General features: G+C 55.5%; 39 protein-coding genes and 1 tRNA gene. 18 read left to right on the top strand and 22 right to left on the bottom strand.

Annotated features, from left to right (window positions below):
* Nucleotides 1–9: 9 nt before the first annotated feature.
* The 4 genes from DWV16_RS14475 to DWV16_RS14465 all read right to left on the bottom strand — a co-directional run bounded on the left by DWV16_RS14475 (nucleotide 10) and on the right by DWV16_RS14465 (nucleotide 2,105).
* Nucleotides 10–978: a replication initiation factor domain-containing protein gene (locus DWV16_RS14475; RefSeq protein WP_118479922.1), complete on the bottom strand. Its 969-nt coding sequence runs from the start codon at nucleotides 976–978 to the stop codon at nucleotides 10–12.
* Between the two features lie 252 nt (nucleotides 979–1,230).
* Nucleotides 1,231–1,392, bottom strand: coding sequence for a hypothetical protein (locus DWV16_RS19115; protein WP_158572911.1), 162 nt, complete (start codon nucleotides 1,390–1,392; stop codon nucleotides 1,231–1,233).
* A 154-nt stretch (nucleotides 1,393–1,546) separates the two neighbouring features.
* Entirely contained in the window at nucleotides 1,547–1,915 is a 369-nt protein-coding gene (locus DWV16_RS18900) for a hypothetical protein (protein ID WP_147349474.1), read from the bottom strand.
* Complete coding sequence (locus DWV16_RS14465) at nucleotides 1,896–2,105, bottom strand: hypothetical protein (protein WP_118479918.1); 210 nt, start codon at nucleotides 2,103–2,105, stop codon at nucleotides 1,896–1,898. The genes DWV16_RS18900 and DWV16_RS14465 overlap by 20 nt, the downstream gene beginning before the upstream one ends.
* Nucleotides 2,106–2,283: 178 nt before the next feature.
* Between DWV16_RS14465 and DWV16_RS14460 the strand changes: the two genes are divergently transcribed.
* The gene (locus DWV16_RS14460; RefSeq protein WP_118479916.1) at nucleotides 2,284–2,829 is read left to right on the top strand and encodes a helix-turn-helix domain-containing protein; all 546 of its coding nucleotides are present in this window, start codon (nucleotides 2,284–2,286) and stop codon (nucleotides 2,827–2,829) included.
* A gap of 465 nt (nucleotides 2,830–3,294) precedes the next feature.
* Here DWV16_RS14460 and DWV16_RS14455 read toward each other — a convergent pair whose 3' ends face one another.
* The 4 genes from DWV16_RS14455 to DWV16_RS14440 are packed head-to-tail and all read right to left on the bottom strand — an operon-like array spanning nucleotide 3,295 to nucleotide 7,074.
* The gene (locus DWV16_RS14455; protein WP_066452465.1) at nucleotides 3,295–3,546 is read right to left on the bottom strand and encodes a hypothetical protein; all 252 of its coding nucleotides are present in this window, start codon (nucleotides 3,544–3,546) and stop codon (nucleotides 3,295–3,297) included.
* Nucleotides 3,546–5,834 carry a xanthine dehydrogenase family protein molybdopterin-binding subunit gene (locus DWV16_RS14450; RefSeq protein WP_118479914.1) on the bottom strand — a complete coding sequence of 763 codons (2,289 nt, stop codon included), beginning with the start codon at nucleotides 5,832–5,834 and terminating at the stop codon, nucleotides 3,546–3,548. Before DWV16_RS14450 ends, DWV16_RS14455 begins: the two co-directional genes overlap by 1 nt.
* Entirely contained in the window at nucleotides 5,831–6,286 is a 456-nt protein-coding gene (locus DWV16_RS14445; RefSeq protein WP_066452467.1) for a (2Fe-2S)-binding protein, read from the bottom strand. Before DWV16_RS14445 ends, DWV16_RS14450 begins: the two co-directional genes overlap by 4 nt.
* On the bottom strand, nucleotides 6,283–7,074 hold the full coding sequence (locus DWV16_RS14440; protein ID WP_118479912.1) for a xanthine dehydrogenase family protein subunit M: 792 nt from the start codon (nucleotides 7,072–7,074) through the stop codon (nucleotides 6,283–6,285). The genes DWV16_RS14445 and DWV16_RS14440 overlap by 4 nt, the downstream gene beginning before the upstream one ends.
* A gap of 204 nt (nucleotides 7,075–7,278) precedes the next feature.
* On the opposite strand from DWV16_RS14440, the gene DWV16_RS14435 reads away from it, so the two are divergent.
* Complete coding sequence (locus DWV16_RS14435; RefSeq protein ID WP_118479910.1) at nucleotides 7,279–8,874, top strand: MBL fold metallo-hydrolase RNA specificity domain-containing protein; 1,596 nt, start codon at nucleotides 7,279–7,281, stop codon at nucleotides 8,872–8,874.
* A gap of 269 nt (nucleotides 8,875–9,143) precedes the next feature.
* Here the strand turns inward: DWV16_RS14435 and DWV16_RS14430 are convergent, their stop codons facing one another.
* The 6 genes from DWV16_RS14430 to DWV16_RS14405 form a co-directional block, all read right to left on the bottom strand.
* Nucleotides 9,144–9,911, bottom strand: a complete 768-nt coding sequence (locus DWV16_RS14430; protein WP_118479928.1) for a helix-turn-helix domain-containing protein — start codon at nucleotides 9,909–9,911, stop codon at nucleotides 9,144–9,146.
* A gap of 144 nt (nucleotides 9,912–10,055) precedes the next feature.
* On the bottom strand, nucleotides 10,056–15,158 hold the full coding sequence (locus tag DWV16_RS14425) for an Ig-like domain-containing alpha-2-macroglobulin family protein (RefSeq protein ID WP_118479908.1): 5,103 nt from the start codon (nucleotides 15,156–15,158) through the stop codon (nucleotides 10,056–10,058).
* A 354-nt stretch (nucleotides 15,159–15,512) separates the two neighbouring features.
* Nucleotides 15,513–15,586: transfer RNA gene (locus tag DWV16_RS14420), tRNA-Gly, on the bottom strand.
* 124 nt (nucleotides 15,587–15,710) lie between these two features.
* Entirely contained in the window at nucleotides 15,711–16,949 is a 1,239-nt protein-coding gene (locus DWV16_RS14415) for a hypothetical protein (protein ID WP_118479906.1), read from the bottom strand.
* Nucleotides 16,950–17,249: 300 nt separating this feature from the next.
* Nucleotides 17,250–18,347, bottom strand: a complete 1,098-nt coding sequence (locus DWV16_RS14410) for a hypothetical protein (protein ID WP_118479904.1) — start codon at nucleotides 18,345–18,347, stop codon at nucleotides 17,250–17,252.
* A 203-nt stretch (nucleotides 18,348–18,550) separates the two neighbouring features.
* Entirely contained in the window at nucleotides 18,551–20,485 is a 1,935-nt protein-coding gene (locus tag DWV16_RS14405; RefSeq protein ID WP_118479902.1) for a DnaB-like helicase C-terminal domain-containing protein, read from the bottom strand.
* A 294-nt stretch (nucleotides 20,486–20,779) separates the two neighbouring features.
* Here DWV16_RS14405 and DWV16_RS14400 point away from each other — a divergent pair, with 294 nt between their 5' ends.
* The 5 genes from DWV16_RS14400 (at nucleotide 20,780) to DWV16_RS14380 (ending at nucleotide 27,612) form a co-directional block, all read left to right on the top strand.
* On the top strand, nucleotides 20,780–21,592 hold the full coding sequence (locus tag DWV16_RS14400; protein WP_066452441.1) for a ParA family protein: 813 nt from the start codon (nucleotides 20,780–20,782) through the stop codon (nucleotides 21,590–21,592).
* Nucleotides 21,593–21,676: 84 nt separating this feature from the next.
* On the top strand, nucleotides 21,677–22,093 hold the full coding sequence (locus DWV16_RS14395; RefSeq protein WP_118479900.1) for a hypothetical protein: 417 nt from the start codon (nucleotides 21,677–21,679) through the stop codon (nucleotides 22,091–22,093).
* A gap of 1,250 nt (nucleotides 22,094–23,343) precedes the next feature.
* Nucleotides 23,344–24,675, top strand: a complete 1,332-nt coding sequence (gene rmuC / locus DWV16_RS14390; protein ID WP_243007333.1) for a DNA recombination protein RmuC — start codon at nucleotides 23,344–23,346, stop codon at nucleotides 24,673–24,675.
* A gap of 24 nt (nucleotides 24,676–24,699) precedes the next feature.
* The gene (locus tag DWV16_RS14385) at nucleotides 24,700–26,640 is read left to right on the top strand and encodes an ABC-F family ATP-binding cassette domain-containing protein (RefSeq protein WP_118479898.1); all 1,941 of its coding nucleotides are present in this window, start codon (nucleotides 24,700–24,702) and stop codon (nucleotides 26,638–26,640) included.
* Nucleotides 26,641–26,670: 30 nt separating this feature from the next.
* On the top strand, nucleotides 26,671–27,612 hold the full coding sequence (locus tag DWV16_RS14380) for an AEC family transporter (protein ID WP_066452445.1): 942 nt from the start codon (nucleotides 26,671–26,673) through the stop codon (nucleotides 27,610–27,612).
* Between the two features lie 73 nt (nucleotides 27,613–27,685).
* Here the strand turns inward: DWV16_RS14380 and DWV16_RS14375 are convergent, their stop codons facing one another.
* Complete coding sequence (locus DWV16_RS14375) at nucleotides 27,686–28,321, bottom strand: GntR family transcriptional regulator (RefSeq protein WP_066452446.1); 636 nt, start codon at nucleotides 28,319–28,321, stop codon at nucleotides 27,686–27,688.
* Between the two features lie 181 nt (nucleotides 28,322–28,502).
* Between DWV16_RS14375 and DWV16_RS14370 the strand changes: the two genes are divergently transcribed.
* Genes DWV16_RS14370 through dctP form a run of 4 tightly spaced genes read left to right on the top strand, consistent with a single transcriptional unit; the run spans nucleotide 28,503 to nucleotide 32,572 of the window.
* Nucleotides 28,503–29,645, top strand: a complete 1,143-nt coding sequence (locus DWV16_RS14370; RefSeq protein ID WP_066452447.1) for a mandelate racemase/muconate lactonizing enzyme family protein — start codon at nucleotides 28,503–28,505, stop codon at nucleotides 29,643–29,645.
* A gap of 23 nt (nucleotides 29,646–29,668) precedes the next feature.
* Nucleotides 29,669–30,172 (top strand): TRAP transporter small permease, encoded by a 504-nt coding sequence (locus tag DWV16_RS14365; RefSeq protein ID WP_066452448.1) that lies wholly within the window; start codon nucleotides 29,669–29,671, stop codon nucleotides 30,170–30,172.
* Nucleotides 30,173–31,453, top strand: a complete 1,281-nt coding sequence (locus DWV16_RS14360) for a TRAP transporter large permease (RefSeq protein ID WP_066452449.1) — start codon at nucleotides 30,173–30,175, stop codon at nucleotides 31,451–31,453.
* A 39-nt stretch (nucleotides 31,454–31,492) separates the two neighbouring features.
* Complete coding sequence (dctP, locus tag DWV16_RS14355) at nucleotides 31,493–32,572, top strand: TRAP transporter substrate-binding protein DctP (protein ID WP_066452450.1); 1,080 nt, start codon at nucleotides 31,493–31,495, stop codon at nucleotides 32,570–32,572.
* Between the two features lie 58 nt (nucleotides 32,573–32,630).
* Here the strand turns inward: dctP and DWV16_RS14350 are convergent, their stop codons facing one another.
* Complete coding sequence (locus DWV16_RS14350) at nucleotides 32,631–33,968, bottom strand: patatin-like phospholipase family protein (protein WP_118479896.1); 1,338 nt, start codon at nucleotides 33,966–33,968, stop codon at nucleotides 32,631–32,633.
* A 265-nt stretch (nucleotides 33,969–34,233) separates the two neighbouring features.
* On the opposite strand from DWV16_RS14350, the gene DWV16_RS14345 reads away from it, so the two are divergent.
* Nucleotides 34,234–35,292 carry a hypothetical protein gene (locus tag DWV16_RS14345; protein WP_118479894.1) on the top strand — a complete coding sequence of 353 codons (1,059 nt, stop codon included), beginning with the start codon at nucleotides 34,234–34,236 and terminating at the stop codon, nucleotides 35,290–35,292.
* A 62-nt stretch (nucleotides 35,293–35,354) separates the two neighbouring features.
* Here the strand turns inward: DWV16_RS14345 and DWV16_RS14340 are convergent, their stop codons facing one another.
* On the bottom strand, nucleotides 35,355–36,713 hold the full coding sequence (locus DWV16_RS14340; protein WP_118479892.1) for a hypothetical protein: 1,359 nt from the start codon (nucleotides 36,711–36,713) through the stop codon (nucleotides 35,355–35,357).
* 285 nt (nucleotides 36,714–36,998) lie between these two features.
* Between DWV16_RS14340 and DWV16_RS14335 the strand changes: the two genes are divergently transcribed.
* Nucleotides 36,999–39,128 carry a hypothetical protein gene (locus tag DWV16_RS14335; protein WP_118479890.1) on the top strand — a complete coding sequence of 710 codons (2,130 nt, stop codon included), beginning with the start codon at nucleotides 36,999–37,001 and terminating at the stop codon, nucleotides 39,126–39,128.
* A 191-nt stretch (nucleotides 39,129–39,319) separates the two neighbouring features.
* Nucleotides 39,320–40,126, top strand: a complete 807-nt coding sequence (locus tag DWV16_RS14330; RefSeq protein WP_066452455.1) for a YdcF family protein — start codon at nucleotides 39,320–39,322, stop codon at nucleotides 40,124–40,126.
* Nucleotides 40,127–40,172: 46 nt separating this feature from the next.
* Here the strand turns inward: DWV16_RS14330 and DWV16_RS14325 are convergent, their stop codons facing one another.
* From DWV16_RS14325 to DWV16_RS14310, 4 genes are read right to left on the bottom strand one after another with little or no spacing between them, the layout of a single operon-like run.
* The gene (locus tag DWV16_RS14325; RefSeq protein ID WP_066452456.1) at nucleotides 40,173–41,108 is read right to left on the bottom strand and encodes a diacylglycerol kinase family protein; all 936 of its coding nucleotides are present in this window, start codon (nucleotides 41,106–41,108) and stop codon (nucleotides 40,173–40,175) included.
* 15 nt (nucleotides 41,109–41,123) lie between these two features.
* Nucleotides 41,124–41,783 (bottom strand): DUF6320 domain-containing protein, encoded by a 660-nt coding sequence (locus DWV16_RS14320; protein ID WP_066452457.1) that lies wholly within the window; start codon nucleotides 41,781–41,783, stop codon nucleotides 41,124–41,126.
* Between the two features lie 13 nt (nucleotides 41,784–41,796).
* Entirely contained in the window at nucleotides 41,797–43,065 is a 1,269-nt protein-coding gene (locus DWV16_RS14315) for a hypothetical protein (protein WP_118479888.1), read from the bottom strand.
* Nucleotides 43,062–43,991 carry an alpha/beta hydrolase gene (locus tag DWV16_RS14310; RefSeq protein WP_066452459.1) on the bottom strand — a complete coding sequence of 310 codons (930 nt, stop codon included), beginning with the start codon at nucleotides 43,989–43,991 and terminating at the stop codon, nucleotides 43,062–43,064. Before DWV16_RS14310 ends, DWV16_RS14315 begins: the two co-directional genes overlap by 4 nt.
* Nucleotides 43,992–44,684: 693 nt before the next feature.
* Here DWV16_RS14310 and DWV16_RS14305 point away from each other — a divergent pair.
* From DWV16_RS14305 to DWV16_RS14290, 4 genes are all read left to right on the top strand, one after another.
* A complete protein-coding gene (locus DWV16_RS14305; RefSeq protein WP_118479886.1) occupies nucleotides 44,685–45,236 on the top strand; it encodes a zinc ribbon domain-containing protein in 552 nt (183 codons plus the stop codon).
* A gap of 136 nt (nucleotides 45,237–45,372) precedes the next feature.
* Nucleotides 45,373–46,620, top strand: coding sequence for a DUF1015 domain-containing protein (locus DWV16_RS14300; protein ID WP_118479884.1), 1,248 nt, complete (start codon nucleotides 45,373–45,375; stop codon nucleotides 46,618–46,620).
* 28 nt (nucleotides 46,621–46,648) lie between these two features.
* Nucleotides 46,649–48,340 (top strand): adenine deaminase, encoded by a 1,692-nt coding sequence (gene ade / locus DWV16_RS14295; RefSeq protein WP_118479882.1) that lies wholly within the window; start codon nucleotides 46,649–46,651, stop codon nucleotides 48,338–48,340.
* 19 nt (nucleotides 48,341–48,359) lie between these two features.
* Nucleotides 48,360–49,322, top strand: a complete 963-nt coding sequence (locus tag DWV16_RS14290) for a TIGR01212 family radical SAM protein (RefSeq protein ID WP_066452463.1) — start codon at nucleotides 48,360–48,362, stop codon at nucleotides 49,320–49,322.
* Between the two features lie 64 nt (nucleotides 49,323–49,386).
* Here DWV16_RS14290 and DWV16_RS14285 read toward each other — a convergent pair whose 3' ends face one another.
* On the bottom strand, nucleotides 49,387–49,836 hold the full coding sequence (locus DWV16_RS14285; RefSeq protein ID WP_147539458.1) for a YhcH/YjgK/YiaL family protein: 450 nt from the start codon (nucleotides 49,834–49,836) through the stop codon (nucleotides 49,387–49,389).
* Nucleotides 49,837–50,032: the final 196 nt, after the last annotated feature.

Raw genomic sequence — 50,032 nt, 5'->3', positions numbered from 1 at the left:
CTTTATTAATTATATCACATCAACACCAATTTGAACAAGCAACGCACGCTGTCGAGCGTTAATTTGTCGGTGCTTCACCTGCTGAATTAATTGGTCAATATCCCAGTCAGTAGCCATCAAATAGGTATGTATACTACTTCCGGCTTGGCCCAATGTGTACCGCCGCAATGAATCAAAGTTATAATCAAGACCACCGGCATATGCCAGCGCCAGGGATTCATGGCCTTCTAAAAAGTGGCTCCACCATTGTACCGCCATAGACCGTTCAGAATGGCCCTGAAACCGCTCTTTGACAAAACGGAGCTGATTCCCAACGATACCAAAATAAACGCGCCCAAGATCGCCGCAGGCCATCCATTCGCGGTGGAACGATTCACACGCCTCATTGCGCATCTGCAATTCGACACGCACCCATTTTTCAGGGACTTTTATATCAGTGGCAACCCGGCATTGACGCTCCAAAGTCTTATTATAAATCCTCAGCATGGTACGACTTTGGGGGCTGCCAAAATCCACAGTTTCTTCCCTTCCCTGCACTATCCGCGGCGGTAACCGCCAGCGGGAAATATACCTGCCATCCAGAGAATACCGGATAATGGAACGCATGGACAACTCGCCGAATGTATCACAAGCTACATCAAGGCGGGAACAATGATAACCGGAATGCTGGGACGCGGCAGCAATAAACCCAAACCAATTAAAATCGGGGCTTAACGTTTCAATAAGGCGGCACCCTTCACCAGTGAAATCAAGAAACAAATCTCCCTCTTTGCGTTGCCACATTGCGGTGATTTGACGACTACATGAATATGCAACTTGATAGCCATTACGCGGAGCAACCGACTGCCAAGGCAAGGATGCCCCCAAAAAATCATTTAGGGATTGCAAAACATTCTCTGGGGATAAATCATCACTACAAACAAAACGTTCAAGATTACGAGTAGAAGAATACCAATCTATGAGGATTTTTTTATGCATACCTAAAAACCACCCAAAACCCGCATAAAAAGGCGCTTTAAAGCACTTTCTTATGGAGTGTAGTGCCCCCGTGATACTTTCCGGGGGCTTAGGCGGCCTTCGCCGCCTTTTTTGCTGGACAAAACGAGGTCTCAGCAGGGCCGAAAAAGCATCGGCCACCGTCCAAAATATAAAAACTGCAAGGCCCGATATGCAAGGGCAACAAGGTTTTTTTATGCGCCATTCGGCGCGCTGGACAACGCCCTGCGGGCGTTAAAAGGCTCCTACATCAAAGGAGATCGTACCATCTACAGAAACCGGATAAAGGCGGATATAAAGTGCTTCTATTTGCTCAGAAGTAAGATTTTCCTGCTCAATCCGTTCCAATACCATCCCGCAGAGAGCCACTAAAACATGAAAAGGATATTCGACCATATATAAATAATCTCCTGTTTGTTGTTATGGGATATGTAACCATATACAAATAATTACATATCCCACAAAACAACATTTCAGCGGTCAGAACTGATTCTAAAAAAGATCATTGCAAAATCAGTTGGATTCATATAAAATATAGAAAACAGAGGTTTTATTCACTCTGGAAAATATCCTCACAGTGCTGGGCCGTCAAATCCGCACTGTGGGGATTTTCTTTATTAGCCAGATAAAACTGCATCAGCCTAGAAATACGAAGTTGATCTAAGGTTTTAGGCTTATATTTTAAAAATTCACGAAGATCATTTAAAACCCTATACCAAATAAATACCTCTTCACAATAAAATAAAGCCCGACCTCGATGATAATATAAATCATCCGGAAAATTATGATCTATATCATACTGAACACGATCAATAAAATCAGCAGCCGAATGAAACCGAGTTCTTAAAAGAAATTCTACGGCTTTTAAGATATCACGCCAGCAGACAGGAACCGCCAGATCATACTTGCATTTTTTCATTCACATCACCTTTTCTGTCAATTACTATGCTGTCAAAATAATATAGCCAGTCCTGAACACTGATTTCCTCCAGTCCTAGATCGCCTTTATCCCGAATAGTCGATACAACAAAGGAATAATCCAGTTCTGGGATATTTACCAAAATGCGTTTTGCCATTTGCGGAATAGTCAATCTCTTGAAACAGCTCATATAGCTCTCCTCCTATAATTACTGATTTTTCAAGTAATATAAAGATAACAAATTTCGGAATTTTAGACAAAGACAATTTATCGAGATTACAAGTAAATAATCAAAATATAGCTTTCATATTCTCTTTTTTTCATTGAATTACTCAAAATCTCGATTATACTAAAAATGAGGTGATTTCATGCCGGGAACAATATTTGACGATAAAAACGGTATTTATAAAGAAATAGGAGCAAAGAATTGTATCAATAATATAACAAAAACTATCGAAAAAAGAAGTGAAGTTGTCGGAAAACTACTTACAAAATATAGACTAAAACGAGGATACACACAACAAGAAATTAGCGACGCAATAGGAATAGCGCAACAAACTTATGCCGGCTATGAATCAGGCAGACACGAACCAGGCATTGAAATTCTAGTCAGGTTAGCGGACATTTACGAGATATCGTTAGATCTGCTCACGGGTAGATATATTAGCACAGACATTGAATTTATAAAAAATCAAGTCCTTACAGAACAGGCAGAAGCAAATGATGATGACGATATAGACGAAAAAGTAGAACTACAGGAACAGCGGACACGCAAAAAATACAACCGGGTAAAAAAAGAGAACGTTTTGAAGAAAGCTTTTGATATAGGCCGGTCACACGGATACCAGGCCACAGACGAAATGCTCGATGCGCTGGAAAAAAGAAAAAAGGGTAAGCAAACCAAGGAAAACTAGATTCATTGCAAAAGAAAAAAGAGTAGTTCGTTCCGATCCAGAACGTGCTACTCTCTTTTTTATTGGCAAATTAAAAGAGCAGGGCCTATTCCCTGCTCTTTCCATGCCTATATTTTTAACTTTGATTTCATGAAATATTTCGCCAGGGATATTTCCCGCCCGGACTCGCAAAAAAGCCGAATCGGTGCATTGCGTCGCCCGATCCGGCCCTTCCGCCAAAGATATCGCTTACGAAATTGTATTTACAGCATCACATCGCCGGAATTGGGACCCAGCGTTTACTCGGTAAAAATGTTCCCATCCGGCTCGGCGGCCAGCAGCAAAGCAGATGGCGCCACTTCTTCGGCCAGTCCGAAACGATGACCTGCGCGACCATCTCCTGCACGGGTTTTGGTTCCGATTTTCGGGTCAATTCGGGAACAAAATCACTTTCCCAAAAGACGAATCGGGATTCTATTCACGATTCTATTCGTTAATCTGTTCGCTTTCCGTTTGGGACACATCGGTGCCGCGCCACATCACCAGCATCGAAAGCACCTTACGTTCCTCGTTGCTCATATGCCGGGTCTCGACCATCGGCGCGAGCAGCTGTACCGCCTCTTCGACGTTCTCCTGGGAGAGCGGCCGGGAAAGCCAGCTGTCGTCGCCGGTCAGGCGGCAAACCACCTTTTGCGCTGAGCGCCAGTTGCGGTTGATCAAAAACTGTGCGAACCCCATCAGCATCCACCAGCTTTCATTCCCAACAGGATCTTTTCCGGGGTGAGCGGCAATTCACGCACCCGCACGCCGGTGGCGTTGGCAACCGCATCTGCAATGGCGGGCGACGGCGTGTTGATGACCACCTCGCCGATCGATTTTGCGCCAAACGGTCCGGAAGGCTCGTAGCTCGGCGCAAATTCCACCCGGATCTCCGGCAGATCGAGCCGGGACGGGATCTTATACTGCATAAAGGAATTGTTCCTCATCCGGCCACGTGAGTCATACTGGACATCCTCATAAAGCGCCATGCCGATCCCCTGCGCGATACCACCCTGCGCTTGCACCGTGGCAAGATTCGGATTGATGACTGTGCCACAGTCGACCACGCCGACATAGTCGACCACTTTGGCCTGCCCGGTCTGCAGGTCGACTTCGACCTCGGCAAAACCCGCCATCAGCGGCGGCGGCGAAACCGGGCTTGCATGTGTCTCGGTGACCTGCAGCCAACGCCCCGCGCCTACACAAAGCGCCTGTGCAAGCGTGGAAAGTAAAATCGCCTTGCCCGGGTCCATGGTTGAAAGCACCCGATCTCCGTCAAAGTTCGCCTGCGTCACCGGGATACCGAGCCGCCGCGCCCCCTCCTGCCGGATAATATCGCAGAGTTTGGTTGCGGCCTTCACGACCGCCATGCCGGTCACGTAGGTGGTGCTGGAGGCGTAGGAACCCTTGTCGAACGGGCTGTGGTCGGTGTCCACGCCGTCCACCGTGATCCGTTCGATCGGACAGTGCAGCACCTCGGCGGCCATCTGCGCAAGGATGGTATCGCAACCGGTGCCCATATCGGTCGCGCCGATCATCAGGGTGTAGAAACCATCGTCATTGAGCCGCAGTGTCGCGGAACAGGTGTCGATCCCCGCGATACCGGAACCCTGCATGGTGATCGCCATGCCCACCGCGCGCACGGTATGGTCATCCAGCTGGCGGCAGGGGTATTTTTCATCCCAGCCGATCAGCTCGCGGCCGCGGCGAATACAGTCCTCCAGACGGCTCGAAGAGAGCGGCCCATCCTTGAAGGCGGGCATCGGATCACCGACGCTGGGAATGTTGCGCAGCCGCAGCTCGGTGGGATCGATGCCCAGATGCGCGGCCAGCTCGTTGGCGGCGGACTCAATGGCAAAGCAACCCTGCGTCGCGCCGTAGCCGCGAAACGCCCCGCCCGCCATCGTGTTGGTGTAAACGTTCTGGTGGGTGAAACGATAATGATCCTTTGCATGAGAATAAAGCGCAATCGTCTTGGTGCCGGAAAGACCGATTGTCGTGCAGGCGTGTTCCGCATAGGCGCCTGCGTTCGAAAGGGTGTGCAGGCTGATCGCCTTTACAACGCCGTCCCTGGTTGCGCCGAGCCGGACATGCAGGCGCATCTGGTGACGGCTGTTCGAAGCGGAGAAGGTCTCCTGACGGGTAAAAACGATCCGCGCGGGCTTCCCGGTCCGCAGCGTCACGATGGCCGGGAACAGCTCGCTCACCATCGCCTGTTTTGCGCCAAACCCCCCGCCGATTCGGGGTTTTACCACCCGCACAGCGGTTTTGGGCAGACCCAGCGCATGCGCGATGATCCGGCGGCAGTGAAATGGGATCTGGGTCGAGGAAACCACGTTCAGCCGGCCGTTGTGGTCAAGATAGGTATAAGTACGGAAGGTTTCCATCATCGCCTGCGCGTTCGCCTTGGTGTAGTAGGTGCGGTCGATAACGACATCACACCCCGCGAGCGCTGCCTCCACGTCGCCCGCACTGTCCTCCCCGCTCGCCACCAGGTTGCGGGCGGGATCTCCGCCGATGTCGAAATTGTAATGCAGATCGCTTTCCGGATGCACCACAACCGGGCTGTCGAGCGCCTGTTCGAAATCGAGGAGCGGCTCGCGCACCTCATATTTGACCCGAATCATCTTCATCGCCTTATCGACCGTGCGTTCGTCCCGCCCGGCCACGATCGCGACCGGGTCGCCGACATACCGCACGACCTCCTCCAAGATGTAGCGGTCGTAAGGGCTCGGCTCCGGATAGCTCTGGCCCGCGAAGGTGTAGCGGATCTTCGGAACATCTTTATAAGTCAGGATGCATTCGATGCCGTTTACCTTCAGCGCGGTGTCGCACTTGATCGATTTGATCCGCGCATGCGCGTGCGGGCTGCGCAGCACCTTGACCACCAGGCAGTTCTGTGGGGTCAGGTCTTCGGTGTAGACACCCTTGCCAGTGGTGAGGGCGGCCGCGTCGATCTTGGGGATGCGCTGTCCTACCGTGTTCATGGCCGCTCCCCCTTCAGGTATTTTTCGATCGCCGCCAGCTGGGAGGTATAGCCGGAGCATCGGCAGAGATTGCCTGCGAGATATTCCTGGATCTCCTCACGGGAGGGGCTTTGCAGTTCCCGCTTCATTGCAAGCACGCTCATGGTAAATCCCGGGCTGCAGAAGCCGCATTGTTCAGCCCCCTGCGCCGCCATGAACCGGCCGAATTCCGCGGCTTCCTCCGCCACGCCTTCAAGGGTCGTGACCTGTTTGCCGTCGGCGCGGGCTGTCGGATAGGAACAGGAAAGCACCGGTGCGCCATCCACCCAGACGGTGCACAGTCCGCAGTTCGCGGTGTCGCAGCCGCGCTTGACGCTCACAAAGCCGTATTTGCGCAGAAAATCGATCAGCATCATATCGTTCGGGATATGCTTGTCATAAAGCTTCCCGTTGACCGTTACCTTTACTTTCATCTGCCGCTCTCCCCCTCCATCAGCTTCTTCACCGCGCGCTGCACCAGCACCGGCGTGATCGCCCGGCGGTACTGCGCCGATCCGCGCAGATTCGTCTCAAACCGCAATTCGTGGGCGGCGGCCTCACCGGCCGCCGCCCACGCGCCCGCTGCGAGCTGCCGCTCCGCTTCGGGCGCGCGGCACGCTTTTCCCGGCCGCGCGCCAACCGAAACGCGCCAGTCATCCCCCAGACGGCTGACCGCGACCGCGAGCACCGGAAAATCGGTGGCGGAAAGGCGCAGAGACTCATAGGCGGCTTTACGGCCATCCTTTCGGATGGTCACATGGGTCAGGATATCGCGGGTATAGGGCATTTCGAGGAACTGCGCGAACGGGATTTCCCCGCCCGCGTGCAGCACGACCGACGCGTCGAGCGCGAGCAGCGCCGCGCACAGGTCGGAATAGCCCGCGCGCATGAATACGCTCGCGCCGACCGTGGCCATGTTGCGAAACTGCACGCCCACGATATGCCGGACGCTTTCCGGCAGGATACCGCCGAACGCCCCCCGCAGCGCCGGGCAGGTCTCCAACTGGCGCAGGGTCACCGATGCGCCCAGCCGGACGGCTTCCGGAGTTTCTTCGATCTGGTCAAGGCCAAGGCGGCCCAAATCGATGGCAGTCCAAATGCGTTTGTTGGTCATCCGCAGCCATCCGCAGCCGCCCAAAATGGTATTGGTCTTGTTCTTTTGCAGAAGCCCGAACGCATCGTCAAGGCTTTCGGCAAAGTGATATGTCTTTGCTGTAAACATCTTCTCTTCCTACTTTCCAACGGCAAGGCATAAAATTCTATAATAATTATACCTGTAAGAAACCGGAAGTAAAGGGGAGAGACCGACAAAATTTGCGGGAAAGTGCTACCAATGGACAGTTTACATAATATTCACTTGTAAATACTATGAAAAAGCATTAAAATGGACATAGGTTCTTTTTAAATTGCATCAGGAGGTAACTATATGAAACTCTCGTTTCTGGGTGCGACCCATGAAGTCACAGGCAGCTGCCATTATCTGCAGGCCTGCGGCAAAAAGATCCTGATCGACTGCGGCATGCAGCAGGGCCCCGATGAATATGAACATCAGGAACTGCCGGTCGCACCGGGGGAAATTGATTTTGTGCTGCTCACCCACGCGCATATCGACCATTCCGGCCGTCTGCCGCTGCTTGCGAAATACGGTTTCCGGGGGCCGGTGGTCACCACCTCCGCCACCGCCGACCTGTGCGGCATCATGCTGCGCGACTCCGCTCATATTCAGGAGTTTGAAGCCGAATGGAAAAACCGCAAAGGCAAACGCGCTGGCCGTGAACCGGTCGAACCGATGTACACCATGCAGGACGCGGAACAGATTATTTCCCAGCTTCAGGAGCATGAATACAACGAAATGGCCGAACTCTGCGAAGGCGTCCGGATACGCTTTATCGATGTGGGGCATCTGCTCGGCTCCGCTTCGATCGAAGTTTGGGTCACCGAAGACGGCATCACCAAAAAAATCGTCTTTTCGGGCGATATCGGCAACCTCAACCAGCCGTTGATCCGCGACCCGCAGTACATAGATGAAGCCGATTATGTCGTTATCGAATCGACCTACGGCACCCGCAACCACAATGTCCCTCCCGATTATACCGCGCTGCTTGCCAGTGTCATCCAGAAAACCCTCGACCGCAGCGGCAACGTCGTGATCCCCTCCTTCGCGGTCGGACGCACGCAGGAGCTGCTCTATTTCCTGCGGGAAATCCGCGCGCGCGACCTTGTGAAGGGCCACAAGAATTTCCCGGTTTACGTGGACAGTCCGCTCGCCATCGAGGCAACCAATATCTTTAACGAAAACCGTTACGGCTATTTCGATGAGGAAGCCATGGAGCTGGTTCAGCACGGGATCAATCCCATCACCTTCCATGGGCTCGAGCTCGCAGTCACCAGCGACGAATCCCGCGCCATCAACTTCGACAATCGCCCCAAGGTAATCATCTCCGCATCCGGCATGTGCGAGGCCGGACGCATCAAGCACCATCTGAAGCACAACCTCTGGCGGCCAGAATGCACCATTGTGTTCGTCGGTTACCAAGCGGTCGGCACCACCGGCCGCGCGCTGATTGAGGGCGCGAAATCGGTCAAGCTCTTCGGCGAAACGATCGATGTTGAAGCCGAAATCACCCAGCTCGAAGGCATCAGCGGCCACGCCGACCAAAACGGCCTGCTGCGCTGGCTCGACGCCTACCAGAAGAAACCCGAACACATCTTTGTCGTCCATGGCGAGGACGCCACCTGCACCGCGTTCGCAGAACTGGTCGCAGAGCGGTATGGCATCCCGGCAACCGCGCCCGACTATCAGGCGAGCTTCGACCTCGCCACCAACACGATGCTCGAACCCGGCATCAAGCGGGAACCGAAAAAGGTCACCGTCAAGCCGGTTTCTTCTGTCTTTACCCGCCTGGTCGCTGCCGGACAGCGCCTGATGCAGGTGATCGAACAGAACAAGGGCGGCGCGAACAAGGATCTTGCCAGATTTGCCGACCAGATCAACGCACTCTGCGAAAAATGGAAACGATGATACGCGAAAACTGCGGCTCCCGGCCGCAGCTTTCCTCATTCCTCACTGCCCGGCCCGCGGCCTGAGCGGCGCGCCGACGTTCGTCAGCGCATCTCACGGGCGGAAGACCGGCAGCCTATCTCGCGCTAAGAGCCGCCAAAGGCGGTTGCGCTCGAAACGCTCGCTACGGCTCGCAATCCCCTTGTGTGCCCCCATCCGGCAAGGTGAGAACCACTCCTCCGGAAAACGCACACCGCCCGGACGCAGTCGCGTCCGGGCGGTGTTTCGTTTCAGGGGTTTGCAAGGCTCATGGCCAGACGCACAAGCCATTTCCACAGGTGCGGACAATTCTGGAGCAGAAACAGGCGTACCTGCTCCTGCGTCGCGCCGTCAATCATAAGCACCTGTTCCCCGCGTGCGCTTACGCCAATCGCCGCGTTTCCCATCGCTGTCGCGCCGACCGCCAGCGTATGCGCAAACGCACTGCCTCCGATGGCGTAGATGCCGACTGCAAAGCCGCCGAAGGCAAGTGCTCCGATTGAAAAGCCACCGAAACTGATCCCACCGAGCGCGCACCCGCCAAAGGCAAAGAGCAGGCCCAAAGAGACGCCGCCGAAACTCAGAAGCCCCAGCGCCAGCCCGCCAAGGCTCAAAACGCCGACCGAGATGTTGCCGATCGCAATAATCCCTTTTGCAACAGCGTTTCCGTAACGGGAGATCTTGATATGCACAAGCGGCAGCCCAAACAGGGTTGTTTTGCTGCGGTATTCATAACCATCCCGCCGCTTGACGCACCTGCGCAGCTCGGCCAATTCTCTGGCAAGCGCCGCGTCGTCCGGCCGCGCGGCGGCGCGTTCAGTCTGTTCCGGCCGCGCGAGATAGTCAAGGCTCACGCCAAAAATATCCGCCAGCGCGATCAACTTTGCAAGTTCCGGCGTTGCGTTCCCAGCTTCCCATTTACTGACCGACTGACGGGTCACATGCAAAATCTCCGCCAGCTGTTCCTGTGAAAAGCCACGCTCCCGGCGCAGCTGAACCAGCTTGTCACAAAAATTCATCCCGTTCTCCCCCTTTTCCCTTGTTGTCAATATACCCGAAATGGCCAGGATAATCAAGAAAACAGCGGCTTGCAGTTTGTCAACCATAGGTTGCAAAAGGCCGTCCGGCAGGAATTTTTCCTTACCGGACGGCTTTCTATCTGCTTATTGGATGACGATCTTACCGCGCGGGGATTTCGCGGCGAGGCCGTCGCCGGGCGGTGTGACATAAGCGCTTTCTGTGACGAAATCGCCCGCCATCGCCGCGTTCACATAGTAGGTCAGCGTATAGCTGTCCAACGCACCCTCGGTGAATTCCATTTCCGAATCCGTGACGGGGACGGCCGCTTCTTCAGTTCCAGGATTGATCTTAATCCCTTCTTCCAGGAGCTCCTCTTCCTCAGCCTCGCTATCGTAGGGCACGGGCTGCGGCAGCTCGCCACGGTCAAGATAGATGTAGCCGCGCACCGTCTGGCCCTCATTTTCGACATTGCCCCAGCACCAGTCATACGCCGGATTCAGGCGGCTGTCGTAAAGCATCGGCAGAAAGCGCATGCCGGACGGGATATAATCCGAAATGATGTAGCAGCCGGAAGGCGCGTCTTCTGCAAATTCGACCCGGACCGAAACCCGGACCCGGCTTCCAATGCCGATCTCATCGCCGGAAACCGGCGTATAAGACTTGGTCACCTTCACCTTACTGTTGTCCGCCGCGCCGGACGCATCCGCGTAACCGGTATAGGCGGCGCTTACATAGACGTCCTTCCCGCCTTCAAATTGGGCGGCGGTCAGTGCTTCATAGCTCATCGAAATCGCTTCCCAGCCCTTCCCGGACAGGTCCACCGTCTGTTTTTCCCCGTCGCGCAGATAGCTGAACTTTGCGCCGGCCGATCCGGCCGGAATGGTAAAGTTCTCAATATAGGCAAGCTGCTCGAGGTTGTAGAGCACGGTGGTTGACGCCCGGCGGTTGGTATTTTGCAGATTGAGGTAACGCATCAGAGCATCCGCGTCCGGATTCGAGGTGATCGAAGTGAGCATCAGCGCGGCGGCGGTGTTCTGCACCCGCTCGTCGAAGGTGCCGCCCGTCTCGACATATTTGAGATCCCCTTCGGCAACGATCTGCCCGCCGAGCGAAGCATAGACCTTCTCCGCGCCTGTAAAATCACCGAGCTTTGCAAGCCCCACGCCGAGGTAAAGTTTCTGCGCCGCTGTGAGCGTCGGCTCCTCCAGCATGCGGGTGATATCGAGCAACACCGGTTCGCCCGCGGCCGCAAGCCCCATCTGGGCCATAACCCGGTCATCCGGCGTGGCGGCAGGGTCCTTGAGCACCTCCTGCAGGAAGGTCCTGGCCGAGCTGCGGTTGATCTGGTCGGGCGCCGCCGCCAGCATTTTTGCGGTCACAGCGGCATCCGGTTCAGAAACCGGCAGCAATTTCACCCCGCTCTCGCCCTGGATTTGCTCGAGACGTTCATCCTTGTACACACGCATCCGCTCGGATGGATCGAGCAGCTCGTTATATGCGACCTGCGCGCGGTAAGCGGCAACCAGGACTTCGGTCCGGCTGCCGGACTGCCCGGCGAGCTTCTGCACACCATCCATATAGGCTGTCATCCGATGGTCATAGACAAGCATCCGCACCGGATAGCGCACGCTGGAAAGCCCAGAAAGTTCTGAAAGCGGCATCGAACGGATCACCGGCACGGTAAGCCCTTGACGGATCACCGCAAACTCCTGTTTGACCGCGTCGGAAAGGCTGCCGCATTTGACTGCGGCCTGCAAATAATACTGGCCCGCGTCGTACTTGCCGAAATTGAACTGTACCCGCTCGCCCGGCTTGCCGGAAGCGGTTAGACGGTCGATCTCGGTGCCATCCATTTTATGAACGGTGATGGTATATTCCGCCTGCCCTGAAAGGAGAGTGACCTCGGTCCCAACGCTTTGCAGGGTCATTGAAACATCGTCCCCTTCGAGGTAGCTGTCCGAATGGAGCACCTGCAGATAGAAAGGCAGGGTCGCGACCGCGTTTGAAACACCGCTGCCCGCCTTCACAAGCGGGTCGGACGTCACCGCGCAGGCGGTAACCCTCCAGGAGGTGATGTTGTCCGGCAGTTTCACTTCAACGGCAGCTTTACCGGTCGCGTCAACCACGACCGTCTGGAAGGAAGCGGTATCCACAAATTCCTCGCGCACCTGCGTCACGCCATCTCCGCCGCCGCCCGTGCCAACGCCCCCGGCAGTGGCTGGATTCGCCTCATCAAGCGCGTATTCGCTGTAGGAGACGCCCTGCTCCACCGATGGATGATAGATGCTGCCGTAAATCTGCGCCGCCAGGTCGATCTCCTGCCCGGCAATCGCAAAGACAGCCTCATCCACCACGCCGATACAGACCGAAGCGGCGGCAGGGCTGCCCTGCGCGTCGGTAACGGTCAATTCGACCACGGCATTCTCACCGGGACGATAGCTTTCAGCGGTGGGCTTCACCTGCACAGTGAGTTCCTGCCCTGTGTAATCATAGGTGACATAGAGGTTTTCGATCAGGTAAACGTGCCGCCCGTCGAAATAAGCCCCCACGATCACGACGTTCGGGAGATACTGTTCCTCCATTGTGAGCGACGCCGCTCCCCCTTCGAACAGCGCGGTCGAAAGGGTCTTTCGCTGCACAGTGCTGTAAAGCACCCGGCCTTCCGGCTGGATCTGCCGGCCGTTTTCGTAAAGCCCGAGCGGAATGGTTTCCCCAAGCGGCACGGCGAGCCGGTTACTGTCAAAACTTTCCCCGCTGGTAAAGCTGTAGCGCTTTTCCCCGTCGCTGTTTGGCGAGAAATAATAGGGCCGCAGGCTGTGCATCTCCTGCACCTGGCCGATCACCTGCCCATCAAAGGTCAGTTCGAGCCGGTAATAGGTGTCCGTGGTGGATTCATACGGATAGTCCAGTACCGCTGTACCGCCCACCGTGGAGATCTGGCGGGTGTCCTCCACCGATTCCACCCGGTTGCTTTCATACCGCGTAACGGTACGTTTATTGACTGGATCGTAATAACTGCCTACCGGGGTCTGGACATACTGAACCTTATGTACTGTTGCTGTCAGCGGAAGATCCGCGGGCGCACCGGCCAGCCGGTCAAATTCGCTTTCATCCGTTTTGAGCGGCCGCACCTGCGGCGCTTCGCCGAGCTTTGAAACATCAATCTGCGCGGCGCGCACAGTGAGTTTCCCCTCCGCGGCGGAATCCACCTCCACCGCGATCTGTGAGGGGAGCATCCGCACCGAACCGGATGTAAAGACGTATACGTCCTCCGGATCGGCGTTCGAGACCTCATACCAGACGCTCATTGGGTTCCAGGAAAGGGCTTCCCCGTCCGGGACATAGGAAAGGGTGATACTCCCCTGTCCCGCCTCGTCGAGCGTGATGATCCCTTTTTCATCGTCCGACATCAGCCCCAACTGATAAGAGGAGAACCGCAGCCGCCCGCCCGAAACCGGCGTGCCGTCAAAATAGGAAGCGGAAACCGAGAACCGGACCTGCTCATTTGCATAGTACCAGTCCTTGTCGGCTTTGACCGTGATGGCGTAAGGCGGCTTGGTGTATTCCTCAATCAAAAAGCCCTTGCTGGTATAAACGCCGGCCGCTTCATACCGGCCGCCTGTGTTGTCCGCCTCTTCACCATTGGTAATCTTGAAGCTGTACCAGTCTTTCTTGATTCCGGTGATGGGCATCTCCCCAATAAAGGTTCCGTCCTCGTTTACCGCTGCTTTTACCTTGTAGACGGTATTTTCCGGCCATGATCCGGTCAGCTCCGCATAGACGCTCTTAGGCAGCGAATTCCCCTGGCGGCGGGGCTTCACAACGCCCCAGAATTTAATGGAATCATTCGGCTGGTAAATCTCACGGTCCGTATAGAGCGCGGTATAATAGCGTTCGGAAACCGGCGCGTCCTTTGCTCCGGAAAGCCGCACCTTTTCCACATAGGCGAGCTTGCCGTTCCGCACCACTTCGAGATAGGCTTCTTCCGTCTTGCCAGTGGAAATCTTGGCGATGCCATCCGCTGTCGTGACGCCGTCGAACAGCCTGCCATCCTTGACCGCCTCGGTCAGCCGCAGAGACGCGTCCGCGACCGGTTCTCCGCTGACCGGATCGTTAACCCAGAAGAGGGTATCCCCTTCCACACTCTGTGTGTATAGGGAAAGGTTGCAGATCTGCAGAAGTTTCTGCACAAACTGGTTGTTTCCCTCGTCATCCTGCCCGGAAATTGTCACAATATAATGCCCTTCCCCAAGTTCATCGGGCAGAATGGCATATAAATCTCCCCAGTAGTCGGTTTTCTGGAACAGCTTTCCCTGATACGAAAAGACCTCCTCCAGTCCGGCAGTGGCGGCGACATAATCGGTTTTGGCGCCATAACGCTCCTCATAGAACGAGCCGTACGCCTGCAGTTCCCGCAGATAGGCATTGATATCCGGATAACGATGGACCGTCACATTCATATTTCCGTTGATCTTCACGCCGCTTGAAAGCCCAACCGCGAGCGGATCTCCCGGCAGGAAGGTTTCCGCATAATCACCCGCAAGCCGCAGCCGCCTATAATCGTCCTTGTCATCCTGGGCGTTTGAGGTCTCAAACGAGAAGGTATAATCCTCCTTGAGCGTCATTCCGTTCGGCGCGCGCAGCCCGGCGCGCAGAGTCACCCGATAGATACTGTTCTGCGCGAGCGGCTCATCCGGAATGAATACCGACGTGTAACCGGAGGCTTCAAACTTACCGGAAATCTCCGGCAGGATTCCAAAATGTGCCGAAAGGTCGACGTCCGGCGCGTTAAAGGTGATTTCGATTCCGGATTCCGGTTCGACATAACCTTCTTCATCGGCTGGGTAGGTCGCCCCCACCAAAAGGTCGCTGCGTGTCTGGAACGCAAACGACTGCACCACGTCTCCAGCCGGGTTTTTCACCTGGATGGTGTAAACCGTATTATCCAAAAGCGGTGCGGATGGCGTAAGCGTCCAGTTTTTTCCCGACCCGGACAAGGTATATTCCAAATCCGGCTCCACATCGAGCATTGCCCGCAAGTCAGCTTCCTTGATACTGTATCTGCTCGAAACCGCGAAACCGCTCTGCGGCAGCACACCCTGCCCGTCCTCCGCGGTTGCCGTAACAGTCACCGATGCATAGAGCGCATCGGTCTGCGGCCGCGACAAAAAATATCCCGCCCCTACCGCGGCAACAATCACTGCCGCGATGAGTGTGGGGATCAGCCATCTGGATACGCTTTTCATGCGTCATCCCTCCGTTCTTATTTCCAAAGCTCCCCGGCGCGTTCGATGGGCGCGCCCAAATAAAATTTCCAAAAAAGCAAGGCGTCCGGCGTCGTGCTCTCCGCCTGCCCTTTCCCGCGAGACAGGCCAACGGCGCCGCCGCCTTACATTTTATTAGTGGCAAAAACGCCCGCAATTCATGCGCTTTCAGTATACCACATCTTCCATTATTTTTCGACAATGAAAAACACGCCCTTCGAATGGAAAGCGTGTTTTTGTGAAGCGGGTGACGAGGATCGAACTCGCGTCTTTTGCCTGGTAGTCTGAATTGTTTCAAGAAAAAACCCGCCCTTTTCAGGACGGGTTCTTTTTATGTGGAGCAGGTAACGAGGATCGAACTCGCGTTGTCTGCTTGGGAAGCAGAAGTGTTGCCATTACACCATACCTGCACGCGGCCTGCCCGAAGAATATCCGGGACAAGGTGCGCCTTCGGCGCGGATTTTTGAGGGAAAATCCCGCCGGCTGTGGAGGCAGCCGGCGGGCGGTTTCTCAATCAGCCTTTAAAAAGGGTTCTTATTTCACTTTGCGGAACGCGACAGCGCCAGCAGCAGCCAGGGAAACAACAGCGGCAACAACCGCTACGTTAACCATGTCGCTGGAACCGGTCTGCGGGATGTCTTTGCCGCCGTCAGGGGTGGTGACATCGGCAGCCGCATCGTCGTCATCCTCATCGTCAGCGTTGATCGCTTCGATGTCGAGCTCAGTGTCGGAGAGGACGTAGGTGCCCAGGACGCGGGTCTTCATGGACCAGCCAGGGATCTCTTCGTCATCTTCGGAGAAGGTGAACTTGTCGGTGACGTCGGTCAGGTTGCCATCAGCATCTTTCTCGTAGATGAAGCAGGTTTCCGGATCCGGAACATAATCGTCATCATCTTCGTCCCACGGAATGCCAAGGGTCAGGGTCGCGCGGGAGGTCGACGGGATGGTCGGGTTGGTGACGAAGTCATAGAACCACAGGTCAGCGTCAACCGGATCGCCGTACTCAGCGTACAGGGTGCGGTCGGTGCTGGTGGACAGACGGGCATAGAATTTGGAAGCATCGTCGTCAGCTTCGAACTTCAGAGCGGCACGGTCGTCGCCCCAGATCAGGGTGTTGGTGTCGTTCTTGTCAGGATCAAAGTAAACACGGTCGCCCGCATCCGGGTTGTCATCGTTGGTCTTCTTCTCGTTGTTGATCCAGAAGGAGTACGGAATGACAATCTTGTCGCCCTTGACAAAGGTTTCAGTTCCGCCGATCTTGTCGGTGGAATCTTTCTTTGCAATAAAGGAGATGGTACCATCGGTGTGGATCTCAGAAGTGGTCGTGGTGTCCGCCAGTTCGATCTTGAGGCGGAGCGCACGATCGCCTCCCGGGATCTTCTTGTCGCCGTCATAGGAGATCTTCTTGATCATTTTGCCGTTGGTGTCTTTATCAATGTCAATTTTGAAGAGATCCTTGTCCTGAATGGATTTAATCGTTGCGCTATGGTTGCCAGCGATAGCGCCAGTTGTATCCCAGTTTACATCTTTAATATAAGCATAAATGATCGAATTCGGGGCAATGCGATCCTCGGCCAGGATAGAACCGTCCGTGCCCAACTTGACCTCAGTATCCGCATATTTCTCGTCATCATCGTCGTAGAATACAACGGTAGAAATCTTACCGGTAACAGCCTTATCGTTTCCGCTAGTCAGCGGAGCAGCCATAGCGGCCACAGAAGCGAAGCTCATGACCATCGCAGCGGCCAGGATTCCCGAAAGAATCTTTTTCATTGGAAATTCCTCCTTAATAAGTGTAAATCAGTTTTGAAAAGCGCGTAAGGAAAGGTCCTCCAACCCTTGCCTTAACTGTTACCAGTATATCCCGTGAAACAGGAAATGTCAAGGGCTTTTTGTAACCAAATTGTAACTTTTGCAATTTATTTGTTACCGCTCTGTCACTTTTCTTACAGTTATTGGAAATTATTGCTTTTTATCGCAATTATTTATGAACAATTTGTAAACAAACGCAAAAGGAACGGACGTGGAGAGCCGTCCGTTCCTTTGTATCATACAGTTATGATTGGGGGTAAATTAGAAGCCAGTGCCGGGGTTGACTTTGTCAGCGCCGACAACTTCGTCAGCCGGAACTTCATCTTCAGCTTCGGTAACCGGAGCTTCAGCGAAGATGTAGGTGCCCAGGCGGCGGGTCTTCATGGTGAAGACAAACTCGTCGTCGTCATTGTAGCCAAAAGTACCCTTGGAAGTGATGTCGATCAGCTCGCCATCAGCGGTTTCTTCGTAGACAATGATGGAATCTTCGTCAACAGTCAGCTCCTCATCATCATCGATGTAAGGAACGTTGAGTTCAAGAACCGCACGGGAGGTGGAGGAGATCTCCGGAGTGCCAACCCACTGACGGACGAAAGCGTCCTGATCGTTGAACAGCTCGGCATACTTCACGTTGTCCCACTTGGTGGAGAGTTTCGGGAAGTAGTACTGGGTGGAAGAATCCATGTCAGCAGTCAGGACGGCGAGGGTGTTGTTCTCGTCTTCCCAGGTGATGGTGTTCTCTTCGTTCTTGACCGGTTTGACAAAGATGCCGCCGGTTCCAGCGGTGGTGTCATAGTCCTCTTCCTCAACCTTGTTGTTGCCCATCCAGATGGTCTGCTCTTTGAAGAAGATTTCAAAGTCTTTCAGTCCAGCAGCAAGCGTATCCATATATTTGCCCTTCGCGGTGAAGGAAGCGGTGAACTGGATTTTGTACTCGTTGTCGGTCTGATCGTCGTTCAGCTTGACCTCAATGACATTTTCACGGCCAGCAGCGCCACCAACATCTTTTTCGACCAGCTTGATCGATTTGATGTATTTGCTGTTCTCTTTGTCGAACTTGACCTTGAACAGGTCGCCGTCGGCCAGCTCAGCGGGGGTTACCTCAATCTTATCATGAGCAGCTGCCAAGGTGTTCGCAGCAATTTCGACTTTATCCAGGACATAATACAGGGTTTTGTCCGGAACGACATCCAGCGCGTTGGTGGCCTTGGTCCAACCGCCAAAATCAGCAGTATACGCGTCTTTCAGATAGACATTGGCAAAGTCCTGATCCTCAATGTCCACGTCCGCAGCGAGAGCGGTGACGCCCAGGGACAGAACGGTCGCCAGCGCCAGAACGAGCGCAAGTACCTTTTTCATTGGGAATTCCTCCTAGTAAATCATTTTGATTGGGAAAAATCTCTCCAAATTTCTCCTGTGGTCATAATTCTATCCCAAAATCTTCATATTGTCAATGGGTTTTGTCATAGTTTTGTAACTTTTTGTTACCGTTTTGTCATTTCTTTGAAAAACCGACCGGCTTTTTCGAGCATTCTACCGATCATTCCTTGCCCCCGGCAAGATTACCGTACCGCGCCTTCGCCAAAATAGCCAAAGCGCGCGATATAAGCATACTCGATGCGCGCATATGGCACGCCGTTTCGGTTTTTGAGCAGCACCAGCTCAACCGCGCGCGGGCTGCGCGCCTTGGCGGCGTTCACGTCGAACCCCGGCTCCCCCGCCCCGGAAAGCTGCAGGCCCAGCAGCACGTCGGAGGAATATTCCACCGCGCCGCTCTCCTTAAACGCCTCCATCGAAACCGCGTTGCGGTAATTCTCCCGGTTGAAGCTCGAAATGGCGAGCACCGGCAGGTCGAAATCCCGGCTGATGCGTTTGAGCTCGACCACGCTGCGGTCGGTGTTCTGTTTGTCGGTGGCGCGCGGATCGGCGGGCTTGAGAATCTGCAGGTAGTCCACAACCACAACCGGCTTGCAGCCGCGCAGCCGGATATGTTCGCCCACCGCGGCGCGGATATCCGCCGCCGAAATATCCCCAATCCCTTCCCGCAGGAAAAGCCGGCGCGCTTCATATTTATATTGTTCGATCGAATTGCTCAGCAGAATCCCCCGTTCCGGCGCGATGTCCTGCCGCAGCCGCATCACCTGCCGGGCGGTGAAGGCGTCCGCATGCCCCGCCGCCGGGTCGTTTTGATAGGTGAGGCGGGAGATGCTCTTGGACATCAGCTCCATACGGCTCATCTCCAGCGAAAAATAGAGCACGTCGGTTCCATGCGCCGCGATATAATCCGCTATCTGCAAAACAAACGACGTCTTGCCCAGCGACGATATCGCGCCGATGATATAGAGCCCGGCATAAAGCCCACCGTCCAGCACCCGGTCGAGCGCCGGGAAACCCGTCGGGCAGGCGTCGCGGGAGGCGCGGCGGATCGCTTCGTCAAGCAATTCCCCCACCGCCGCCGCCGCGCTCGTCTTTTCATAGGCCCGCCGGTCGGCGGACGCCGATAAGCCCAGCACCATCCGCAGCACTTCCCGGTCGCGCATCAGCAGTTCGTTAAAATCTTTTACCTGCGCGGGCAGCTGGATTTCCCCGCAGGAAAGCTCCTGCGCCCGCAGGCCTTTGGCCAGCTCCGCGTTCATCCGGCGGCCCGCCTCGTCCGCGTCGCCCGCCGCGATCAGCTTATATCGGTTTGCGGCGGCGGGATTCGCCCGGCAAAGCTCCAGGAATTTGCGCACATTCGCCGCGCCGCAGAGCGCCACCGCCTGATAGCCGCATTCCTCCGCCGACAGCGCGTCGAGGATCGATTCGGTGATGAAGAGGGCGCCCCCCTCCCCTTCCCCGTGAAAATAGCGCGCGCCGAAAATCTCCATCGGGCCGGGACTGTTTTTATACCGTGGCTGGAGGGTATCCGAAATTGCCCGCGCGCAGTAGCAGATACATTTCCCATCTTCAAACACCGGCATCCATGCGCGCCCGTCTGCCTGGAAAAGACGGTATTTTTCGCAGAGCCGCCGCGAAATGCCGCGCTTTTCAAAATATTCCCCGCCGAGCCCGTGCGTCTTGATCTTTTCTTCAATGAGCGCCGTATAATCCGCCTGCGGCACGGACTCCTGCGGCGCAGGCAAAGTGGCGGCGGGGAGCGTTTTCCGGATGGCCGCGGGCGCGCGGGCGGACAGAACCGCCCTGTCGCCGCGGCCAAAATCTTCCGGGAACGGCAGGCCGAAGATATCGCAGGCCTTCTTTACCTGACGCGGAAAACTGTCGCAGTCCGGGTAATCCATTGCGATCACATCAAAGATGTCATAGCTCGCGCCGCAGGAAAAACATTTGAGCTTGTGCGCCTGCTGGTAATAGGACATGCTCGGGTGGCGGTCCTCATGCTGCGGGTTGATGCAGCGGATAAGGCGGTTTTTCCGCCCGCCGATGAGGATGCGCTTCTGCGCCATGTATTCGGGCAGCAGCCCGCGGAGCTCTTCGAGAAGCCGTTCATTTTTCTGCATGGGGAGTTCTCCTTTCGCCGCGCATATCGTCGGGAATCCATGTTATGTAATGTAGCACAATGTATTCGCGAAGGCAAGCGCTCATCTGTTAATCTTTATATTCGTTTTTCTATTAGAAATCATATTAATTAATATAATAATTTATATAATATTCATTATAAAACATATTATAATAAAAAATATAATATAAATAATATTGTCGAATAAGATCGCAAATATATTCTTGCATATATATTCCAATCTATGTTATAATGGATTCGGTAATAGATTCGCTTATCGCACAGGAGGGACATTATGGGCAAGATCATCACCTTCGGAACCTTGAAGGGCGGCGTCGGCAAGACAATGCTCTGCTTTAATATCGGCGGGATCCTTTCGCAGCTCGGCTACCACGTGCTCGTGGTCGACAGCGACCTGCAGGGAAACCTCACCAACAATATGGGCATCGACCGTACCGATCCCGATCTCTGCACCACCTACGATATCTACAACATCGAATCCGAGCAGCCCGCGCCCGGACGGCTGATCCTTAAAAGCCCAATCGACCGGCTGCCGGGGCTCGACATGATCGCCGGATCGATCTTTCTGCACAAGGCCGAGCTCAAGATTGCTTCGGTCGCCGGGCGTGAACAGATCCTTTCAAACTATCTCGCCGACAATCAGGATTTTTTCGGCCAGTACGACTACATCCTGATCGATACCAATCCCAGTATGTCAATTGTCAACCAGAACGCATTTCTCGCCTCCGACGCAATTATGCTGGTGAGCGACGTTTCGATGAACGCCATCGAAGGCGCCCAGCTTTTCATTGCGCTGTGGGAGGAGGCCCGCCGCAGGCTGCGCCGCGCGGACAATATCAAGGGGTTTATCGTCAACGATTTCGACGCGCGCAACCGGCTTTCGGCGGATTTCCTGGAATTTCTGCGCACCTCGCCCGACACCGCCGATCTGCGTGAAATCCTCTTTGAGACGATCATCCCGCGCAATGTGCGCATCACTGAAAGCGAGCTGGCCGCCGTCCCCATTTCCATTTATGACCTGCGCTCCAAAGGATGCGACGCGATTGCGTCATTAGTCGACGAAATGCTCGCAAAAAAGATCCTATAATATAGTGTGCCGGACCAGACCCTCCGCCAGGCGGGCCGGGGCCGCGCGATGAACAGAAAGATCCTTGCAGGGAGGAAGTACATCATGGCAAATAAATTTACAAAAAGCGTCCTGGAACGCCAGGCGAAAGAGTACAAAACCCACCGCGCCCAGCCGGAAACGCAGGACATCCCCGCGCCTGTGCAGCAGGCCTCTTTGGCCGTCCCGGTTGTCTCTGCGGAAGAAACCGTCCCGGCGCAGGCAGAACCTGCGGCGGCCGTCCCGGAACCCACCCCGCCCACAAACCGCAGGCCCCCGGCTAAAAGCAGGCAGCAGCAAAGCGCAGCGCCGATTCCCGACTTGACCGCGTTCATTGTGCGCGAGGAGGGAAGAGCCGCCAAAAACAAAACCTTTTACCTTGACGCGGCTGTCATCGAAGCGATCCACCGGGCCGCGACAGCGCAAAAAGTCACCGACAGCAAGCTGGTGAACGATATCCTCAAGAAGATCCTCGGCGTTTAAATGTAAAGCTTATTGCCATTACATAAAAACACGAGATATTGGGGATACCGCTAACCGAAAGTGCGTACCAAACAAATAATATAATTCTAGTTATCGAAATTTATATCCCTTTTACACGGGTTTTCATCGATTTTCTTCTGTTTTTATTTTTCATCGAATCATCCCGGACAAACCCTATTTTACAGGATGTAATTTTGCCCCGCCGGTCAGCTAACCGAAACTGGGTACCAAACGAAATAAATTTTCTCGAATTTTAAATTTATCTTCTGATTTCTCTTGTTTTTTTCGTTTTTCATACATTTTTCCAAACTGTATCCATTCCCTGAAATCCTGTAAAGTAATTACCTTGCGTATTAATTTCCCGACATTCCCCGCGATGGTACCCAGATTCCCGGCAAAAGCCTGCCTGCAATTTGGTTCTTCAGAAACTGACCACCCGCTCCGCCAGCTAACCGAAACTGGGTACTCTTGCTGCGAATTTTTCAAAATTATCCGCTATTTTCTCTGTTTTTCAGAAGATTTCTTTCATTTTCTCGATTCCACCATATCGGGATACGCCCCCATCCAAAATGTCCGCAAAGTCCCTTTTTAAGCCGGATTGGAGGTCCCTCGCCGTACACCGGACAAAAATTCACTCAATTCCTTCAGACACCACTAACCAAAACTGCGTACCCAAAAAACAGTTTTCCCATTTATCCCTCCCATTCTCCAAATTTCAGGCTTTTTTGGGGAACTGCTCAAATTCTTATAGAGTCCCTGCCCGCGCGGTAAAATCCCTGTGCATTGGGACGGCATCGGCAAAGGCGCGGGTCTACCTGCCCGGAAACCCAAATGATAACTGTTCCATGGTTATTATATCAGATCCGCCTCCGGAGCGGACTCACCGCTTCTTGCCACCCCGCAAACCAAAAGTGACCACTGGACAAGCCAAAACTGCCTACCGGACAAGCCAAAACTGACCACCCGGCAAATTGACGCGTAATGCCCAAAAGGCCGCTGATTATGCTGGTAAATCAACCCATACTCCAAGGCTAAATTATGGGTGTATGTACTGTATGTAATGTAAGTACTGTAATAAAAAAGTAACGGCCTGCCTTTTCATAAGGCAGGCCGTCCTTTTTCTTTTGGCAGAATGAAAAAAGGACCGATAAAAAAAGAGCGGGCGGTATTCCCTTTTTTTGATGTTTATGGTAAAATAATTCTAATTGTGTACAGAACGGGAATGATAAGCGGGGAAGAAGGGAATTTCAGTGCAGGAAATCCTGTTGTGGCTGGGGGCCGGTTTCAGCCTGTTTGCCTGCATTTTTGCAGGCGCGGCGTTTTTGACGGCACGCAGGTCCGCGCAGGAAAGCGCGGATTTCGATCCCGCGCCAATCCTTTATGAGCTGGAACGCCTGCAGGAGCAGTTTCTTTCCGAAGGACGGCAGACCCGGCAGGAAACCCATCAAAACGTCGCGCGCACCGTGGGAACGCTGGGGGCGCAGCTTTCAAACGGGCAGCGGCAGCTGTCCGAACAGCTTTCCCGCCGGCAGGACTCCCTGCAAAAAACGGTCTCGGATGGGATGCGCGGGATCGACGCGCGTTTTTGTGCCTTTACGGCGCAGAATGAACAGCAGCTTTCCGGAATCCGCCAGACGGTTGAAACGCGGCTGGAAGCGATCCAGCAGGACAATGAGAAAAAGCTCGAGCAGATGCGGCATACGGTGGATGAAAAACTGCAGCGCACCCTCGAAAACCGCCTCAATCAGAGCTTTCAGGTGGTTGGCGAACGGCTCGAACAGGTTTATAAAGGCCTGGGAGAGATGCAGAGCCTTGCCGCCGGGGTTGGAGACCTCAAAAAAGTACTTTCCAATGTCAAAACGCGCGGCATCCTCGGGGAGGTCCAGCTTGGCGCGATCCTTTCCGAAATACTCTCGCCGGAACAGTACCGTGCCAATGTCGCCACCAAACGGGACAGCCGCAATGTTGTGGAGTTCGCGGTGGTGCTGCCGGGGGATGGGGAAACGCCTGTTCTCCTGCCGATCGATGCGAAATTTCCTTCCGACGCATACCTGCGGCTGACCGAAGCGTATGAAAAGGGCGACCCGGCCGCGGTGAGCGAAGCGTCGGCAGTGCTGTCCTCACGTATCCGGCTGTTTGCAAAGGACATCCGCGACAAATATATCGATCCCCCGGGCACGACCGATTTTGCGGTCATGTTCCTGCCATTTGAGGGGCTTTACGCCGAAGCGCTGCGCCTGGGCCTGCTGGAACCGCTCCAGCGGGACTTCAAGGTGACCATCGCTGGTCCAACCACAATGGCCGCGTTTCTGAACAGTTTGCAGATGGGTTTCCAAACGCTGGCAATTCAAAAGCGCAGCGGGGAAGTTTGGGCGGTACTGGGCGCGGTCAAGACCGAATTTGACCGGTTCGGGGAGGTGCTTGCGGCGACCCAGCAGCGGCTTGAACAGGCGAACAGCGAACTCGACAAGCTGGTCGGTGTGCGTACCCGCGCCATCCGGCGGCGGCTTGAAGCGGTGAGCGCGCTGCCGCAGCAGACCAATATGCCACCTGTGCCCGGGGAAGACTTCGGGGAAGATTGAACGATTGGGAATGGAAGAATTCTTATGTTAGTAAGCCTTGAAAATGTAACCAAGCTGTTTGCCGACAGGATCATCTTTACAGGGGTGAACGCCGCGGTTGAAGAAGGGGACCGGATCGGCCTGGTCGGCGCGAACGGCGCGGGAAAGACCACCCTTCTCAATGTCCTCAACGGGGATTATCCGCCGGACGAGGGGGACCGCGCGGTTTTAAGCGGCCTTTCGATCGGTTTTCTGCGGCAGACGAGCGGACTCGACAGTGAAAATACCATTTATGGGGAGATGCGGTCGGTCTTTGGGGAACTGCTCGACGCGCAGGCAAAGCTCAGGCGCCTGGCCGCGCGGATGGCACAGTATGCCGACCACGCGGACGCGGAATATATCGCGCTCGCGGAGGAGTATAACCGCCTGCAGGCCTGGTTTGAAACGAATGAGGGCTATCAGATCGATGTCAAAATCCGAACCGTTCTCAACGGTATGGGATTTGGGGACCGGGATGATCGCACGGTCTGCGGGACCCTTTCGGGCGGTGAAAAAACCCGGCTTGCGCTGGCCAAGCTCCTGCTCGCAAACCCAGGCCTGCTCATGCTCGACGAGCCGACCAACCATCTCGATTTCGCAACCCTGCAGTGGCTCGAAAGCTATTTACAGGAATATAAGGGCGCCATTGTTGTGGTTTCGCACGACCGGTATTTCCTCGATAAAATCTGTAACAAAATCTGGGATCTTGTGGGGCTTCGGGTCAATGCCTATAAGGGGAATTATACAAAATTTACCGCGACGCGGCAGATGATCTATGAACGCCAGCGCAAGGAATACGAGATGCAGCAGGCGCATGTGGCCAAGCTCACCGATTATATCGCGCGCAACAAGGTGCGTGCTTCGACCGCCGCGATGGCCAAGTCAAAAGAGAAGGAGCTCGCCCGGATGGAGCTTGTAAAGCTCCCGCCGCGGCCGGTCACGCCGGTGCGCATGGCGTTTCGATATGAACGCGAACCGGTCAAGGACGTGCTGCATGTCGAGGGGCTGACCCTCAGGGTGGGGGAAGGCGCGCAGGAGAAACAGCTTTGTGAAAAGATCGATTTCGACCTGATGCGCGGAGAAAAGGTTGCGCTGGTCGGCGCCAACGGCGTGGGGAAATCCACCTTTTTGAAGGTGCTTCTCGGGCTGGCCGAACCGGTGGAAGGGCGGATTCTCTGGGGCAGGAATGTGAAACACTCCTACTTTGAACAGGAACAGACCGGGCTGAGCCCGTTTAAAACGGTGCTTTCCGAGCTTTGGGACCGGTTCCCCGCAACCTATGAGCAGGATGTGCGCAATGTACTGGGGAATTTGCAGTTCTCCGGGGAAACGATCAAAAAGGAAGTCCGGATGCTTTCAGGCGGGGAAAAGGCGCGGCTCAAGTTCGCCATTATGATGTATGAGGGCGGAAACGTCCTCGTCATGGACGAACCGACCAACCATCTTGATTTGCCCACCAAGGAAGCGCTCGACAAAGCGCTTATGGAATTTGAGGGCACTATTTTAATGGTTTCGCATGACCGTTATCTGCTTTCAAAGGTGCCGACCCGGATTGTTGAGATGTTCCCTGATGGGTTCAAAAGCTATCAGGGCGGGTATGAATCGTACCTTGCCGCGACCGAAGCGGAGAAGCCCGCGCAGGAAAAACCGGCGGAAAAACCCGCCCCCGCCAAACCGGAAAACGAATACTACCGCAGCAAGAAACAGCGCGCGCTCGAAGTGGCGCGGAAAAAACGGCTGCGGGAAGTTGAACAGGAAATCTCCGACCTGGAGCTTTCGATCGCATTGGAACAGGAGCGGCTCACCCAGCCGGAGATTTCGAGCGATTATCAGAAGGTGGCGGATCTGTGCGCGCAGCTGGAAGCCATGCGGATCCAGCTTGGAGGGCTGATGGAAGAATGGGCGGAGCTTTCCGAACAGGTGGAAGCGTCCGCCGGGAATATGTAAAATCTACGACAGAATAAGAGGTCTGCACAGATGTCAATCGGTATCATACTGGCCAAACAGGTGGCGGTGATCACGCTGCTGATGGCGGTTGGGATTTTCGCCAAAAAGCGCGGAATCCTGAATCTGGCCGCCGCAAAGAATATTTCGGATTTTGTCCTGATCGTGATCACCCCGATGCTCATGCTCCAGATTATCCTGGAGGATTTTGCGGTTGAGAAGTTCCGGGAGCTGGGGATCGGCATGGTGGTGGCGGCAATTTTCCATCTCATGGCGATCGGCGTCACAAAGCTGCTCATCCGTCCGGACCCATCCGGAATCCACAATCTCGAACGTTTTGGCGCGATCTGCTCGAACGCGGGCTTCATGGGATTGCCGCTGATGGTGGCGGTGCTCGGACCGGAGGGAAGGGTGCATTCAGCAGCCTTTCTCACCGTGATGACCGTCTACTTCTGGACCCACGGGCTCATGCTCATCAAAGGGGACAAAGGGGTCAGCGCCAAGGAGATCCTCACCGCGCCTGGAATTGTGGGGCTGGCGGCCGGGCTGGCGATCTTCTTTTTGGGCATCCGCCTGCCGGAGCCGGCAATGCACACCATCGATTACCTCGCAAGTATGAACACCCCGCTGCCCACCATCATCACCGGCGTTTTTGTCGCGGACCTCGATTTTAAAAAGGCCTTTACCAACCTGCGCGCCTATTGGGCGGTGGCGGTCCGCCTGCTGGTTCTGCCGGGCGTTTTTATTCTGCTCCTGTGGCTGCTGCGGGTTCCGTACTGGCTGCCGGGCGGCGGGACGATCGCGCTGGCGGCGGTGATTTCCTGCTGCTGCACCTGTGCGGCCAACACGGTTATGATGCCGGTTTCCTATGGCGGGGACGTACAGCATGGCGCCAGCCTGGTGGTGATGTCAATGCTCGGGTCGCTGGTGACCATTCCGCTTGTCGCTACCGTGGCCGAGATGGTTTTCCTTTGATTACATAAGGCTGGAAACCAGCTGCTTTCGAAAAATAGTGAAAAAACGCCCGTGGAGAATCCACGGGCGTTTTTTAATAGATATGGGTTTCAAGATGCTTTTTGATCTTCTTTGCGTCATGCGAGCGGATGAAGGAGATGTATTCACGATGCTCGCGGCTGACTGTTTCAAGATCGAAGTGCTGGATGCCCTGATAGAGCAGGCGCGCGTGAATTTTTGCGATAATGATATTCCAAAGCGCGCAGATGGTTGCGTTGGCGGAATGTTCGACAAGATAGGTGTGCAGCGCGATGTCAAGGTCAGTCAGCTCGTCAAGGTTTTCCTTGTGGCAGGCTTCCTCCATCTGTCCGACCAGCGAATCGAGATAGGCATAGTCCTCGTCGTTCAGATCCTTGTAGGCGTTCTGGGCGACATAGGTTTCGATGATCCGCCGGATCGGCACGAAGATCTCCTCGGTCTGCTCGGGATCAATCTCCGCGACCACCGTTTCCCGGTAGGGGTGGGAGTAGATGAGCCCCTCCTGCGCCAGGCGGCTGAACGCTTCGCGCACCGGCCCGCGGCTGATCCCCATCTGCGCGGCGATATCGGCTTCCCGCAGACGGTCGCCGGGCGCGAGGTCGCCGCGGATGATCGCCTGTTTGATGGAATCGTAGGCAAAATCCTTGCGGGAAAGCTGGGGGGTTTTGGAAAATTTGAATGTATCTGGCATAGTCACAATCCTCTTTGGCCGGAGACCGGCCTCTTCTTTCTATAGTAATGATAAAGCATTCGGGATTGAAAATCAAGTAGAAATTGCATAAAGAAGATTGTTAACAATCTACAATTGACTTTTTGAAAAAATGATGTAGAATAAAGGCAGGTCGAGACCGAAAACCATTTGAGGTGATAACGTGAAAATAACAAAAGTGGAAGCCATCCCTGTCCGCCAGCCGGGCGAAATCCAGAAGATCAACGACAGCGCCCAGGACGGCGTCATCATCAAAGTCTACACCGATGAGGGCATCACCGGCTACGGCGAAGTCGATTCCGCCCCCTGGGTTGTCAAAGCCATCATCGATTCCCCGGTGTCCCACCGCATCTGCCAGGGGCTGGGCCAGTCGATCATCGGCATGGACCCGTTCCAGACCGAACGGATCTGGGAGACCATGTACTTGAACAGCATGTTCTACGGTCGGCGCGGCGCGGTTGTCCATGCGATGAGCGGCATCGACATCGCGCTTTGGGACATTGTCGGCAAGGCGCTTGGAAAGCCGATTTACCAGCTGCTCGGCGGGGAGTTCCGCAGCAAAGTGCGCGCCTACGGCAGCACGCTGATGCCGTACACGCCGGAGGAATCCGCCGAAGAGGCGCTCAAGTGGAAGGAGCAGGGCTTTTCGGCGGTCAAGATGGGATGGGGCGGCTTTGAGCTTCCGTTCCGCGACAATGTGAAACTGGTTGAGGCCGCGCGCCGGGCGATCGGAGACGACATGGATCTCATGCTGGATATCGGCTTCATTCCGTCGCCCGACTGCCCCATCGATTCCGCCTCGCGGCTGCTGCTCGCCAAAGAACTGCGGCAGTACAACCCTTACTGGATCGAGGAAGCGGTTTCGCCGGACGATTACGACGGATACAAGATGCTGGCTGAATCGATTGACACCAGAATTGCCGGCGGCGAGAACGAATCCACCCGTTACGGATTCCGGCAGCTGATCGAATACTGCAAGCTGGATATCCTGCAGCCGGACATCACCCGATGCGGCGGCCTCACCGAGGCGAAGAAGATCGCCACCATGGCGCAGGCGCACAACATCACCGTTGTGCCGCACGCCTGGAGCAGCGGCATCGTCATCGCTGCCTCGCTGCAGCTGATCGCGTCGATCCCGAACGCGAACCTGCTGGAATACTGTGTGTGGGACACCCCGATCCGCAAGGAGATGCTGGTCAGCGACTTCACCCTGAAAGACGGATACGTCAGCGTGCCGCAGGGGCCGGGGCTTGGTATCGAGCTGGACGACGCCGCGATTGAAAAATACCGCTGCGACCGGTTCTAAACAGGGGATAAGGAGGAAAAGGAATGGAATCATCCAAAAAGGGCGGAAAATGGTTCGCGGTCCTCTATAAGGCGCTCGAAGGAATTTCCGCGGTGCTGATGGGGCTTTTGGTGGTCATCGTCCTGTACAGCGTTTTCAGCCGGTACGTGCTCAATTCATCGATCGCGTGGGCGGAGGAGATGTCCCGCTTTCTGATGATCACAATGGTCTGTGTGGGCGCCGTGACCGCCTACTTCAACAACGAGCACCTCGGGTTGGACATCCTGGTCAAGTTTTTGCCGGCGCAGCTGCACCGGTACGTCGACCTGGTGCGCGACCTGCTGATCCTGTTCATCACCGGATTTATGACGACCGGCGGCTGGAGGCTGATGCTGGAATCGTTCGATTCGGTTTCCCCGGCGATGCGCATCCGTGTGGGGTATGTCTATATCATCCTGCCGGTGTTTACGGCGATGCTCTGCCTCACGACGCTCTGCCGGGTTGTGCGCGGGGTTCACGGCCTCGCGCGGAAAAAGGAGGCGGAATAAATGGTTGTCATCCTGTTTCTGGTGAGCCTGTTCGGCTTTATCCTGCTCAATGTTCCGATCGCCTTCAGCCTGCTGCTGAGCGCGGTGGTACTGATGTGCTATATGGGCGACTGGTCGTCCTATATCATCATGCAGAGTCTGGTGCGCGGGTTTGACAGCTTCAGCCTGCTTGCGATCCCGTTCTTTATCCTCGCGGGTGAAATCATGAACACCGGCGGGCTTTCCAAGCGGATTGTCGGGTTTGCCCGTTCGTTCATGGGGCACATCCGGGGCAGCCTCGGCTATGCCGCCATCCTTTCGAGTATGGTTTTCGCGGGCGTTTCCGGTTCGGCCGACGCGGACACCTCGGCGATCGGCTCGATCCTTTTGCCGATGATGGACGAGGAGGGCTACGACCGCAAGGTCTGCACCGCGCTGATCGCGACTTCCGGCTGTATCGGCCCGATCATCCCGCCGTCGATCCCGATGATCCTTTACGGCGTGACCGCGAGCGTTTCGATCAGCAAGCTTTTCCTGGGGGGCATCATTCCGGGCATCCTGGTCGGGGTGGGGCTCATGACCGTCTGGGGCTTCTATGTAAAAAAACAGCGTTATGGGGATTCCTCGGATAAATTCTCCTGGAAAACGGTCTGGTACCACACCAAACGCGCGTTTTTCGCGCTGCTGCTTCCGGTCATCATCCTGGGAGGCATCATCACCGGCGTTGTGACGCCGACCGAATCGGCGGTCATCGCGGTGGCGTATGCGTTTGTGGTATCCAAATTTGTCTACCGTGAGCTTTCTCTGCGGGAACTGCCGCGGATGCTTGCGTCGACCGCCCGCAGCACCGCGGTCATCATGATGGTCTGCGGCGCTGCGATGTCGGTCGCCTACTACATCACGCTGGCGCAGGTGCCAAAGCAGCTCTCGAATCTGCTGCTTTCGATCTCGGACAATGTGGTCGTGATCATGCTGCTGATTAACCTCTTGCTGCTGATCATCGGCTGTGTCATGGACCTCGCGCCGGCCATCTTCCTGATGACCCCGATCCTGCTGCCGATCATCCAGAGCTTTGGCCTCGACCCGATCTATTTCGGCGTGGTCATGTGCATCAATCTCTGCATCGGCCTGGTCACGCCGCCGGTCGGAACGGTTCTGTATGTCGTCTGCGGGCTCTCCAAGGTTTCAATCTTCGATCTCATCAAACCGCTGATCCCATTTATTTCGGTCATGATCGCGGTGCTGCTGCTGGTCACCTATATCCCAGGGCTCATCCTGTTTATTCCGAATATGTTTGCCTGAGCGGCTTTCAAATTCAGCGTCTGAAAAGGAGAAGGAATTATGAAGAAGAAATTACTCGCACTCATTCTCACCGCAACCCTTGCTGCCGGCATGATGACCGGATGCCTTTCGAGCAGCGCCACCCCGCCCGCGGCTTCCGCGCCGCAGGCGCAGCAGAGCGCCGCTGACCCGGCCCCGGCTGCGGATTCCGGTACGGAAAAAACGGTCATCAAGATCAGCTTTGCGGGCGGCGATGCCCATCCGATTATGAAAACCCTCGAAGAATTCAAAAAGATGTTTGAAGAACGGACCGAAGGCCGCTATGACGTGCAGCTTTACGCGAACGCGGTGCTCGGTGACGACCTCAAGGCGACCGAGCAGGTCAAGGCTGGAATGCTTGACGCGGTCGTGACCTCGCCTTCGCCGGTCGGCACCATCGTAAAAGAGGTCATGGTCTTTGACCTGCCATACCTCTTTAAAAGCGAGGAGGAGGCAGACCAGATCCTTTCCGGCCCGTTTGCGCAGTATCTCGACGACAAAATGGCCGAAAAAGGCCTTGTCAACGTCGCTTGGTACGAGGACGGGTTCCGCCATCTGACCAACTCGAAGCAGGCGGTCACCTCTCCCGCGGATGTGAAAGGCATGAAGATCCGCACGATGGAAAACCCCATCCACCTCGCCGCATGGAAGGTGCTTGGCGCGAATCCGACCCCGATGGCCTACACCGACGTGTTCACCGCGCTGCAGCAGCATGTCATCGATGGGCAGGAGAACCCGTTCCCGACCATCTATGACGGCAAATTCTACGAGGTCCAGAAGTATCTGTCCACCACCGGCCACGTCTATTCGCCGTTCATTTTCGTCTACAGCGGCCAGCTCTTTGAGAAGCTCCCGGCGGAAGATCAGGCGATCTTTAAAGAGGTGGCAAAGGCCACCGAGCCGGTCAACCGCGAAATCAACCGCGCGGACGCGCAGTCCTGCCGCGAAAAGATGGAAGCGGCGGGTATGGAGGTCACCGACCTCACAATGGAACAGAAACAGGTCTTTCAGGATCTTCTGACCCCGATCTGGGGCGATTTCACCGATGTGTTCGGCGAGGAAGCGCTCGCCAAGCTCCAGGAAGAACTGGCAAAACTCTAAAAAAGATCCCAAACGGTAAAAACCGGGAAGCGCCCCATCTGGGCGCTTCCCGGTTTTTTTACTTATACAGCAAAGGCGCTGCGTTTGTTTTTTTGGCCGTGCTGTATTCCCACAACGCCAGGTAAAGCGCCGCGGAAAATTCGTCGGTCATGACGGCGGCAACCGGCAGGAGGTTGAGCGGTCGTCTGTGCGCGATGCAGGCCCGGATGATCCGGTAGAGGTATTTCGCGCGGGCGGCGCGGCCCGCAAGTTCGAGCGCGGCGGTGACAGCGGCCTGCGCGGTGTCCGCCCAGAAATCCAGCCCTTCAAGCGCGTCCGGGATTTCGGTGGCTTCGACCGCTTCGGAAAGACGCTGGCCAAAACGGGCAAGGGAATAAAGTGTCCCGGTCTGGAGCCCGAAAAGTTCCGCGGCTGATTCCATCCCGTCGAGCGCGAAGCCGCGCAGGGCAGGCGGCGCGATCCCGCGGCGGAAAACACGTTTCTGCACCGCCTTGTAGGCGACCGAGTCGAGAAACCGGTGGCGCACGCTGTGGAATCCCAGCAGTTCGCAGACCTCATAGAAGGCGCCGTAATACTGCCGAACCACCGTTTGCAGCGTACCTTTGACAAAAGCGAAGGCGAATCCGTCGCAGACGCCATAGGAACGCATGGTGTCGAGATAGCCAAGACGCATGTTCTGGCGCGCGGAATTCGGGTCGAAGAGCAGCACCGACCCCAGGTTCCAATAGCTGCGGATCTCGCGCACTTCGGCCTGTACGGCCGCTTTTTCCCGCCGGATTACCCCCGGCGCGTCCATGTTGACCGCGATGATCCGGCTGGCGCCGCGCGCGGCCGCCATCTGCATGGGCATATTGTCATAGTAGCCGCCGTCAATGTAATATTCCCCGTCAATCCGGTGGGGCCTGATGGCGGGGAAGAGGGCGGAGGAGGCAAGCAGATAGTCGATGAGCTTCCCTTTTGGGAGCTGGTCGGCCCAGACGGGCACCGGACGCATGGCGGGGACCTGCACGGTCATCAGCCCAAACGCGACCGGTGACTGGCGGATGGTCTCCTCATCCAGATAGCTCTCCAGGATTTCCCGCAGCGGACTGGTATCGGCGCCGCCCTGCTCGAATGCCGCTTTGCCGAACAGCTTTACCGCCTCAAGCCATTTTTTTTCACGCGGGAGCTTCTCATCGAGCGGCAGGTCAAATACCCGGGAGGTTTCAAGCTCCCGCCAGAGCTTTTCCGCCTCCTCAAAACTGCCCTGTGCGATCACCGCGCCATTGAGCGCGCCGACCGATGTGCCGGTCACGATTGAAAAGCGCTCATCCAGCTCCCCCAATGCCCGCCAGACGCCGATTTCATACGCGCCGCGGCTGCCGCCTCCGGAAAGCACCAATGCGGTCTTTTCCATTGTTCTCCCGCCCTTCCTTTTTTATAGGATTATTATATGCGATCCTGCTTTTCCGGCTGTGACAAAACTGTAAAGATCTTTGCCGGAAAACCAGTTTTTTATCCAAATGTGTTGAATTTGTGAAAATGCACTAAAAAATTCGCAAAAAGATCATCCAATTCATCCATCCAATTATAGCAAAATTCTGGCAAACCCGTGCAGTAAAACTTGGAAGGATTTCCACTGATAAGATACAACGATCATTTTTCAGGAAAGGAAGAATCTTATGAAAAAGCTACTCGCGGCGATCCTGGCGGGTGCAATGCTGCTCAGCCTGAATATAACGGCTTTTGCAGCCACCGCCAAAACCACCACTGTCAACATTACAAACCTGACCGGCAACCCGGTTGACGAGGACGGCAACCCCATCAAATATGACGATTCGGTCGAACCGAATCAGACCATCTATTTCCTCATCCCGCCCGCTGCCGCCAAACAGCTCAACGACTCGAAGATCACCAAGGTGTCGGTGCGCAAGACCAAAAACTCCAAGCTGGTCAAGTCAGTCAAGCTCGTGGAAAAACGCCTGACCACCAACTCCAAACTCGTCGCGTCGGTCCCCACCGGTACGATCAAGGAAAACAAATGGGAGTATTCCCTCCTGCCGCTTAACAAACGATACAGCTATCTCGCGGTCGAGCTCAACGACATGACCGGTTCGGATGAGTACAAGGTCCAGATGGACGTCACTTTTACCGGCAAGAGTTCCAAGGACGCAAACTACAAGGAATTCCCGCTCATTGGCGCACCGAACGACAAGTTCAAATTTGCCAAGGGCGACAAGCTGACCCTCTCGACCTCCTTCTTTGTTGCGAACAAGACCGAGTCGGGCGACGACGCTTCGATCACCGTCGGCAAGAAGGGCTTGACCATCAAACCGGTCAAGAACGAAACCAACGAAATCAACTTTGAAAACGACAGCGACGCGCTTGCGACCCTGACCTTCAAAGCGACCAGCAACCCGGATAAATTCTATGCGAAACTCTCGACCAAATGGACCAGCGACCTGCTCGCGAAGTTCAAGAACACCGATGCGGTGATCCGTAAATTCTCCGCCGCCACCATCGATTCGACCTCCCGCGCAACCCTTGCGCTGGCGAACCCCTTCGATCCGGACGACTACGATGTGGACCGCGTCTACATCTACAGCGTCGGCGCAAACAATAAGCTGACCAATGTCACCAGCAAATTTACTTACAATGAGGACGACGACACCTTCGAGACCAAGACCCGCACCCTGGGCACCTGGATCATCTCGGACGTGAAGATCAAGACCACGAAATAAAGCACCCCAAACCATCAACCGGCCCGGAACTTGCGTTCCGGGCCGGTTTTGTCCTTGCAGAGTTATTTTTTCTTTTTGCCTTCCCAGAAGATCTTGACGCCCTTGATCATCCGGCCATCCTTTATAATTTCATATTTTGTGATATAGTGCATCGAAACGAAATGGGTGAGCACAATTTCGGTGTAATCGCGGATGCGTTTTTTGCGCTTTTTGTCCGAATCGATATCGCCGAGTTCCCGATAGACCGATTCAAACAGGATCACATCCCGGATGATTTTGTTATGTTCGTTTTTCATCGCCTCGATCCGTCCGAGCAGGTAGGTCTTGAGCGGGATGGTGGTGGCGTTGTTGTTGAGCGGAGCCTTGAGCAGATCGATGGGCACGGTGGTGATCTGATTTTTGAGCTTTGCGTAGCTATGCAGTGGCGGTGTGTCGATGATCTGATACATTTCCGACCGCTTGCCGTTGACCACGCCGGTATATTTATTGAGCGGCAGCAAATAGCCGTCAATGGTGAACGATTCCACCCCTTCCGGCCCTTCGAGCTTCTGCTTGATCATGTGGGCTTTGATCTCCTCGGTCAGGTCGATATTGATGGAAAGGCGCCGCATTGTATCGAGCTTGGCTTTGATTTCCTCCATCAGCCCGTCGTCGACGGTGGGATTTTCCTTGCCGGTCATCGCGTGGTAGAGCATCGGCACGGTGAAGGAGGAATTTCCGCTTTCCAAAATCGAAACCACGCCGTTGATGATGGATTTATCATAATTGGTGAGCTGGAAATTGCCGTCGATCTTCATATGTTCCGGCGCGGCGATGGTGACGGCGGTCTGTATGGTGGGACTGCGGCGGTGAGAGACGGTGATCTCATTAAATTCCCGCAGCTGGGCGAGTTTTGAGGTGATCGGATCGATGGGCATGACGTAATTTTTGGGGCGGACCGCCTGTATGGCGGGCGCGACCGAGGCGAGACGGGAAATTTCGTCCCCCACGTCCGGTTCGAGCGTGAGCAGATCCTCGATCTCATCCGAAGTGACATTGCCCATGAGGATCAAAAACCGGCGCATATCTTCGGGCAGGTGGGAAAGGAATTCATAGTATTCCTTTGTGGAGGAAACCACATCCTGCACGGCGGAATCCACCATGCCGCCGTCGGCGGAGGAATCGAGCATGCGGGCGTTGCATTCCTGCACGGCGGAGAGCAGCCTGCTGCATTCATTCATCTGATCACGGACGGTATCGCGGGAGTACTTTTCCATGAGCTGGGGGAGCAGTTCGGAAAGCGCGCCGGAAAAATCCTCCGGGACGCCGGGTTTGACCGGATTGGTCGGCACAAAAATCACCTCGTTTAAAAGCCGCAGCAAAAGCCCCTGCCGGCCGTTTTGATTCGCATAAAGTATATCAGAAATCCGTGTATTTGTCATCTTTTTACCGCCTCCTATAAATAGCGATAAAAAAATGAAAAGGTTGCAATAAAATGCAACTTTAGATGCACTATATGGGTGAGCTGTTAAAATAAAGCAGCAGATTCGACAGGATTTGTCCGGATTTTCGGCAACATTTCTACAAATAGGAATATTTAGTATTGACAACCAATTACAGGTTGTTATACTGGGTATAAGGGGAGGTGTCTCTTCTGCGATGGAGACCGCGGAAGAAGCACATAACCGAAAGCTGATCAAAAAAATTTTTCAAGGAGGAAAGAACTTATGAAAAAGTTATTGGCACTCGTACTTGCCATGGCTTGCGCGCTGTCGCTCGGGATTCCGACGCTGGCGAAAACCGCCGACTACACCTGGAATCAGGTAAACGTGGAGGATTTCGTCGATGAGGACGGCGACAAAATTGCGGATGACGACGTCATTCGCCCGGGACAGACCATCTATTGGGTCTTTGGAAAATACAGTGATTATGACTACCTGCTTGACGACAAGATGGTGAAGATCGACGTCGACAAGGACGAAGGCTCCAAGAACATCGACGGCAAACCAAAGGTTGTCGGCAAAAAGCTGGGCAATCTGGGCCGTTGTGTCGCGCTGGAAATTGTCATCAAGGACACCTACACCGCCGACGAACTGAAAACCAAACTTGACATCTATATCACCGCGAAGAAAGACCTCATTGCGGACAACGCTGGCACGATCGTGAATGGCAACTATGAGTTCCCGCAGTTTAAACCGGGTACTCCTGGTTCCACGGGCGGAGATGTTACAGCTCTGAAAAAAGCCGTAGAGGATGCGCAAAAAAAGGTCAATGATCTGAACGCGGAAAAGACTCGTCTCGAAAAAGAAATTGCGGATCTGGAAAAAGCTCCTGCAATGGCGGAGTGGACGAAAGAGCGTACAACTGCCAGCGGTGCAACCTACAAATATTCCACGATTGACGAAGATATTCAGAATGCTTTAAATGCCAAGAATAATGCGCAGACTGCGAAGGATCAAGCAGATCAGGCGGTTACAAATGCGCAAACCGATAAGGGAGAAAAAGAGACAGAATATAATAAACTCAATGCGGCGGAAACGGAAAAAGGTTCCTATCTGTATGTCAAAAAATACGAGGAGCAGCTCAATACCGCGTTGAAAAATATTAATGATACCCTTATTGCTGCGGCAGATATTGGATATACCGGTGCAGATGGAAACAACTATAAGGTTACGACGACCGTTACAAAAGACAACGTCGGCAATATGGATTCGTGGACAGTCGAAAAAGTAGCCGCGGCTGGAGATTACACCACGGTTAGTGATGATACGGTAACATTAAAAGCCGCCATTAATGGTGCTGTCCAGAATGAGGTAGCTTTGGCTACCGCGGCGGTAGCCGCGCTCAACGGAATTACCAAAACTGCGGCTCAGCTTAAAACGGATATGGATCAGCTGGAGGCAGCTCTTGACATACTCAATGGTGATGCAGCTGTGAACGGTTCTATTTTGAATCTCCAGCAGAAGGCGGACGAGGCTCAGACGAATCTGACCGCTGCCACTACAAAGCATACCGAACTTAGCGCAGTGAAGGGTACCACTGAATATACGACTGCGCAAACAAATGCAGGTACGGAAACAACAAAATTGCAGAAAGCAAGAGAAGACCTCGCAAAGATCACCAAAGATGATGTTAATGATTCCAATACGCTGAAATATGCGGAAAAAGTGCTTGCGGACGCAAAGACTGCATTGCAAAATGGTGCGGGAAGCGTTGGCGGTCTTGGCTACCTGAAAAAGGGCGAAACCATGAAGGTCCCGATGACCATCTGGATCCAGAACGAAAACCGCGTTGACGACGACGCGACCTTCGTCGCGGGCGAAAAGGGCGTTGTGATCAAGCCTGTCAAGAACGAAGAGAACACCGTCACCTGGGAGGACAATAACGACACCCTCGCCATCATGAAATTCACCGCGGACAGCGACGTTGAATACTATATGCCGCGCATGGCCACCAAGTGGAACAACGAGGACTACCTCGATTACTTTGACGATATGGACGCTTATATCCGTTCCTTCGTCGGCAATCCGAGCATCCCCTGCACCTCCCGCGCGCGCCTGTGGATCAACAACCCGTTTGTGGATGACGACGGCGAAGAAACGATTGATCCGGACGACATCTATGTCTATGAAGTTGTCGACGGCGAGCTTTACGACATCACCGACAAAGTGGAATACACCACCAACGATGATGACGATTACGCGTTCCTGATCAAGACCCGTACCCTCGGCACCTATATCTTCTCTGACGGCCCGGCCGACATTGAAGATGAGGATGACGACGATTACGATCCGGAAGCCCCGGATAAGGTCGAGGTCAACAACAACAAGAAACCTGTCCCGCCGACCGGCTTCTAAGAGGCAGTTTCCATTTCGGATTCAAAACGACATGTTTTTGCAAAGCGGGCCGTGTGCCCGCTTTGCGCTCCCCTGAAAACTTCCTGTAAAATGGAAGGTATATCCACATTTGATCCTGTGGTCAAAGGAGCGGGCGAGTCTCCAATAACGCCCGCTCCTTTTTGCGACTTCGCTGTGAAAGGATTCTGCCTGTGAAATCTGTATTTCGCGCCGCCTGTATCGGGTTTGCGGCGCTTTGCCTCTTTTTTGGCCTTTTGCCGCTGGCGGTCTATGGGATTTTCCATACCGGTGTATTTTTCCTGCTGCTTTACGGCGGCGGGCTTCTGCTGCTTTGCCTCTGCTGGGACGTTTTTGATGGACAGGGGAAGATTCGCCGCAGCCTGCGCCCGGTATCCGACCGCCGCCGTCTGGATGCGCCGCGCTGGTGGAAACGAAGCCGCATGGCCGCCGCTGCGGGGCTTGCGGCATTTACCGTCTGGGGATGCGGCATGTCGGTCTGGATGGCTTCCTATGCTTATTTGAACCCGCCACCCGCGGATGCGGCGGTAATCGTGCTCGGATGCCAGGTTGTGGGGGATAAGCCTTCCAAAATGCTCCGGCTGCGGCTGGATGCCGCTTATGACTATCTGCAGGCGCATCCGCGTGCCTTTGTGATCGGTTCGGGCGGTCTTAACGACGGCGGGACACACAGCGAAGCGGAGGTCATGCGGCTTTATCTCGCGGGGAGAGGGATCGATCCCGCCCGGGTTCTCCTTGAGGATCGATCCCGCAACACGCGGGAAAACCTGGCGTTTTCCGCCGCGCTCATCGAAGCGCACAACCTGCCGCGCGTCACGGCAATTGCCACCGACGGCTTCCACCAGCTGCGCGGCGCAATCTATGCGAAAAAAGCAGGCCTTATCCCGTATTCCCTGCCTGCTCCGACTCCCTGGGGGCTTTTCCCGGCCTATTGGGTGCGGGAGTGGTTCGGCATCGCAAAGGCGGTTATCCTGGATTGAAAAGGCCCGCGATCCCCAAATGGATCGCGGGCCTTTTGCCGTTTTATCAGACCTTGAAGCTGTAGGAGGGAAATTCCACCGGACGGGAGTCCGAATCGCTGCCGCGCAGGATACGGATGGCGCGGGGGACATTGCGGATGTGCGCCCGATGGCGCATGCCGCCGAACTCGCCGTCAAGTGTCCAGGGGACCTCTTCCTCCGAGGTGATCTCCAGTTCCGAAGTGCGGAAAGCATAGACCGATTCGGAGCTGTATTCCTGCCGGAGCACCGCGTTCAGCAGCTGCGGCGCTTCGATTGCGCTCTCCGGACGGCGGATCAGCACCACTTCCAGCAGGCCGTCATTCATTTTCACGAGCTGTTCATGGATTTTGAACCCGCCCACCGAGGTGGAGTTGGTCACCATGCCGAAGATGAAGTCGTCCTCCACCGTTTTGCCGTCGTGCCTGACGATGAGGTGGTAATCCTTGATCGACGGGAGCCGTTTGATCCCCTCAAGGATATAGGCTGCCCGGCCGAGCAGGAGCTTACTTTGCTGCGGCGTCTGATAGGATACGTCAGTAAAAGCGCCGAACGCGGCGATGTAGGTGAAATACCGGTCCTCAAAGGCGCCGATGTCGCAGTCGAACGGCTGGCCGGAAACGATCACATGCGCTGCCTGCAGGATGTTTTTGGGGATATGCAGGCTGGTGGCAAAATCGTTGACCGTACCGGCCGGGATATAGCCGAGCAGCGGCTTTTGTGGCAGCGCCATCAGGCCGGTGACCGTTTCGTTGAGGGTGCCGTCGCCGCCGCTCGTCACAATGAGGTCACAGTCCTCCCCCTGTTCTTTCAGAATCTCCGGGATTTCCATCCGCCTCTGGGTGGTGTGGACAGATATCTCGAATCCGCTGCGGACAAACAGGTCGATCACATCGAGCGCCCGGGTCTTAATTTCCGATTTTCCCGCATTCGGGTTGATGAGGAAAAGCAGCTTTTTTCCCATATGTGGGACCTCCCTTTATAAATGCAATCGCTTTTTGATTTCCAACACAAGGTTTTCTCCTTCAAAGGAGAAAAGCGCCGCCAGGGAAATGATGCTGGCGGCCACACAGATGACCGGCAGATAGAGATTGGTGACCCATCCAAATCCCAGAAAGACGAGCGGAACAAAGCCAAACAGCCCGTCTATGACCAGATAGATGAGGCAGTCCTGCGCCTGCAGTTTCATCGCCTTGGAGATGGCCGCCATCGCGGCCATGGCGAAGATGCACAGCGACGGGATCACATAGGTGGTTGACCAGGCGTGCCAGCCGGTCAGTTCATCCCAAAGTACCGCCAGCAGAGAAAGCAGGAAAACCTGCCAACTGATATTTTTGGGCAGGTTGTGGCGGCGGATAATGGCGCTGTAAAGGCTGACCCACATACACCCCACCGCCAGCGCTACAAAGAACGCCCATGGCTTTCCGGCGGGAAACATCACATTGATGGCGCCGGATACGACCACCGCTGTGATGGATAAAAAGATCAGCATCCGCAGCACCAGATGATATTGGTGCCGTCCGGTGGGGATGACCGGGAAGGTTTCCGGTCCGCTTTCACCGGAAAGCGCGCCCTGGCAGAGCGGGCAGCGGTCACGATGGCCCGCGACCGACAAACGGCATTTATCGCAGTATAACATCGAACGCTCCTTTTTATTCATTGTCAGGCTGATTGGAGTGAATGGTGATCGAAAGCCCAAAGCCCGAGAGAATGCGGAAAAAATTTTTCTGAATATCGGTGCTCACAAACGGCGCGGTGAAGCTGAGCACCATCGTATCCCCATAAGAACACATGCAGAGATTCACCCGGTTGGTGCTGGTGAAAACATCAAACAGGCGGATATATGGCCGCAGCGCCTCTGGCATCGCGATCCTGCCGATATTCGAGAGCATACCGGTGACCTCCCTCTTTTTGAAACGGTTGGCAAGCTGCATCACCACATCTTTTGCGGCAAGCGGCATAATACGGGCCAGGGCGTTGTGCTCAAGGGCGGAGAACTCATTCATTCGCTGGCGCAGCCGGTCGGCGGTCAGCTCTTCGGTAAAGCTCTGCGCGACAGCCGCCACAACATCCGGGAAGGTCCAACCCTCCGGAAAGCCGTATCCCACATTGATGGTGCCAAAAAAATTGCGGGCCGACTCGGACGGGAAGTAGTTGCGCAGGTTGACCGGCACAGTCAGCACAACCGGTTTTTTGCGGTATCGTACCGGGATTTCCTCATGGATGGCGCAGAGCAGCGCCGCCGCGAGAAACGCCGTGACCGACGCGCCGTGTTCCCGCGCGAGCGCGACAGCGGCTTTTGCGCTCAAATGTCCCTCGATCACCCTTATGCGGTGCTCGGTGAGCCGCGCGCCCCGCACACGGACGGCGGACGGCGCGTGCTCCGGCAGGCGGGGTGGGGCTTCGGAATAGTATTTGCGGAAGCTGTCGGCTTTTTTCTGGGCGAAAGAAGCGTCGTAATCCATAGGAGGCGGGCCTTCCGGAAAGTCTCCGGCATGGCGGAGGGTCAGATAATGATAGGCGAGCAGCCGCAGAAACTGTAAGGCGCCGGTGCCGTCTGAAAGCGCGTGGTAGACTTCCAGATTGATTCGGTTCTGGTAGTAGGTCACCTTAAAAAGCAGGTTCTTGCGCACCCGGTCGTAAAGCGGCGCACAGGGACGGGTGTCCTCCTCATGGATGGAAGCCTCCCGTTCGCTCGCCTCCAGATAGTACCAGAAGAGTCCCTTGCGCAGCACCGACCGGTAAAGGGGGAACGCTTCCAGGGTGCGGTCGAGCGCCTGCCGCAGAGTTTCCGGTTCGACCGGCTCACAAAGCTCGCATGCAAATCGGAATACCTTTGGGTCGGCCGCGTTGCTGGTCGGGGGAAAGAGTTTGGCGGCGTTGTCCAGCCGGCTCCATTCGGCGGCTTTCCGGTTCTTCAAGGCTCGATCACCTCACTGAGAAATTCATTGATGACACCATAGGCTTCCTTCACAACCCGGAGGGTGGGCGGCAGAGTGATAAAGCCGTGCAGCGCTTCGCCGATCCGATGGATCTTCACCCGGTTGCCCTCGGCAAGCAGCTTTTTGCCATAGGCTTCCCCTTCGTCCCGCAACGGGTCATACTGCGCCGTGATGATCAGCGTATCCGGCTGGCCGCTCAGGTCTTCGGCCAGCAACGGCGCGAAATAAGGGCTTTTCCTGTCCGCTCCACAGGAAGCGTAGAGCTCCATATATTCTCCGATCCGTTTAGCGGTGAGGATGTAGCCCTCCCCATTTTCCCGCACCGACGGGAAGGGGGAACGGGCGGTGTGGTCATTGTAGGTGGCGGGGTAGAGCAGGATCTGACGGCGGGGCAGGAACTCCCCGCGGTCACGTGCCAGCAGAGACAGCGCTGCGGCAAGATTGCCGCCGGCGCTGTCCCCGATCAGGGTGATCGATTCGGCAGGCACGCCCAGCAGCTGCGCGTCGAGGAAGATATCCCGCGCCACGGCGTAGCAGTCCTCGAGCCCGGCCGGGAACGGATGTTCCGGCGCAAGACGGTAATCCACAGAAACCACCACATGGCCGGTCAATTTTGCCATATGGGTACAGGCGCGGTCATAGGTGTCGATATTGCCGGTTACCCAGCCGCCGCCGTGAAAAAAGAGCAGGATGGGATGCTCGCCTTCGGTTTCCGGCGTGAAGATCCGTACCGGGACGGTGTGATCTCCGGCGATGACGACATGATCCCAGGGCCTGTAGAAAAGCTTCACATGCCGCCCGGAGGAGATTGTGCGAATCTTTCGTTCGAATTCATAGGTCTTGGTAACGTCGAGATCCGGCGATAATGCACGCAGGATTGCCCGCACCGCTTTATTAAAGGCCATTGTTTCCTCCGTTTCAGATGGGTGCTGTATAAAATAATGCGTTTTTACTGCACCCGCGCTTAATTCATGAATTTGGCAGAACACGCGCCGCCGCGGATCGTCCCGCGCATAAGCCGGTATAATAGCCGCTCTGCGGCAATTATGCCACAAGCGCGAAGCGCGCGGTGGGATAATTGCGCATTGGGACGGCCGCGCCAAAGGCGCGGATCGTCCCGCGCATAAGCCGGTATAATAGGCGCTCTGCGGCAATTATGCCACAAGCGCGAAGCGCGCGGCGGGATAATTGCGCATTGGGACGGCCGCGCCAAAGGCGCGGATCGTCCCGCGCATAAGCCGGTATAATAGGCGCTCTGCGGCAATTATGCCACAAGCGCGAAGCGCGCGGCGGGATAATTGCGCATTGGGACGGCCGCGCCAAAGGCGCGGATCGTCCCGCGCATAAGCCGGTATAATAGGCGCTCTGCGGCAATTATGCCACAAGCGCGAAGCGCGCGGTGGGATAATTGCGCATTGGGACGGCAGCGCCAAAGGCGCGGATCGTCCTGCGCATAAGCCAGTATAATAGCCGCTCTGCGGCTATTATACCATATCTGCTCTCCTGCGTAAATGCGGGAAATCTCCGGCGCAGATTGTCAAAACAGAGCGCATGTGATAAAATAGGGGCAGAATATCATCCCTCTGAGGTTCGGCCTTATGGGAAAGGGGAGTGGCTCAATGATCACCTGTCCGAAGTGCGGCCGCCCGGTGAGCGGCCGGGCCCGGGCCTGCGGCTACTGTGGCCAGTCGCTGGTGCAGGATTATTTTTATCGGGAGGAGACTGGTACGAATCCCGCGCGTTCGAGCGCCGGCGCAATTGCGGGCACCACGCTGGGGATCTTTGGTTGTCTTGCGCTTTTGGCCGCACTCATATTTCATATGCTGGTGCTGTTTGGGCATGGGGATCCGGACTATCTGCCGGAGATGAACCTCGTCTGGTGGGTTCGTACCCTGCTGATGGCCGTCCTGCCGGTGGTGCTTCTGGTGCAGCTGCTGATCCTGCGCGGCGTGCGTTATTCCATGGTGCCGGACTGTGTGTGGCTGTTTTTGTCGGTTGCCGTGCTGATGGTGGTGATCCAGGCGTATCTGGATACCGGGGCGGACCGATTTTATGGCATGGCGATGATCCCATACCTTTTGGTGGTCGGCTGTGTGCTGGTGGCGTTCGGCGCGGCCGCCGGCATCCTTTCCTATCGCCCTTCGGCGTAAAAGATTTCAAAATGCAGGCGCTCCGGCTCGTTCGGAGCGCTTTTTTACTGGAAATAAAAGCCCGGATGCGGTATAATTCCTGTATACAAGCCCATCTGGGCCTTTGTGAAAGATAAGGAAGCGAGGCGGAATTCAGATGCTTAAGATTGGATTTTCCCCGGCGGATATCCTGATCCCCCAGAGTGTGACGATGGAAAACTGGAGCGTGGTCGCCTGCGATCAATACACTTCCGAACCGGAATATTGGCAGCGCGTTGCCGAACGGGTGAACGGGTGCCCGTCGGCCTATCATATGATCCTGCCGGAAGCCTGGCTGCAGGACCCGGCGGTCGAGGATCGAATTGGTCGGATCAATGGCGCGATGGAACAATATCTTGCCGAAGGGATTTTCGCGGAATATCCGGATACCTATATCTATGTTGAGCGCACTGTCGCGCCGGGTAAAATTCGCCGCGGCCTGATAGGGAAGATCGATCTGATGGAATATGATTATTCCAAAGGCTCCCAGTCGCTGGTGCGGCCGACCGAAGGCACCGTCGAGAGCCGTTTGCCGCCGCGCATCCGTGTGCGCGAAAATGCGCCGCTCGAGCTGCCGCACATCATGGTGCTGCTCGACGACAGCGCCCGCACGGTGATTGAGCCGCTTGCAGTGCGGATATCCGGAATGCAAAAACTTTACGATTTCAATCTGATGGAGCAGGGCGGCCACATCAGCGGTTATGCGGTGGACGCGCAGTCCCGCGCCGGGATCGACGCGGCGCTTGGCGCGCTGGCGGGTGCCCAAGCTGCGCAGTCGGCTTCGCCGCTTCTTTTCGCGGTGGGCGACGGGAACCATTCGCTGGCCACCGCGAAGGCCTGCTTTGAAAAGCTCCGGGCAGAGCTTCCAAAGGAACAGTGGGAAAACCATCCGGCGCGGTACGCGCTGGTCGAGCTGGTGAATGTACACGATCCGGCGATGGAGTTTGAACCCATCCACCGCATTGTCTGCGGGGTGGACCCGGACGCCCTGCTCGCGGAGATTCGCCGCTATTATAGGGTTTCGGACGCGGCGGACAGCGGACAATCGCTTACGTACGTGACAAGGGAGCGCACCGGACGCCTTTTCATCGAAAACCCGTCCTCGGCGCTCGCGGTCGGCACGCTGCAGAATTTCCTCGACGATTATCTCGCAAAGCATGGCGGCACAGTCGATTATATCCATGGGGACGACGTGCTGAAAAGCCTTGCGCAAAGTCCGGATGCCATCGGATTTTTGCTGCCGGCCATGCAGAAGTCCGAACTTTTCCCGACAGTGGTCGCGGACGGCGCGCTCCCGCGCAAGACCTTTTCAATGGGGCACGCCTATGAAAAGCGGTATTATCTGGAATGCCGCCGGATAAAATAAAGGAAACCAAAAAAAGGATGTGGGCTTGATGGCGCGTGAAAATCTGATCCGTACCGCTTTGGGCGAACGGAAGCCGGATCTGGTGCTGAAAAACGCAAAGGTTGTGGATGTGTTTTCCGGTGATATCTATCCGGCGGATGTCGCAATCGCGGACGGGCGCATTGCGGGGATCGGCAGCTACAGCGGCCCGGCCGAAACCGATCTTGCCGGGCGGTATCTTGCGCCCGGCTTCATAAACGCACACTGCCATGTGGAAAGCTCGATGGTAACCCCGCCCGCCTATTGCCAGGAAGAATTGGCCTGGGGTGTGACGACCCTCATCACCGACCCGCACGAGATTGCAAACGTCGCGGGCGCCGAGGGCATCCGCTTCATGCTGGATGCTTCCGCGGCTCTGCCGGTCAACTATTATGTGCAGGTGCCGTCCTGCGTTCCGGCCACGCCGTTTGAAAATGCCGGCGCGGTGCTGGATGCAAAAGCGTTGGAGCCGTTTTTGAGAGAACCGCGCGTCCTGGGACTCGGGGAGATGATGAACTATCCCGGCGTCGCGAACTGTGACCCGGACGTGCTTGACAAGCTGAACGCCTTTTCAGGACGCGTAATCGACGGGCACGCGCCGATGATCACCGGAAAAGGCCTGCAGGCATATGCTGCGGCGGGTATCCAAACCGACCATGAAAGCACTTGCTATGAGGAAGCCCGGGAAAAGCTTCACGCGGGCATGGCGGTGCTTGTGCGGGAGGGAAGCGCGGGCCGCCATGTGCGCGACATCCTTTCCGGTGTGGTCCGGGATCAACTGGACACCCGGCATATGGCCTTCTGCACCGATGACAAGCACCTGGTGGACATCCGCCGGGAGGGGGGCGTCCGCTATAATGTGAAACTGGCGGTCGAGCTGGGGATGAGCCCGGTCGACGCAATCCGGATGGCCACCATCAACGCCGCCCAAATCTACGGGCTGCGGGGGCTCGGCGCGGTTGCGCCCGGTCATCGGGCCGACTTGGTTGTGCTTGAAGATCTTCAAAATTTCGCGGTCGCCGCTATCTACAAGGACGGAAAGGCATTTTCGCGCGGAGCTTTTGCCTTTGGACTGATTGGCGGCGGGATGGAAGCCGCGCGGCATTCGGTGAAACTCCCCACGCTGTCTGCGGCTTGCTTTGCACTGCCGCAGCGGGAGCGGCAGCCGGTTGTGAACCTGTTGCCCGGGCAGATTGCCACTTCCAAAAGTTTTGTGCCGTCCTGCGAAGTGGATGACCTTGTCGCTGCTGGCGAACTGCGCAAGATCGCTGTCATCGAGCGGCATCACGCAACCGGAAGCATTGGTGTCGGATTGCTGGCTGGTTATGGCCTTACCCATGGCGCGGTCGCCACAACAGTGGCACATGACTCCCACAATCTGATTGTCGCGGGGGACAACGATGCGGATATGCTCGCCGCTGTGAAAGCGGCTGAACGGATGCAGGGCGGTTTTGTGCTCGTGCGGGACGGTCAGGTGCTCGGTGAGCTGCCGCTGCCGATTTACGGCCTGATGAGTGATCTTTCCGCCGACGAACTTATCGCGCGGCTTGACGCGCTCATCGAAACCGCGCATAAAGCCGGAATACGGGAAGGGATCGACCCGTTTATCACCCTGAGCTTTCTGGCTCTGCCGGTTATCCCTGAAATCCGGGTGACCGACTTGGGCGTTTTCGATGTGACCAGTTTTTCCTTCATCAAGTAAGTGGAAAGGGGCGGCGGTTTTGAACCCGTTTCCATTCTCAGACAGCAACAAACGCTACCACACCTATAGCTACGCCCTGCGCCGCCGGTTCGGCTCTAAAGTCTCCCGTGTAAGTCTCAATGCGGGCTTTACCTGCCCGAATCTGGATGGAACCAAGGGTACCGGCGGCTGCATCTACTGTTCATCAACCGGGAGCGGGGAGTTTGGCGGTGACCCACATGCGGATATCCGAAGCCAGTTTGCGAAGGTTGCCGAAATGATGGGGCAGAAGTGGAATACCGAAAAGCACATCGCTTATTTCCAAGCGCGCACCAATACCTACGCCCCGGTGGATACCCTCCGGCATTTTTATGAGGCGGCACTGTCCTGCCCGGGCGTGGTGGGGCTTTCGATCGCAACCCGGCCGGACTGTCTGCCGGAAGCGGTCTGTGACCTGCTCGCGGAGATTTCTGAACGCACCTATCTGACTGTGGAGCTGGGCCTGCAAACGATCCACGACACAACCGGTGAACGGATCAATCGCTGCCATACCTGGGCGGATTTCCTCACCGGTTACCAAAAGCTGCATACACGTAAAATTCATGTGGGCGTACATATCATCGATGGTCTGCCGGGCGAAACTCATGAAATGATGCTTCAGACCGCGCGGGAACTGGCGGGACTCGACCTGCACCTTGTGAAAATCCATCTGTTGCATGTACTCAAAGGAACCCGGCTGGCACGGAGCTATCTTGCTGGGGAGTTTCCGCTGCTTTCTCTGGAGGCATATGTACAGATTGTCTGCGACCAGCTGGAACTCTTCCCGCCTGGGTTTATCCTGGGGCGGTTAACCGGCGACGGCGCGCCAAGCGCGCTCATTGGTCCGGATTGGAGCCGTAAAAAGTTCTGTGTCCTCAACGAAATCGACAAGGAACTGGTTCGGCGCGATTCCTGGCAGGGAAAGCGGTACGCCGGCCCCGCCCAAAATGAAACAGATGCTTAACAAAAGGACCGCTGCGAAGAGCAGCGGTCCTTTTGTTGCCGGCCATACGAAACCGGCAAGCGGATTATTCGACGGGGACTTTAAAGATGATCTTTTTTACCGGGGCCGGGTCGCCTTGGCTAATCAGCGGCATATGCGCGTCCCAAGGGAAAAAGACTGTGAAATAGCCGGGCCGGACATCGACAAATAAACCGCGGCCGTTGTCCCGGTAAAAGGCGATATCAGGAACGTATGCCGTTTCAATTTCCAGGTCGCGGACCGGCTGGCTGCCCATGCGGTCGGTGCCCTCCAACAAAATTTGAATATCCGTATATTTTTGGTGAGCTTCCCAGCGGCAGGCATCTCGGAGTTTGGTTTTGTCATTGACGACATCGAAATAGATGCCGTTTCCGATCTCATGGCTTCCGGGGGCGAAGGTATTTAGATCGTTGGAAGCGATGAATTGCAGAGCCTGATCCATTTCAGCGCTCAGGCCAAGATAATGCCGGACATTGCAAAGTTTGTCATAAATCATTCGGAAACATCCTTTCTGTCGCTTTGTAAAATCCGCGGACACGCGTTCAACGGCTTTCTGCAACTTTATTCTAGCTGATCTTTCGGTAAAGATCAAGCGGACAAGAAGGCAGGGCTTGGATCACCTGAATTTCGCTAAACTTTGATTTTGCGAAATACATTGTTATTATTTTACAGCGTTCCCCTGCAAATATCAA

The sequence above is a fragment of the Anaerotruncus sp. AF02-27 genome (assembly GCF_003465835.1).
In the GTDB taxonomy this organism is placed as follows: Bacteria; Bacillota; Clostridia; order Oscillospirales; family Ruminococcaceae; genus Anaerotruncus; species Anaerotruncus rubiinfantis.
This window is presented reverse-complemented; position numbering and strand designations above follow the sequence as displayed.

Bases quoted from the DNA above. Each gene is read 5' to 3' on its own strand.
- DWV16_RS14475 (WP_118479922.1), bottom strand. From the start codon at position 978: ATGCATAAAAAAATCCTCATAGATTGGTATTCTTCTACTCGTAATCTT.
- DWV16_RS19115 (WP_158572911.1), bottom strand. From the start codon at position 1,392: ATGGTCGAATATCCTTTTCATGTTTTAGTGGCTCTCTGCGGGATGGTA.
- DWV16_RS18900 (WP_147349474.1), bottom strand. From the start codon at position 1,915: ATGAAAAAATGCAAGTATGATCTGGCGGTTCCTGTCTGCTGGCGTGAT.
- DWV16_RS14465 (WP_118479918.1), bottom strand. From the start codon at position 2,105: ATGAGCTGTTTCAAGAGATTGACTATTCCGCAAATGGCAAAACGCATT.
- DWV16_RS14460 (WP_118479916.1), top strand. From the start codon at position 2,284: ATGCCGGGAACAATATTTGACGATAAAAACGGTATTTATAAAGAAATA.
- DWV16_RS14455 (WP_066452465.1), bottom strand. From the start codon at position 3,546: ATGGGGTTCGCACAGTTTTTGATCAACCGCAACTGGCGCTCAGCGCAA.
- DWV16_RS14450 (WP_118479914.1), bottom strand. From the start codon at position 5,834: ATGAACACGGTAGGACAGCGCATCCCCAAGATCGACGCGGCCGCCCTC.
- DWV16_RS14445 (WP_066452467.1), bottom strand. From the start codon at position 6,286: ATGAAAGTAAAGGTAACGGTCAACGGGAAGCTTTATGACAAGCATATC.
- DWV16_RS14440 (WP_118479912.1), bottom strand. From the start codon at position 7,074: ATGTTTACAGCAAAGACATATCACTTTGCCGAAAGCCTTGACGATGCG.
- DWV16_RS14435 (WP_118479910.1), top strand. From the start codon at position 7,279: ATGAAACTCTCGTTTCTGGGTGCGACCCATGAAGTCACAGGCAGCTGC.
- DWV16_RS14430 (WP_118479928.1), bottom strand. From the start codon at position 9,911: ATGAATTTTTGTGACAAGCTGGTTCAGCTGCGCCGGGAGCGTGGCTTT.
- DWV16_RS14425 (WP_118479908.1), bottom strand. From the start codon at position 15,158: ATGAAAAGCGTATCCAGATGGCTGATCCCCACACTCATCGCGGCAGTG.
- DWV16_RS14415 (WP_118479906.1), bottom strand. From the start codon at position 16,949: ATGAAAAAGATTCTTTCGGGAATCCTGGCCGCTGCGATGGTCATGAGC.
- DWV16_RS14410 (WP_118479904.1), bottom strand. From the start codon at position 18,347: ATGAAAAAGGTACTTGCGCTCGTTCTGGCGCTGGCGACCGTTCTGTCC.
- DWV16_RS14405 (WP_118479902.1), bottom strand. From the start codon at position 20,485: ATGCAGAAAAATGAACGGCTTCTCGAAGAGCTCCGCGGGCTGCTGCCC.
- DWV16_RS14400 (WP_066452441.1), top strand. From the start codon at position 20,780: ATGGGCAAGATCATCACCTTCGGAACCTTGAAGGGCGGCGTCGGCAAG.
- DWV16_RS14395 (WP_118479900.1), top strand. From the start codon at position 21,677: ATGGCAAATAAATTTACAAAAAGCGTCCTGGAACGCCAGGCGAAAGAG.
- DWV16_RS14385 (WP_118479898.1), top strand. From the start codon at position 24,700: ATGTTAGTAAGCCTTGAAAATGTAACCAAGCTGTTTGCCGACAGGATC.
- DWV16_RS14380 (WP_066452445.1), top strand. From the start codon at position 26,671: ATGTCAATCGGTATCATACTGGCCAAACAGGTGGCGGTGATCACGCTG.
- DWV16_RS14375 (WP_066452446.1), bottom strand. From the start codon at position 28,321: ATGCCAGATACATTCAAATTTTCCAAAACCCCCCAGCTTTCCCGCAAG.
- DWV16_RS14365 (WP_066452448.1), top strand. From the start codon at position 29,669: ATGGAATCATCCAAAAAGGGCGGAAAATGGTTCGCGGTCCTCTATAAG.
- DWV16_RS14360 (WP_066452449.1), top strand. From the start codon at position 30,173: ATGGTTGTCATCCTGTTTCTGGTGAGCCTGTTCGGCTTTATCCTGCTC.
- dctP (WP_066452450.1), top strand. From the start codon at position 31,493: ATGAAGAAGAAATTACTCGCACTCATTCTCACCGCAACCCTTGCTGCC.
- DWV16_RS14350 (WP_118479896.1), bottom strand. From the start codon at position 33,968: ATGGAAAAGACCGCATTGGTGCTTTCCGGAGGCGGCAGCCGCGGCGCG.
- DWV16_RS14345 (WP_118479894.1), top strand. From the start codon at position 34,234: ATGAAAAAGCTACTCGCGGCGATCCTGGCGGGTGCAATGCTGCTCAGC.
- DWV16_RS14340 (WP_118479892.1), bottom strand. From the start codon at position 36,713: ATGACAAATACACGGATTTCTGATATACTTTATGCGAATCAAAACGGC.
- DWV16_RS14335 (WP_118479890.1), top strand. From the start codon at position 36,999: ATGAAAAAGTTATTGGCACTCGTACTTGCCATGGCTTGCGCGCTGTCG.
- DWV16_RS14325 (WP_066452456.1), bottom strand. From the start codon at position 41,108: ATGGGAAAAAAGCTGCTTTTCCTCATCAACCCGAATGCGGGAAAATCG.
- DWV16_RS14320 (WP_066452457.1), bottom strand. From the start codon at position 41,783: ATGTTATACTGCGATAAATGCCGTTTGTCGGTCGCGGGCCATCGTGAC.
- DWV16_RS14310 (WP_066452459.1), bottom strand. From the start codon at position 43,991: ATGGCCTTTAATAAAGCGGTGCGGGCAATCCTGCGTGCATTATCGCCG.
- DWV16_RS14305 (WP_118479886.1), top strand. From the start codon at position 44,685: ATGGGAAAGGGGAGTGGCTCAATGATCACCTGTCCGAAGTGCGGCCGC.
- DWV16_RS14300 (WP_118479884.1), top strand. From the start codon at position 45,373: ATGCTTAAGATTGGATTTTCCCCGGCGGATATCCTGATCCCCCAGAGT.
- ade (WP_118479882.1), top strand. From the start codon at position 46,649: ATGGCGCGTGAAAATCTGATCCGTACCGCTTTGGGCGAACGGAAGCCG.
- DWV16_RS14285 (WP_147539458.1), bottom strand. From the start codon at position 49,836: ATGATTTATGACAAACTTTGCAATGTCCGGCATTATCTTGGCCTGAGC.